This is a genomic window from Enterobacter cloacae complex sp. P47BA (genome assembly GCF_014930485.1).
Classification (GTDB): domain Bacteria; phylum Pseudomonadota; class Gammaproteobacteria; order Enterobacterales; family Enterobacteriaceae; genus Enterobacter; species Enterobacter bugandensis.
Genome location: NZ_JADBRF010000024.1, coordinates 1 through 57,671, shown reverse-complemented (window position 1 = coordinate 57,671; position 57,671 = coordinate 1). Strand labels below are relative to the sequence as shown.

Below are 57,671 nucleotides of genomic sequence, written 5' to 3'. Positions count from 1 at the left end.
GCGTTTTCACCTTCAGCTCCATCGTGGACGGTTCGTCGCAGACGATGACTGATTTTGGATGCAGCTGCAGGCAGCTGATGGTCCACATGTGGTTAACGTTGCCTTCAACGGCTGCCTGGAGCGCCTGCGCTTTCACGCCGCCCAGTACCAGAATCATCACTTCTTCGGCATCCAGCAGGGTGCCTACGCCAACGGTCAGGGCGTATTTTGGAACCTGGTTCACGTCACCGTCAAAGAAGCGGGAGTTTGCCACGCGAGTGTCATGGGTCAGCGTTTTAATACGGGTACGGGAAGCCAGAGAAGAGGCTGGTTCGTTAAACGCGATATGACCATCGTTGCCCACGCCACCCATGAACAGGTGGATTTTACCGTAAGAACGGATTTTTTCTTCGTACTGACGGCATTCTGCGTCAATATCAGGCGCATTTCCATTCAGCAGGTTAATATTTTCAGCTGGGATATCAACGTGATCAAAGAAATTGCGGTGCATGAAGCTATGGTAGCTTTCAGGATGCTCCTTTGGCAGGCCGACATATTCGTCCATGTTGAAGGTTACAACGTGTTTAAAGCTAACCTGGCCCGCTTTATGCATTTCAACCAGCGCTTTGTACGCGGTCAGTGGGGTACCACCGGTTGGAAGGCCAAGAACGAAGGGACGATCGGCAGTAGGCTTGAAGGCATTAATACGGTTAACGATATGGCGAGCGGCCCATTTACCGACTTGTTCAGCAGTTGCCAGGGGAATCAGTCTCATTGTTCACCTCAAAGTTTAAGTAGAAGAGTGGGCGGATGGGTATCGGAACCTGATGCTTAAGCGTAACCTGGAACCTTTCAGGCCGGATCAATCCGTCTTGATTTTTTGAATGATAAAATAAGTTTTGGCTGTTAGCCAGTGAAAGGGAGGAGGGAATACGATATTTGGTGACAATAATCACAAAAAATAGGTGTTTAATTTGCGATACGAATTAATTTTTCACACACTCAGACTGCCAGTGAATCATCAACTGTATCTATCGTTCGTGACACAATAAAAACATAGTTTATGCGCGAGTCTTAATAATGGGTCTCGTAGGGGGAATAGGATGAATATTTTAGGTTTTTTCCAGCGCCTCGGTAGGGCTTTGCAGCTCCCTATCGCCGTGCTACCGGTTGCAGCGTTGCTGCTGCGATTCGGGCAACCCGATCTTCTTAACGTGCCGTTTATTGCCCAGGCAGGCGGCGCCATTTTTGACAACCTTGCGCTGATCTTCGCCATCGGCGTGGCGTCAAGCTGGTCAAAAGACAGCGCCGGTGCTGCGGCACTGGCAGGGGCGGTAGGTTACTTCATCCTCACGAAAGCGATGGTAACCATCAACCCGGAAATCAACATGGGTGTACTGGCGGGTATCATTACCGGTCTGGTCGGTGGTGCCGTGTACAACCGCTGGGCGGGTATCAAACTGCCTGACTTCCTGAGCTTCTTCGGCGGTAAACGTTTTGTGCCAATTGCGACGGGCTTTTTCTGTCTGATCCTGGCCGCTATCTTTGGCTACGTCTGGCCGCCGGTGCAGCATGCTATTCATGCGGGCGGCGAGTGGATTGTTTCAGCAGGTGCTGTGGGCTCAGGTATCTTTGGCTTTATCAACCGTCTGCTGATCCCAACCGGTCTGCATCAGGTGCTGAACACCATCGCCTGGTTCCAGATTGGTGAGTTCACCAATGCTGCGGGCACCGTATTCCACGGCGACATCAACCGCTTCTACGCGGGCGACGGCACCGCGGGTATGTTCATGTCTGGCTTCTTCCCAATCATGATGTTTGGTCTGCCGGGCGCTGCACTGGCAATGTACCTGGCTGCGCCAAAAGCGCGTCGCCCAATGGTTGGCGGCATGCTGCTGTCCGTTGCGATTACCGCGTTCCTGACCGGTGTAACCGAGCCGCTGGAATTCCTGTTCATGTTCCTGGCGCCAGTGCTGTACCTCATGCATGCGGTGCTTACCGGTATCAGCCTGTTTGTAGCGACCCTGCTGGGCATCCATGCTGGCTTCTCCTTCTCTGCAGGCGCGATCGACTACGTGTTGATGTACAACCTGCCGGCGGCAAGCAAAAACGTCTGGATGCTGGTGGTAATGGGTCTGGTCTTCTTCGTCATCTACTTCGTGCTGTTCACTGCGGTTATTCGTATGTTTAACCTCAAAACACCAGGCCGCGAAGATACCAAAGACGAAGTGGTCACCAACGAAGCCAACAGCAATACCGAAGAGGGTCTGACTCAGCTGGCGACCAGCTATATCGCTGCCGTCGGTGGGACTGACAACCTGAAAGCGATTGATGCCTGTATCACCCGTCTGCGTCTGACGGTGGGTGACTCGGCGCGCGTAAGCGACGCAATGTGTAAACGCCTTGGTGCATCGGGCGTGGTTAAACTGAACAAACAAACTATCCAGGTTATCGTAGGCGCCAAAGCGGAATCCATTGGCGACGAAATGAAGAAAGTGGTTGCCCGTGGCCCGGTCGCGGCGGCATCAGCCGACAGCGCACCTGCGTCGACGGCTGCGCCGGTTGCGAAGCCGCAGGCCGTGCCGAACGCCGTGACGGTGGCCGCGCTGGTCTCTCCGGTAACGGGTGACGTGGTTGACCTTGAGCAGGTGCCTGATGAAGCCTTCGCCAGCAAAGCGGTTGGTGACGGTGTGGCGGTGAAACCAACGGATAAAACCGTTGTGTCTCCGGCGGCAGGCACCATCGTGAAAATCTTCAACACCAACCACGCGTTCTGCCTCGAAACCGAAAAAGGCGCGGAGATCGTTGTCCATATGGGGATCGATACCGTAGCGCTAAACGGTCAGGGCTTTACTCGCCTGGTGGAAGAGGGGGCTGAAGTGGTGGCAGGTCAGCCGATTCTGGAAATGGATCTGGACTTCCTGAACGCCAACGCGCGCTCGATGATTAGTCCGGTCGTGTGCAGCAACATCGACGACTTTAGCGGTCTGGTACTCCAGGCGAAAGGTCTGGTGGTTGCGGGTCAGACACCGCTGTATGAGATTAAAGGCAAGTAATCGCTCCTGAGTAGAGTCATGCCTTAAGCGGCGGGGGATATCCTCCGCCGCTTTTTTTTACAGCAAACGCCCCCATTATTTTCATCTGATACGTATTTTCCGTAACTAAGGGTTGTCACTACGTCCGGCTTATAAGATCATACGCCGTTATACGTTGTTTACGCTTTGAGGAATCCACGATGAGTGAGGCAGAAGCCCGCCCGAGTAACTTTATTCGTCAGATCATCGATGAAGATCTGGCCAGTGGTAAGCACACCACGGTACATACGCGTTTCCCGCCGGAGCCGAACGGCTACCTGCACATTGGTCATGCGAAATCGATCTGCCTGAACTTTGGCATTGCGCAAGACTACCAGGGGCAGTGCAACCTGCGTTTCGATGACACCAACCCAGTAAAAGAAGACATCGAATACGTTGAGTCCATCAAAAACGACGTGCAATGGCTGGGCTTCAACTGGTCTGGCGATATCTGCTACTCCTCTGACTATTTTGATCAGCTGTATGCCTACGCGGTGGAGCTGATCAACAAAGGTCTGGCATACGTTGACGAGCTGTCTGCGGACGAAATCCGCGAGTATCGCGGTACGCTGACTGCACCAGGCAAAAACAGCCCGTTCCGCGATCGCAGCGTGGAAGAGAACCTGGCGCTGTTTGAAAAAATGCGTGCCGGTGGCTTCGAAGAAGGCAAAGCGTGTCTGCGTGCCAAAATCGATATGGCGTCGCCGTTTATCGTGATGCGCGATCCGGTGCTGTACCGCATTAAGTTCGCAGAACACCACCAGACCGGAAATAAGTGGTGCATCTACCCGATGTACGACTTCACCCACTGCATCAGCGATGCGCTTGAAGGCATTACCCACTCGCTGTGTACGCTGGAGTTCCAGGATAACCGTCGTCTGTACGACTGGGTGCTGGATAACATCACTATTCCTGTGCATCCGCGTCAGTACGAGTTCTCTCGTCTGAATCTGGAATACACCGTGATGTCCAAGCGTAAGCTGAACCTGCTGGTGACCGACAAGCACGTTGAAGGCTGGGACGACCCGCGCATGCCGACCATCTCCGGCCTGCGTCGTCGTGGTTACACTGCCGCTTCTATTCGTGAGTTCTGCAAACGTATCGGCGTGACCAAGCAGGACAACACCATCGAAATGGCGTCTCTGGAATCCTGCATTCGTGAAGATCTTAACGAAAACGCCCCGCGCGCGATGGCTGTTATCGATCCGGTGAAACTGGTGATTGAAAATTACCCGCAGGGTGGAAGCGAGCTGGTCTCTATGCCTAACCATCCGAATAAACCGGAAATGGGAAGCCGCGACGTGCCGTTCAGCGGTGAGATCTGGATCGACCGTGCTGACTTCCGTGAAGAAGCCAATAAGCAGTACAAGCGTCTGGTGTTGGGTAAAGAAGTTCGTCTGCGTAACGCCTACGTCATCAAAGCCGAGCGCGTAGAGAAAGATGCTGAAGGTAACATTACCACCATCTTCTGTTCGTACGATGCTGAGACGCTGAGCAAAGATCCGGCAGACGGCCGCAAGGTAAAAGGCGTGATCCACTGGGTGAGCGCTTCCCACGCGCTGCCGGTAGAAATTCGTCTGTACGATCGTCTGTTTAGCGTGCCTAACCCGGGTGCGGCTGAAGACTTCCTGGCGACCATCAACCCGGAATCTCTGGTGATCAAGCAAGGTTATGCGGAGCCATCGCTGAAAGCCGCTGAAGCGGGCAAAGCGTTCCAGTTCGAGCGTGAAGGTTACTTCTGCCTGGACAGCCGTTACAGCACGGCAGAAAAACCGGTATTTAACCGTACCGTAGGTCTGCGTGATACCTGGACCAAGATCGGCGAATAATAACGCTGCACTGGTCAATGAGAAACAAACGCCGCTTATAGCGGCGTTTTTTTATTTAATGATCATATCGTTAAAGTAGGCCCGTAATTAGGCCAGCTAAAATTTTTGGTCAATGCGGTGCTACTTATTTTTCTAAAAAAAGTTTGTCTGTTTCATAAAAAAGAGAATTAAGACAAATACGGGTTTTATTACGATCTAATACGCCGAAATTACCTGCTCTACCCCCGCCACACCTCGCATTCGGCCAAATGTTACAAAGCACTACCAATTATGTGCACTTCGTCATAATCCTGACTTTTGCCCACTGAAAAGCATTGATAATTCGCGTCGCGAAAAATAACCTAAAGACGGTAGTTAATTCGAGGGTATTTATAACTACCCCTGGCCTTTTGGTCTTTTATATTTTCGCCGTTTAAGGCGTTTTAATTCGTCAAAGAGGAATAATCTATGCGTACGTTCAGTGGCAAACGTAGTGCGCTGGCGCTGGCTATTGCCGGTGTGACAGCAATGTCGGGCCTGGTGGTGACACCAGAGGCAAAAGCAGCAGGTTTCATCGAAGATTCTACCCTCACTGGCGGTATTTATTACTGGCAGCGTGAACGTGACCGTAAAGATGTCACAGAAGATAAATACAAAACCAACCTCTCTCACTCCACCTGGAACGCCAACCTGGACTTCCAGTCAGGCTACGCCGCCGATATGTTCGGTCTGGATATTGCCGCGTTTACGGCGATTGAAATGGCTGAAAATGGCGACAGCGGCCACCCGAACGAAATTGCCTTCTCCTCCAGCAATAAAGCCTATGACGAAGACTGGTCAGGGGATAAAAGCGGTATCAGCCTTTATAAGGCCGCAGCGAAATTCAAATACGGCCCGGTATGGGCGCGTGGGGGCTATATTCAGCCAACCGGCCAGACGCTGTTAGCGCCGCACTGGAGCTTTATGCCTGGTACCTATCAGGGGGCAGAAGCCGGGGCTAACTTTGACTACGGTGATGCAGGTGCGTTGAGCTTCTCCTATATGTGGACCAACGAGTACAAAGCGCCGTGGCACATTGAGATGGACAAGTTCTACCAGAACGATAAGAAAACCAAAGTCGATTACCTCCACTCGCTGGGCGCGAAGTACGATTTCAAAAACGATCTGGTTCTGGAAGCCGCATTTGGTCAGGCGGAAGGCTATATCGATCAGTATTTTGCTAAAGCCAGCTACAAATTTGATATCGCCGGTAGTCCGCTGAGCACCAGCTACCAGTTCTACGGTACGCGCGATAAGGTTAGCGATGGCAGCGTAAATGACATTTATAACGGCACCGCGTGGCTGCAGGCGTTAACCTTCGGCTATAAGGTCGGTCAGGTTGATTTGCGTCTGGAAGGCACATGGGTGAAGGCTGAAGGGCAGCAGGGCTACTTCCTGCAGCGTATGACGCCGACCTATGCCTCATCTAATGGTCGTCTGGATATCTGGTGGGATAACCGCTCAGACTTCAACGCCGACGGCGAGAAAGCGGTCTTCTTCGGCGCCATGTATGACCTGAAAAACTGGAACCTGCCGGGCTGGGCGGTGGGCGCTTCTTACGCTTACGCCTGGGATGCAAAACCAGCAGACATGGCGACGCCGGATGCGTACTACGATCCAAACTATCGCCTGAAAGAGTCCTCCTACAGCCTGGATGCTATCTACACCCTGCAGGATGGCCGCGCGAAAGGCACGATGTTCAAGCTGCACTTCACGCAGTATGACAACCACTCCGATATCCCAAGCTATGCGGGCGGTTACGGCAACATCTTCCAGGATGAACGTGACGTCAAATTCATGGTTATCGCCCCATTCACCATCTTCTGATGAGCACACCGGCGGGCTGAGTCCCGCCGGTCTGGAGACTGCATATGATGAAAAAAATCGTAATCGTCGCGCTGATTGCATCAGGGCTGGTGGCGTGTGTTCAGACTCAGGCACCGAAAGAGGACGCCCGTCTGAAGGAGGCGTATAGCGCCTGCATTAATACTGCGGAAGGATCGCCGGAGAAAATTGAAGCCTGTCAGAGCGTGCTGAACGTGCTGAAGAAAGAGAAAGCGCACGAGCAGTTTGCGACGCAGGAGAATGTCCGCGTGATGGATTACCAGGCCTGTATCCAGGCGCGTAAAACCGGTAACGATCAGGAAGTGGCGAAGCGTTGCGATAAAATCTGGAACGAGATACGCAATAACAACAAATGAGTTGATCTACGCCCGGTGGCACTTTGCTGACCGGGCTTTTTTCAGGCAAAAAAAAGCCAACCTTACGGCTGGCTCAGAGTATGAACGCTAACTTATTTTGTGTCGTGAGCGTGTTCATTCTCGCGGCAATCCCCTTCAGCGCAGTGACCGTAAAGGTACAGGCTGTGGTTGGTCAGGCGAATGCCATGACGAGCTGCGATTTCACGCTGACGCGCTTCGATGGAATCATCGCTAAATTCAATGACCTTGCCGCAATCGAGGCAGATCAGGTGATCGTGGTGATGCTGCTGGGTCAGTTCGAACACAGATTTACCGCCTTCGAAATTATGACGGGTAACAATGCCCGCGTCATCAAACTGGTTCAGCACGCGATATACGGTGGCCAGTCCAATCTCTTCACCCATGTCGATAAGACGTTTATAAAGGTCTTCCGCACTGACATGGTGATTGTCTGGACCCTGAAGCACTTCCAGGATTTTTAACCGAGGAAGCGTTACTTTCAGGCCAGCCTTCTTTAATGCGGTATTGTTGTCAGTCATGCGGAATCTGTCCTGTTGCTAAACGATTCACTTCTCTGGGAAGTGACAGAAAATGCACCTGGGATAATGCGTCTCATTATAGAACTGCCATGCCTAAATGAAAACTGCAAGTCTCAGGCAAAGTATGCTTATAAAAACGTGGTATCACCTACAAACTTGCTCAATGGAAACCACATTTTGCCAGGGAGACATTGTACAGGTCTGGGCGAAAAAGTTAAAAGTTTGTAGCAATTAATTTAATCGGTTTTACCTGGAAAAGGGGCGCAACCCGCGTTGCGCCGTAAAAAATCAGGCGTTGAGAATATCGTCCAGATGCAGTTCTTCGCGGATCTGCTTAACCCACTTCTCTACACGCTCTGCGGTCAGTTCTGGCTGACGGTCTTCGTCAATGGCAAGTCCGACAAAATGATCGTCATCGGCCAGGCCTTTAGAGGCTTCGAAGTGGTAACCGGCAGTCGGCCAGTGGCCCACAATAACCGCGCCATTAGGCTCAATGATGTCGCGAATCGTCCCCAGCGCATCACAGAAGTACTCGGCGTAATCTTCCTGATCGCCACAACCGAACAGGGCAACCAGCTTGCCGTTGAAGTCCACCTCTTCCAGCGTCGGGAAGAAATCGTCCCAGTCGCACTGGGCTTCACCATAGTACCAGGTTGGAATACCCAGCAGCAGAATGTCATAGCCCTCGAGATCTTCTTTGCTGCTCTTGGCGATGTCATGCACATCAGCAACGTCTTTACCGAGCTGTTTCTGAATGTTTTTTGCGATATTTTCGGTATTGCCGGTATCACTGCCGAAGAAAATGCCGATGATTGCCATGAGTAAAATAACCTCTTGAAACTTAATGGTATGGTGGCGCAATTCGGCCACGGATAAGGGCAATAATAGCAGAACTGGCAACCCTGCGGAAACCGCTATCGCGCAGGACTGCACTCTGTGCTACATGAAAAGGGCGATAAAGGGGTTTTTCAGACTTATGCCTGGCTGCGCAGCGTCTCAAGTTGGGCGATGAGCATCTCTTCAATAAGCTCGCTGCGGCTGATATTACGCGCCTCTGCCAGCTCGTTAAGCGCATCGACCGCGTCGGCGTTGAGCTTCAGTTCGACACGCTTAAGCCCACGATTTTTATCGCGTTTAAGCTGATTGCGTTTATTGATACGCAGCTGTTCATCGCGCGAAAGCGGATTCGTTTTCGGTCGTCCCGGTCGACGCTCATTCGCGAACAGATCTAGTGTCGTACGGTCCGTTTGTTCTTTGGCCATGATTATGAGACTTCGGGGGAAACACGCCGCCCTGCTAAAGCCCGGGCGATAAGCGCGCCATCATACATCACCAAAAACGGCACGCCAACGACTGGAAGCCCGTCATCTTCCAGTCGCTCTCTTTTTAATCAATTTGCAGTATCAGCGAGATAGCGGCGAATGGCGCGCAGTACAGCATCTGGTTTTTCCGCATGCACCCAGTGTCCGGCACCGGCAATGACGTGGGCGCGCGCCTGCGGGAATTGTGCCAGCAGCGTGTCGCGGTACGCGTCGGTAATATAAGGAGAGTTACCGCCGCGAATAAAGAGGGCAGGGTGCGGCCAGGCGGGAACGATTTCCCAGCCCACGATGTTGTTGTACTGGTCCCACAGCACCGGCACGTTAAAACGCCACTGCCCGTCAACAAACGACTTCAAAAGGAACTGCACCACGCCTTCTTCATCAAGATGCTCACGCATAACCGCTGCCGCCTGCTGACGAGTGGAAACGCCAGCTTCGGTTACGGCATTGATCGCCGCGAAAATCTCATCGTGACGGCGAACGTCGTAATCCACAGGCGCAACGTCAATCACGACAAGCCCGGAAATTCGCTCTGGCACCAGCGCGGTGAGCGCCATAATCGCTTTACCGCCCATTGAATGCCCGATGAGGGTCACCTTCTGCAGGTTGTGCGCGTCCAGCGTATCCAGCAGATCCTGCGCCATTGCCGCATAGGTCATCTCGTCTGAGCGGCCGGAAAGCCCGTGGTTGCGCATATCGACCTGCAAAATATCGTGATCGGTAACCAAATCGCGGGCCAGCACGCCCAGGTTATCCAGGCTGCCAAAAAGTCCATGAACCAGCACGATGGGGGAATTATTGTTCGGCGATTGTGCAGTTTGCGCTCGGGTATTCAATTTCATGGCAAAGTTCTTTTTTTACGTATGTCAGGTTAGGGTATCATGTTGACCATTCTGCCGCCCGGCTGCAAGGTTCCAGTTTAATCTGACTTTTGCCGCCAACCTGGTTTGACGCTATCCGCTGTTGGGATTTGACCTTATAATCCCAATGACTTGTATTCAGATAAGATATCGCACTGGATTAAGATGAAAACAATCGAAGTTGATGACGAACTCTATCAGTATATTGCCAGCCAGACGCGGCATATCGGGGAGAGCGCGTCCGACATTTTACGGCGCATGCTTAAAATTTCCGCCGCTTCACAGCCTGCCACCCCAGTTACCAAAGATGTCGTGTCTCAGCCGAGCGTTGCTGTACAAGCAAAACCTGCCGTGACGCCGGTAAAAGATAAAGTGCGCGCGATGCGCGAACTGCTGCTCTCCGACGAATATGCGGAGCAGAAAAAGGCGGTTAACCGTTTTATGCTGGTGCTGTCTACACTTTACTCCCTGGATAACAAAGCGTTTGCTGAAGCGACCGAGTCGCTGCACGGCCGTACCCGCGTCTATTTCGCGGGCGACGAGCAGACGCTGCTGCAAAATGGCAATCAAACCAAACCTAAACATGTCCCTGGCACTCCGTACTGGGTGATCACCAATACCAATACGGGCCGCAAGTGCAGCATGATTGAACACATCATGCAGTCCATGCAGTTCCCGGCGGAATTGATTGAAAAGGTTTGCGGTACAATTTAACCCTTGCATCATAAGGACCCGGTAATGGCAAATCACAGCCGTGCAGGCCAACCTGCACAACAAAGCGATTTGATTAACGTCGCTCAGCTGACCGCGCAGTATTACGTGCTGAAACCGGTCGTGGGCAACGCAGAACACGCAGTGAAGTTTGGTACATCTGGTCACCGCGGCAGCGCGGCGCGCCACAGCTTTAACGAACCGCACATTCTGGCCATTGCTCAGGCCATTGCGGAAGAGCGCGCTAAAAACGGCGTTACCGGTCCGTGCTACGTGGGCAAAGATACCCATGCGCTGTCTGAACCGGCGTTTATTTCCGTGCTGGAAGTGCTGGCGGCGAACGGTGTGGACGTGATTGTTCAGGAGAACAATGGGTTTACTCCAACACCGGCGGTATCAAACGCGATCCTTGTGCACAACCAAAAAGGTGGCGCGCAGGCTGACGGTATCGTCATCACGCCATCCCACAACCCGCCGGAAGACGGTGGTATCAAATACAACCCGCCTAACGGCGGCCCGGCTGACACTAACGTCACCAAAGTGGTGGAAGATCGTGCAAACGCGCTGCTGGCCGACGGTCTGAAAGGCGTTAAACGTATTTCTCTTGATGAGGCGATGGCCTCCGGCCACGTGAAAGAGCAGGATCTGGTTCAGCCGTTTGTGGAAGGGCTGGCGGATATCGTCGATATGGCGGCGATTCAGAAAGCTGGCCTGAAGCTGGGCGTGGATCCGCTGGGCGGCTCCGGTATTGAGTACTGGAAGCGCATCGCCGAGCACTACAAGCTGGATCTGACCATCGTGAACGATCACGTCGATCAGACCTTCCGCTTTATGCACCTGGACAAAGACGGCGCGATCCGTATGGACTGCTCCTCCGAATGCGCGATGGCGGGCCTTCTGGCGCTGCGCGATAAATTCGACCTGGCGTTTGCTAACGACCCGGACTATGACCGTCACGGCATCGTCACCCCTGCCGGGCTGATGAACCCGAACCACTATCTGGCTGTTGCGATCAACTACCTGTTCCAGCACCGTCCGCAGTGGGGCAAAGAGGTGGCTGTCGGTAAAACGCTGGTCTCTTCTGCGATGATCGACCGCGTGGTGGACGCGCTGGGCCGCAAGCTGGTGGAAGTGCCGGTAGGCTTCAAGTGGTTCGTTGACGGTCTGCACGACGGCAGCTTTGGCTTCGGCGGCGAAGAGAGCGCAGGCGCGTCCTTCCTGCGTTTCGACGGCACCCCGTGGTCAACCGATAAAGACGGCATCATCATGTGCCTGCTGGCGGCGGAGATTACCGCGGTTACCGGTAAAAACCCGCAGGAACATTACAACGAGCTGGCTGCACGCTTTGGTGCACCAAGCTATAACCGTATTCAGGCTGGCGCGACCTCTGCGCAAAAAGCGGCTTTGTCCAAACTCTCCCCTGAGATGGTCAGCGCAAGCACCCTGGCAGGCGATCCGATCACCGCGCGTCTGACGGCGGCACCCGGTAACGGTGCGTCTATCGGCGGCCTGAAAGTGATGACCGAAAATGGCTGGTTTGCCGCGCGTCCGTCCGGTACGGAAGATGCGTACAAGATCTATTGCGAAAGCTTCCTCGGCGCTGAGCATCGCCAGCAGATTGAGAAAGAAGCGGTAGAGATTGTCAGCGAAGTGCTGAAAAACGCATAAGTCGTGTTCTGGTGCGGGCTGATGCCCTCACCCCGGCCCTCTCCCGCGGGGAGAGGGAGAAAACACTAAAAACGGCAACCTCAGGGTTGCCGTTTTGCTTTTACCTAACTGTGTTTGTTCTTCAATTCAAATCTCGGCGACACCAGACCGTACAGCGTCCAGCCCATGAAGGTCACTATCGCCCCGTACAGCATCGCCTCCTGTCCGGACGAGTAGAGCGCATAGAAGCTGTATATCGCCCCAACCAGCGCCACGATATTCGCTACTCGCGCTTTGTGCGGATCCACCTTCGCCACCTTCTGAATGATCGCCAGCGCCGCCATCGACAGAATATACGGGATGATGTTCGTCACCACCGCCAGGTTGACCAGCACGTTGAACTGGCTGTTCAGCGACGGGCTGATGGTCATTAGCGATAATCCGCTCTGGAAGATGACAATTGCCAGCATACCCTGCACCGGCGCATCGGCTTTGGTCACGCGGGAGAAGATTTTCGGGAAATAGCCTTCATCTGCCGAAGATTTAAAAACCTGTGCAATGGTGAACTGCCAGCCAAGCAGCGATCCGCAGCAGGACATCACCATCAACCCCATGATCACTTTCCCGACTTCTGGGGTGAACATCTGCGCAAAGGCCAGTCCGAACGGTGCCGTGGAGTTAGCCAGATCCATGTTTGGCACGATCCCCGCTATCACGTTGGTTGAAACGATATAGATCACCGCCGCGCCCAGCGTCCCGCCGAGAACCGCAATCGGCACGTTCTTCTCCGGATTTTCCACCACTTCCGCATTTGCGCAGGCGGATTCCAGGCCCAGGAAAGCCCAGAGCGTCATGGCGATAGACGAGCCCACGGCGGTGAAGAACGGCACATGGTGCGGGTTCCAGGAGTTGGCGTACAGCGTCGGGCTAAACCAGAACCAGCCGATGATGCACAGACCGACCACCGGGATGATCACGCCCCAGACGGTGATGCTGCTGAGTTGTCCGGTGATGCGCGCGCCGCCAAAGTTAGCGACGGTACAGATCCACAGCACGCCGATGGTCGCCAGCCCAATTTGCACCGGGCTGAGCGTCGCGCCAAACAGCTCCGTACCGTAGCCCACGGCGGAGATGGCAATCGCCACGTTGGCGATCAGCAGCGACACCCCATAGGTATAGTTCGCCATAAAGTTGCCGGACTTGCCGAAGGCGTACTCGGCATAGCCGCCCATGCCGCCTGACTTGCGGCTGAACATCCCGCACTTGGCAAACGCCCACGCCAGCGCCATCGATCCGACAGCCGTCACCAGCCAGGAGATGATAGAGATGGTCCCCACCTCGGCAAGCTTGGTGGGCAGCATGATAATCCCGGAGCCCATCATGTTAACCATGGTGAGGATAGTCAGCTGCACCACGCCCATCTTATTGGACTTGCTCATAATTTTTCTCCTTTCAGCAGCGATGGCTGAGCAGCGGATTGTTTGATGACGTAGCAGCGAACCTGTTTGCGACCGTCACACTCCTCGACGTACACGCCCTGCAGCTCCGGCGCGAAGCCCGGCAGCAAGTTGATGCCTTCTTCCAGCGCGGCAAAGTAGCGCAGCACGGAACCGCCCCAGACTTCCCCTGGAACCACGCACAGTACCCCCGGTGGGTAAGGGAGCGCACCTTCGGCGGCGATGCGGCCTTCCGCGTCGCGCAGGGAGACCAGCTCGACCTCACCGCGCAGGTAGGCATAGTTCGCCTCTTGCGGGTTCATCATCACGCGCGGGAAGTGAGACTTGCGGAACATCTCTTTTTGCAGCTGCTTCACGTTGTGACGGGCGTACAGGTCGTGCATCTCCTGGCAGATCTGGCGCAGGGTGTAACCCGCGTAACGTTCCGGATGCTGTTTGTAGAGGGAGGGCAGGACGTCTTTCAGCGGCACATCGCTCTCAAGCAGTTTTTCGAAGCGCACCAGCTGGGCGACCAGCTGCTGCAGCTTGCCCATGTCCTCCGCAGGGGTGAGCAGGAACAGGATCGAGTTGAGATCGCATTTTTCCGGCACGATGCCGTTTTCACGCAGGAAGTTGGCGAGAATGGTGGCGGGCACGCCGAAGTCGTCATACTCCCCGGTGCGGGCGTTAATGCCCGGCGTAGTCAGGAGGAGCTTGCACGGGTCGATAAAATACTGATGCTCAGCGTAGCCATCAAAAGCGTGCCAGCGTTCACCCGGTACGAAATGGAAGAAGCGCAGATCGGTTGCAATCTCTGCCGTGTCCCAGCTTTCCCACGCGCGGCCATCCACCGTCTCGGGCACAAATGGACGAATAAATCGGCAGTTCTCCAGGATCAGCTTGCGCGCCTCAATGCCCGTCACCACGCAGTCCATCCACATGTTGCGGCCGCTTTGCCCCTCATGCATGCGGGCGTTAATGTCCAGCGCGGCAAACAGCGGATAAAACGGGCTGGTGGAGGCGTGCATCATAAAGGCATTGTTGAGCCGCTTATGTGGGACATAGCGCTGCTGGCCTTTGATGTGGCTGTCCTTCTTGTGAATTTGCGAGGTCTGCGAGAAGCCAGCCTGCTGTTTATGCACGGACTGGGTGACCAGAATCCCCGGATCGTTTTCGTTCAGCTCCAGCAGCAGCGGCGAGCAGTCGGCCATCATCGGAATAAACTGCTCGTAACCCACCCAGGCCGAGTCAAACAGGATGTAGTCGCACAGGTGCCCAATCTTATCCACCACCTGACGGGCGTTGTAGATGGTGCCATCGTAGGTGCCCAGCTGGATCACCGCCAGGCGGAACGGACGCGCATCGCGTGCACGGCCAGGCGCCACCTCTGCCACCCGTTCACGCAGGTAGCTCTCCTCAAAGCAGTGCGCGTCAATGCCGCCGATAAAGCCGTACGGGTTGCGCGCGGTTTCCAGATAGACCGGCGTTGCCCCAGCCTGAAGGAGGGCACCGTGGTGGTTAGACTTGTGGTTATTACGGTCAAACAGCACCAGGTCGCCTGGTGTGAGCAGGGCGTTAAGCACCACTTTGTTGGACGACGAGGTGCCATTCAGCACGAAGTAGGTCTTATCGGCGTTAAAGACTTTTGCCGCATGCTGCTGGGCAATGCACGGTGCGCCTTCGTGGATCAGCAGATCCCCCATCGCCACGTCGGCGTTGCACAGATCGGAGCGGAATAACGTCTCGCCAAAGAAATCGACAAACTGATTGCCGGCAGGATGACGGCGGAAAAACTGCCCGCCCTGATGCCCCGGGCAGTCAAACGCGCTGTTGCCCTGCTTCACGTAGTCGACAAGGGCGCGGAAAAACGGCGGGCGCAGCTGGGTTTCATACTTCTGCGCGGCCGCTTCCAGCTGGCGTCCATAAAAGTCTTTGCTGGTGTCTGAATGCTCAAATACGCCGTGAATGCGCGATAAATAATCTGCCGGGATGATCTCTTCTTTGTGCGTCGCCACAAATACGGGAATGCCAAAACCGGTAGCTTCTATTTCTTCCAGGATACCGCTGGCAATATCAGTGACCGCCAGAACAATGGCGGCAACATCAATATAATCAGAAGCGCGGACATCCACCACTTCACGCTGGGTAGTAAAGCAGTCCGGACATGCACGGCTGGCTGCGATTTTTAAATTTTTCATCTTTCTCTCTTTATTTTAGGTAATAAGCGTCCCTCGATTTCTTGCAAGAAAGAAATCGATAATTTTCCGGAAAAAAAGCAATGGGTAGCCGCTGATTAAAATCAGTGAATTGCTTTTTTGATGATTGAAATTCAGTCCGCCCGGTGCGGATGAGTCTGAATCAAGATGAATGAGCGCACGAGTTCACAGGCAATTGCCTGTAAGCTAAGGTTTTTCAGGATAACCTGTAAGCGAGTGCGCCAGAAGTCGAAGGACTACCGGGCATTAAAGAGATGAAAGTCAAAGCAGTTTCGGTGGGCAAACATCATAATATGCGTTGTCCGCCTTATATGGGGCATTAAGCGATTGTTGTTTTCCATGTTTCATTTTCCTTTCAGTAATTGAAAGCATGGTCATTTTATCCAGGCAAAGGCGATTAACCGTGAAGCAGATCACCATTAACCGATCATTTCAGAAATAATTAGTCGTTTTTGATGAATAATGCAGATCAAAATTCTGAATTGTTAGTGTCGCGTTAATAGATTGTGTTGTGAATGTTTGATGTGAGCGTAAATAATCAAAAAAAATAACGGTTGGGATATTTGTGAAATATTTTCTGAGAGGTTTCGTTTTTATTTAAATATAAATTGAATAGTTATTCAAAGCATAAACCGATAACCGATACCGGTTTCAGTTAATAAATGACGGGGGCGCGCGGGGTCAACTTCAAGTTTCTGGCGAAGATGTCCCATATATATGCGTAAATAGTGACTATGCTCCACCGCGTTGGGTCCCCACACCTGACTTAACAGCTGGCGCTGGGTGAGTACTTTACCGTGATTATTAAGCAGCACGGCGAGCAGGCGAAACTCGATTGGCGTGAGATGGATTTCTTCTTCACCGCGCACAATACGTCGCGCGGCCAGATCAACCCGGATATCCCCAAACGTGTAGGTTGGGTCAGCAGGCGTGGTTGCGCTGTGGCGGCGCAGGGCCACGCGCAGGCGAGCCTGTAGCTCGCCGATACCAAAAGGTTTTATCAGATAGTCGTCCGCCCCGGCATCCAGCGCGGCGATTTTATCCGTCTCTTCAGTACGGGCGGAGAGCACCAGAATTGGCATCTGGCTCCACTGACGTACCTCGCGGATAAAATCGATGCCGTCACCGTCCGGCAGGCCAAGATCGAGGATCACCAGGTCCGGCTTGCGGGTCGCGGCTTCAATTAACCCTCGCTGAAGCGTACCCGCATCATGAACGCGCAGACCATCGCCTTCCAGCGCTGCGCGCAGAAACCGGCTAATGGCGATCTCATCTTCAACAATCAGAACGTTGATCACAAATCCTCTGGTAATTCATTCAGTTCCGGCGGGGTTTCCAGAGGAAGTGTAACACAAAAACGCGCGCCGCCTTCCGGACGATTCTCCGCGAAAATGGTTCCGCCATGAACATCAATTATTGCCTGACAAATCGCCAGCCCCAGCCCCACGCCCGGGATGGCAGATTCTTTATTGCCGCGTGCGAATTTTTCGAAAATAGCCATCTCCTGTCCGGCAGGAATGCCCGGCCCGGTATCCCAGACGTCAAGACGAAGCGTGTCGTCGTCCACCGTCGCATCCACCCCAATTCGGGCGCTGGCACCTGCATATTTGCCGGCGTTTTCCAGCAGGTTAATCAACACTCGTTCAAAAAGCGGACCGTCGACGTGAATTAACGTCAGGGGCTCGGGCATGTTCAGCGCAATATGCCGCCCACCGAGGCCGGGTTCGAGCATTTTCAGCGCGCTGCCCACCACCTCTTCAAGCGTGAGCCACTCTTTTTTGAGGTTAAAACCGCCCGACTGGATCCGCGCCATATCGAGCAGGTTATTCACCAGGCGCGTGGTATTGAGCACGTGCTGACGGATTTCGCTGGCCTGCATGGCGTGTTTTGAACCTTCTGCTGCCAGGTCCAGCGTCAGGATTTCCGACTGGCCAAACAGGACGGTAAGAGGTGTGCGCAGGTCGTGAGACAGCGCCGCCAGGAGCGAGTTACGGATGCTTTCGCGCTCGCTTGCCAGCCGGGCCTGCTCTTCGCTGGCGGTGAGGGCCAGCCGTTCCAGCGCGCTGGCAACCAGCAGCGTAAAGGTCTCCAGCAGTCGCTGCTGTTCGGGGATCATCAGCTGGCGCAGATTGGAGGGCTCCACGATAACCAGCCCCAGGTTTTTATCGGCGCTGCGCAGGGGCAGAATTTGATAGGGCACGCCGGGCAGGGTGTCGGTCCCTGCACCCGCCGGTAGCCCTTTATCAAAGCTCCAGCGGGCGATGGCTTCGTCCCAGGGCGTCATGCCCGAGGCCGACGTCAGCGGGCGCAGCTTGCCGTGATCGTCCGGGAGTAAAATCAGGTTGCTGGCATGAAAGGTCGAGCGAATAAACTGCTCGCTGGTCTGCACAATATCCAGCGGCGTGCGGCCTACCGCCAGCGATTTCGACATCTCATAAAGATGCCGCGTGCGCTGTTCGCGATAGCGGGCGATACGCGCCTGGTAGCGCACGCCAGCCGTTAAGTTCCCGATCACCAGCCCGACGGTAAGCATCACGGCGAAGGTGAGGATGTACTGTACGTCCGAGACGGCGAGCGTCCCGCGGGGGGCAATAAAGAACAGATCGAAGCTGATGACGTTAATAACCGTCGCCAGTACCGACGGCCAGCGTCCGTAAAAGAGCGCCACCACTACCACGCCCAGCAGGTAGATCATCACCAGGTTGGCCGCGTCGAAGGCAATCAGCCATTTGCTGGCGATTATAGTGATCAGGGCGCAGAGCACGACGGCGACAAGGCAGCCGCGGAGCTGAATGCGCCATTTATCGCTGAAGGCCCGGCTGTCCGGCGCGCGGCTGGGGAGGGGAGCAGGTTTATCATCCAGCGCCACGATCACCAGGTCCAGATCCGGCGCGCGGCGGGCCAGTTTGTCGGCAAAGGATTCGCGGCTAAACCAGCGGCGATGCTGGCGGCGGCCAATGACAATTTTCCCCAGGTTATGCTCCCGCGCGTAGCGCAGAATGGCCTTATCTTCCTGCGGATCGGAAAGGGTAGCGGTTTCGGCACCCAGCTCCTGCGCCAGGCGCAGCGAGCTCAGGATCGCGCGGCGCTGGTTTTCGGGCAGAGCGTGCAGCTGCGGCGTTTCGACATACACCGCATGCCAGACGCTGCCAAATTTGGCCGCCAGGCGCGCGGCGGTGCGGACCAGCTTTTCATTGCCGCTGCCGTGGCCCACGCACAGCAGAATGGCATCCCGCGTGTGCCAGACGCGCTCCTGTCCCTGCAGGTCGCGCCAGGCGCGCATCTGATCGTCAACGCGATCGGCAGTACGCCGCAGGGCCAGCTCGCGCAGGGCAATCAGGTTACCTTTGCGGAAGAAATGTTCGATGGCGCGCTCGGCCTGGCCGGCAATATAAACCTTGCCTTCGTGCAGGCGCTGGCGCAAATCGTCAGGAGGCAGGTCAACCAGCACCACCTCATCGGCAGAATCAAAGAACGGGTCGGGCACCGTCTCGCGCACCTGAATGCCGGTCACGCCGCTGACCACGTCGTTCAGGCTTTCGAGATGCTGAACGTTAACCGTGGTGAACACATCGATACCGGCTTCAAGTAATTCTTCAACGTCCTGCCAGCGTTTGGGGTGGCGCGAGCCTGGCGCATTGCTGTGCGCCAGCTCGTCCATCAGGATTAGCGCGGGGCGGCGGGCGAGGGCGGCATCGAGATCGAATTCGGTGACTAACCGACCGCGGTGGCTGATGCGGCGGGGCGGCTGGGTAGCCAGCCCCTTCAGCAGCGATGCCGTCTCTTTACGTCCGTGGGTTTCAACCACGCCGATCAGAATATCGAGCCCCTGCGCCCGAAGCCGCTGGGCTTCCGTCAGCATGGCGAAGGTTTTCCCGACGCCCGCGCAGGCGCCGAAGAAAATTTTCAGTTTGCCGCGATGGGCTTCAGCTGTTTGTTCGAGCAGCCTGTCCGGATCCGGGCGCATGGGCTCGTCGGTCATTTAGTTTTTCCTTAGCGCGTCCAGCGCCAGATTCAGCTCAACAATATTAACCACGGGCATGCCGATGAAGCTGACCAGCGGCTTTTGCGTGTGCTCTGCCACCAGCTTGCTCACCTGTTCGACGGTCAACTGACGGGCGGCGGCGACGCGCGGGATCTGCCAGGCCACCGCTGCCGGCGTCAGGCTGTAGTCCAGCCCGCTGGCAGAGGCGGTCACCAGCTCTACGGGCACCTCGCGGCTGGCCTGAGGATTGGCGGCACGCAGGGTTGCCACGCGTTCAGCGACGGCTTTGTCCAGCTCCGGGTTGCTGCCCGCCAGGTTACTGCCGCCGGATGCCATCGGATTATACGGGCTTTCGGCAGTGGCGGAAGGGCGTCCCTGGAAGTAGCGGGCATCCGTAAAGTTCTGACCAATCAGGCGAGAACCGCGGTTTTCACCGTTTTGTATAATCAGCGAGCCGTTGGCCTGATCCTTAAACCACCACTGGCCCAGCGAGGTGGTTACCAGCGGGTACAGCCCGCCGGTAATGAGAGACAGCAGAATAAACAGAAGTATAGCGGGACGTAACATGGTCATTTGAATCACCTTTTAAACCAGGCCGAACAGCGTCAACAGCAGGTCGATAACCTTGATACCGACGAAGGGCACCACCAGCCCGCCCAGGCCGTAAATCCACAGGTTGCGGCGCAGCATGGCGGCGGCGGTCAGCGGTTTATAGCTCACGCCCTTCAGCGCCAGCGGAATAAGAAAGACAATGATCAGGGCGTTGAAAATCACCGCGCTCAGAATGGCCGATGCCGGAGAGTGCAGGTGCATCACGTTCAGCGCATTGAGCTGCGGATAGGTGGCCGCAAAGGCCGCCGGGATAATGGCGAAATACTTCGCCACGTCGTTGGCGATACTGAAGGTGGTCAGCGAACCGCGCGTCATCAACATCTGTTTGCCGATGTGCACCACCTCAATCAGCTTGGTCGGGTTAGAGTCGAGGTCGACCATGTTGCCCGCCTCTTTTGCTGCCTGGGTACCGGAGTTCATCGCCACCGCCACGTCGGCCTGCGCCAGGGCAGGGGCATCGTTGGTACCGTCACCCGTCATCGCCACCAGACGACCTTCCGCCTGATACTGACGAATCAACGCCAGCTTGGCTTCCGGCGTGGCTTCGGAAAGGAAATCATCCACGCCCGCTTCGGCGGCAATCGCCGCTGCGGTAAGACGGTTATCCCCGGTGATCATCACCGTTTTAATGCCCATTTTACGCAGCTGGGCAAAGCGCTCTTTAATGCCGCCTTTAACGATATCCTTCAGGGCAATTACGCCCAGCACGTTCGCGCCTTCTGCCACCACCAGCGGCGTGGCCCCCTGACGGGCTACGCTTTCGACCAGGTTGTCCACTTCAGGCGGGAAGTGGCCATTGTTGGCCTCAATGTGGCGACGGATGGCGTCAACAGAGCCTTTACGGATCATGCGATCCTGAATGTTAATCCCGCTCATTCGAGTTTGCGCCGTAAACGGCACGAAGGTGGCATGCAGGCTCTGAACGTCGCGCTGGCGCAGGTTAAAGCGCTGCTTGGCGAGGATCACGATACTGCGGCCTTCCGGGGTTTCATCGGCAAGCGAGGAGAGCTGTGCCGCATCCGCCAGCGTTTTTTCATCCACGCCCGGGGCGGGTAAGAATTCGGACGCCTGGCGGTTACCGAGGGTAATGGTCCCGGTTTTATCCAGCAGCAATACATCCACGTCACCGGCGGCTTCAACCGCACGCCCGCTGGTGGCGATGACGTTAGCACCGAGCATACGGCTCATGCCGGCCACGCCGATGGCCGACAGCAGGCCGCCGATGGTGGTAGGGATCAGGCAGACCAGCAGCGCCACCAGTACGGTGATGGTGACCGGAGTGCCGCCATAGGCGGAAAATGGCCACAGCGTCGCGGTTGCCAGCAGGAAGACGATGGTCAAGGCTATCAGCAGGATGGTCAGGGCAATTTCGTTCGGTGTTTTACGGCGCTGAGCGCCTTCAACCATGGCGATCATCCGGTCGAGGAAGGTTTCGCCCGGGTTGACGCTGCACTGGATCACCAGCCAGTCGGAAAGAATGCGCGTCCCACCCGTTACGGAGGCAAAATCGCCGCCGGATTCACGGATCACAGGTGCGGATTCCCCGGTAATGGCGCTTTCATCTACCGATGCGCCACCTTCAATGACTTCTCCGTCGTACGGGATGATGTCGCCAGCTTCCACCAGCACCACATCACCTTTACGTAGTTCATCCGCCGGAACGTGGTCCATCTGCGCGCCGTATTTCGGTTCACGTAATTTCCGCGCAAACGCCGTTTTTTTCACCCCTTTCAGGCTGTTGGCCTGCGCTTTACTCCGGCCTTCCGCCAGCGCTTCGGCAAAGTTGGCGAACAGCACGGTAAACCACAGCCACAGGCTGATGGCCCCGGTGAACATCGCGTTTCCCGGCATGTGACCCGTCCCCATGGCAATCGCCAGTGCGGTGGTCAGGACGCTGCCGGCCCAGACGATAAACATCACCGGGTTGTGCCATTGCACGCGCGGGCTCAGCTTTTTGACCGCATCCATAAGCGCCTGACGAACTAACGTCGGTTCGAGCAGGGCCAGTTGTTTACGACTCATGACAAATACTCCGCAAAATCAGCGTAAAGAGAGAGTTTCCGCGACCGGGCCTAACGCGAGGGCGGGGATAAAGGTCAGGGCGCCGACCAGCAACACGGTGCCCGTCAGCAGGCCGATAAACAGCGCGCCGTGGGTCGGTAACGTCCCGGTGGTGGTCGGTTGGATTTTTTTATTCACCAGCGATCCGGCAATCGCCATAACCGGCACAATGATCCCGAAGCGGCCCACGAACATGCAGAACGCCAGCAGACAGTTCCAGAACGGAGAGTTGGCGCTTAAGCCTGCAAAGGCGCTACCGTTGTTGTTGGCGGCCGAGGAGACGGCATACAGCACTTCGCTAAAGCCGTGAATGCCCGGGTTAAAGATGCCGCTACGTCCTGCTTCGGTCATCAGGGCCAGCGCGGTGCCGAGCAGCACAAGCGCCGGGGTGACCAGAATCGCCAGCGCGGTTAATTTCATCTCGCGAACGTCGATTTTTTTACCCAGATATTCCGGGGTGCGGCCAATCATCAGACCGGCAATAAACACCGCCAGCAGCACGAACAGCAGCATGCCGTAAAGACCGGAGCCCACGCCGCCAAATACCACCTCGCCAATCTGCATCAGCCACATCGGGATCATGCCGCCCAGCGCGGTGAAAGAGTCATGCATGGCGTTCACCGCCCCGCACGAGGCTGCTGTAGTGACGACTGCATAAAGGCTGCTGGCAAGAATGCCGAAGCGGCTTTCTTTGCCTTCCATATTAATAGTGCTGTTCGCCCCAAGCTGCATGAAATGGGGGTTGCCGCTCCATTCAGCCCACATCACCAGCGCCACGCAGACCACGAAGATCAGCGACATGGTCCAGAGCAGTGTGCGGCCCTGACGGCGATCGTTGACCACATCACCAAAGGCGAAACAGAGCGCGGCGGGGATCAGGAAGATCGCCAGCATCTGCACAAAATTGGTCAGGGCGGTAGGGTTTTCAAACGGATGCGACGAGTTGGCGTTGAAGAAGCCGCCGCCGTTGGTGCCGAGCATCTTGATGGCTTCCTGCGACGCCACTGGCCCCATCGGCAGGAGCTGTTTTGCCCCTTCCAGCGAGGTATAAGGCGCGTAAGGCATCAGGTTTTGCAGGGTGCCCTGCTGAATAAAGAACAGCGCGATGAGCAGCGCAATCGGCAGCAGGATCCACAGCGTAATGCGCGTCAGATCCACCCAGGCGTTACCCAGGGTACCGATTTTCTGACGTGCAAACGCGCGCGTCAGCGCGAAAATTACCGCGATACCGCTGGCTGCAGAGAGGAAGTTCTGCACGGTTAATCCAGCCATCTGGCTGAAATAGCTCAGCGTGGTTTCACCGGCATAGGACTGCCAGTTGGTGTTGGTAACAAAACTGACTGCCGTATTCAGCGCCAGGTGCCAGGACAGGTCCGGTAACCGTTGCGGATTCAGAGGCAGGCTACCCTGCAGCATCAGCATGGCAAAAAGTGCAATGAGCCCAACGATGTTCAGCAGCAGAATGGCGATCAGATATTCACGCCAGCTCATCTCCCGATCGTCGATTCCCAGCACGCGCCAGATCCCTTTTTCAACGCTTCCCGTGCCGGGCAGGGGGACGTTGTTGATCAATCGCGCCAGTCCCGAGCCCAGTGGTCTTGCCAGAACGAACAATACCACTAAGAAGCTGGCAATAAGCAAAAACGCCTGAGCAGCCATCAGAATGCCTCCGCGTTAATCAGGGCATAGACCAGATAACCCAATAACAGGAACACCAGCACGATGCCGGCAATAAGACCTGCACTCACAATCCACCTCCGGGTGACTTTTGTTGTTGTGCTAACGGTAGGATTTATGGCGCAAAGATTTCGCAAAAATGAGAAGGGCGGGTGTAAAAAAAGTATAAAAATGGCAAAGCCCACAATTTAACTATTGATAAGTAAATCGTTAACTTTTTTGTAACTTAATTACGGTGCGAGTGTAAATTTTTGCTAAACGGACGAAAATAAGTGGTCGGATGAGTAGTAAAATTACAAACAAAGCGATATTATTTTATCCAGGTCACAGATTTCACATTTTCCGGAGAAGGTTTCCGGCCAACTACAGGGGAGAAAAATATGGATCTTTATAAAGAGTATCCGGCTCATATCGTGTTCATGCGTCGCACTTTCGCCGTAGTGGCTGGCGTGCTGGCCCTGCCGGTGATGCTGTTCTGGAAAGATCGCGCGCGTTTTTACAGCTATCTGCACCGCGTCTGGGCGAAAACCAGCGAGAAGCCGGTGTGGATGGATCAGGCAGAGAAAGCGACCTGCGATTTCTATTGATACAACGCTGACGCGTAGCCATAAAAAAACCGCCAATAGCAATATGGCGGTTTTTTTGTCCCTCGGGATTCGCGGTCCGTTGGGTGGTCTTCAAGCCCTCGTCAGAGGCTTCCAAGAATATCTCGGGTCCTTAAGTAATCAAACTGCCACTCCCTAAATATATTCTTAAAAACCTTTTCGGTGGATTACGTTTTACACCAGGGCCAACTACTATGCAGCGTCCCTTTCCGCCATCTCGCACATGGGCACCGGTCCCGGGAAAGGCGTCACCACAACCGTAAGTCAGGCTCTCGTCAGGGCTTGTGTCCACCGATTTATCACCGGTGGTGAACGGTGGAGCGGTTAGCAGCAGGGACCGCATAGTGAAACGCTATATATGCATCGCGTTCATTGTCGCCAGCGTACTCGTTGTAAAGAGTGATGAACCTAATGCGTTTGTCGCTTTAACCACGATAGCGCAGGACAAGTAGCGTTAAGGCCGCCCCGGGCGGCCTTTTTTATTTCATCCCGTCTACACTTCATGGCAAAGTAGTTCAATGCATGCTTTTTCCTTGTATGGCATGCCCTTATGGACATAATGGACAATAGCCTGGAGTTTTATGCCCACCCATCTGGTTTGGTTTCGCGCGGATTTGCGCGTACATGACAACATCGCTCTCGCGGCAGCCTGCCGCTCTGATGACGCCAGCGTACTGGCGCTATTTATCGCCACGCCTGAGCAGTGGCAGCAGCATGATATGGCACCACGGCAGGCGGCTTACCTCAAATCACACCTGAACGAACTGCAGCACGCGCTTGCCGAGAAAGGCATACCTCTTATCTACAAAGAGGTCAGCGATTTTACCGCGCAGCTTCATATGCTGCAGGAGATATGCCAGCAGAACGGCGTCACGCATCTTTTTTATAACTACCAGTACGAACTGAACGAACAGCAGCGGGACCGCCAGCTGGAGAAAATGCTGGGAGAGGTGGTATGTGAGGGATTTGATGACAGCGTGATACTGGCTCCGGGCAGCGTTATGACCGGCGGTCACGAAATGTATAAAGTGTTTACGCCATTTAAAAATGCTTTTGTTAAGCGCCTGAAAGAGGCGCTGCCGGAGTGCGTACCCGCGCCCGCCGCCAGAGGAGAGGCTATAACCGATCTCCCCGAATTAACGTTCAACTATCCCCAACGGGCATTTGATGAACTTCTGTTCCCTGCCAGTGAGAAGGCCGCTATTGCGAAGCTGCGCCAGTTTTGCAAGCAGGGCGCGGGAGAATATGACGCGCGCAGGGATTTCCCGGCAATTGAAGGGACAAGCCGGTTATCGGCCTGCCTGGCGCTGGGCGTGCTCTCTCCTCGCCAGTGTTTGCATCGTCTTCTGGCCGAACAGCCGCAGGCGCTGGACGGTGGTGCGGGCTCGGTGTGGCTGAACGAACTTATCTGGCGTGAATTCTACCGCCATCTGATGACGTACCATCCCAATCTCTGTAAGCATCGTCCGTTCATTACGTGGACCGACAGCGTAAAATGGCAGCACGATGAGGCACTTTTACAGGCCTGGCAAAAAGGGGAGACGGGCTATCCGATTGTGGACGCCGCTATGCGCCAGCTAAATGAAACCGGGTGGATGCACAATCGTCTGCGAATGATTACCGCGAGCTTCCTGGTGAAAGATCTGCTTATCGACTGGCGAATCGGAGAGCGCTATTTTATTTCTCAGCTGATCGATGGCGATCTGGCGGCGAATAACGGTGGCTGGCAGTGGGCGGCCTCTACCGGCACCGATGCGGCTCCCTATTTCAGGATTTTTAATCCGACCACGCAGGGGCAAAAATTTGATGCCAACGGCGACTTTATTCGCCGCTGGTTGCCCGCGCTCAGGAACGTTCCTGAAAAAGCGATCCATGACCCGTGGGCATGGGCGGATAAACAGGGCGTAAAGCTCGATTATCCCCGCCCGATTGTCGACCATAAACAGGCGCGCGTCGCCACGCTGGCGGCGTACGAAGCCGCACGAAAAGTTTGAGAGAATGATGATGAAAAACAGTGAACTGGAACGCCTGATTAACGAAAAACTTAATACCGCCTCCTTTAGCGACTATGGCCCGAATGGCCTGCAGGTCGAAGGGCGCGAAACGGTGCAGAAAATCATCACCGGCGTGACGGCAAGCCAGGCGCTGCTGGATGAGGCGGTGCGTCAGGAAGCCGACGCGGTGATTGTCCATCACGGTTACTTCTGGAAAAACGAATCGCCGATTATCCGCGGCATGAAGCGCAAACGCCTCAAAACGCTGCTGTCGAATGATATCAACCTGTACGGTTACCATCTGCCGCTGGATGCGCATCCTGAACTGGGAAATAACGTCCAGCTGGCACAGCTGTTAGGGATTACCGTGATGGGTGAAATCGAGCCGCTGGTGCCGTGGGGCGAACTGTCGATGCCGGTACCGGGGCTGGAGCTGGCATCGTGGATCGAAGCGCGGCTGGGGCGTCGTCCGCTGTGGTGCGGAGATACCGGGCCGGATACCGTGAAGCGCGTGGCGTGGTGTACCGGCGGCGGCCAGGGCTTTATCGACAGCGCCGCGCGCTTTGGTGTTGATGCGTTTATTACCGGCGAAGTCTCCGAGCAGACGGTTCACTCAGCCCGCGAGCAGGGGCTGCATTTTTACGCGGCAGGCCACCACGCTACCGAGCGCGGCGGTATTCGCGCCCTCAGCGAGTGGCTGACGGAAAATACCGATCTGGATGTGACCTTTATTGATATCCCTAATCCGGCCTGATGAGAGGTAGTTAAGTGCAGCGAGCGCGTTGTTATCTTCTGGGTGAAACCGCGGTAGTTCTGGAGCTTGAGCCTCCCGTGACGCTTGCCACGCAAAAGCGTATCTGGCGCCTGGCACAGCGACTGCCCGAGCTACCCGGCGTGGTTGAAGCTATTCCGGGTATGAATAATATCACCGTGGTGCTACGCGATCCGCACACCGGGGCGCTGGATGCCATTGAGCGTCTTCAGCGCTGGTGGGAAGAGAGCGAGGCGCTGGAACCGGAATCGCGGGCGATTGAGATCCCGGTTGTCTATGGCGGCAAAGGTGGCCCTGACCTTGGCGTGGTGGCCGAACACTGTGGATTAACAGTAAAGCAGGTTGTGGAGCTGCACAGCTCGGTGGATTACGTCGTCTGGTTTCTGGGTTTTCAGCCGGGCTTTCCGTATCTGGGCGGATTATCTCCCCGGCTGCATACCCCGCGTCGGGCTGAGCCGCGCCTGAGCGTACCCGCAGGAACGGTGGCGATTGGCGGTGAACAAACCGGAATTTATCCGCTTACTTCACCGGGCGGCTGGCAGCTTATCGGGCACACCTCTATGCCACTATTTAAACCGGGGCAGGAGGCACCGATCCTCCTGCGTCCGGGTGATACCCTGCGCTTTATCCCGCAGAAGGAGGGGGTATGTTAACGCTTATTCGCGCGGGGCTTTATACCTCCGTTCAGGATGCCGGACGCTTTGGCATGCGCCAGTCCGGCGTGAGCTACTGCGGTGCGCTCGATCGTCCTTCGCTGGAGATTGCCAACCTGCTGGTAGGCAACGCGGGCAGCACGGCGGCGTTAGAAATTACGCTGGGTCAGTGCGTTATTGAATTTGGTGAGGAGACCTGGTTCGCCTTAACCGGCGCGGGCTGTGACGCAACGCTGGACGGCAAAGCGGTGTGGACCGGCTGGCGATTGCGGGCGAAAGCCGGGCAGCGTCTGACGCTTAAGCGTCCTCTGCACGGCGTGCGCAGCTATCTTGCCGTGGCGGGGGGCATCGACGTGCCGGAGGTGTTGGGCTCATCCAGCACCGACCAGAAAGCGGGAATGGGCGGCCACGAAGGACGGCTGCTGCGCGACGGCGATCGTCTTGCGATTAAGCCATCAGCGCGCCATTTCACCACCACGCAGGGCGTGAAGCAGCTGCTGTGGGGGAACGTGATCCGCGCCTTGCCGGGACCGGAATATCAGGAGTTTGATGAAGCCTCAAAAGAGTCTTTCTGGCGTTCGCCGTGGAAAATCAGCCCGCAGAGTAACCGTATGGGTTACCGGCTTCAGGGGCAGCCGCTGACCCGCACGACTGACCGGGAGCTGCTTTCCCACGGGCTGCTGCCGGGGGTGATTCAGGTGCCGGGCAACGGGCAGCCCATCGTACTGATGAACGACGCGCAAACTACCGGCGGCTATCCGCGTATTGCCTGCATTATCGAAGCGGATCGCTACCATCTGGCGCAAATCCCCCTCGGTCAGCCGATTCATTTCGTGCAGTGTACGCTGGAGGAGGCGCTAAAGGCCCGGCAGGATCGGCAGCGCTATCTCGAACAGCTGGCGTGGAGGCTTGATGGTAAAGATTGATTTAAACGCCGATCTGGGGGAGGGCAGCAGCGCCGATGCGGAACTGATGACCCTGGTCTCCTCGGTCAATATCGCCTGCGGTTTTCACGCGGGCGATGCGCAAACCATGCTGGAGAGCGTGCGTAATGCCATTAAAAACGGCGTGGCGATTGGCGCTCACCCGAGCTTCCCGGACCGGGAGAACTTTGGCCGTACGGCGATGGATCTGCCCCCTGAGACGGTCTACGCTCAGGTGCTCTACCAGATCGGCGCGCTGGAGGCGATAGCGCGCGCTGAGCATGGCGTGCTGCGTCACGTCAAACCGCACGGCATGCTCTATAACCAGGCAGTGAAAGACCCGGCGCTGGCGGAGGCGATTGCCCGCGCGGTGCGGGACTGCAATCCGCAGCTGATTCTGGTTGGCCTGGCGGGTAGCGAGCTTATTCGTGCCGGAGAACGGCTGGGGCTGACGACGCGGCAGGAAGTCTTTGCCGATCGGGGATACATGCCGGACGGCAGCCTGGTGCCGCGCACGCAGGCCGGTGCGCTGATTACTGACGAAAATAAAGCGCTGGCGCAGACGCTGGCGATGGTGCGCTTCGGGCGGGTGACCGCCGTGGATGGAACATCCGCAAATGTTCAGGCCGATACGGTGTGTTTACACGGCGACGGGGAGCATGCGCTCCAGTTTGCGCGACGCCTGCGGGCGGCGTTCTCTGAAGAGGGCATTCTCGTCAGCGCAGATTGATTATAAAAGGACAATGACATGCCTGAAGGTCCGGAGATCCGCCGCGCGGCGGATAGCCTGGAGGCGGCGATAAAGGGCAAACCCCTGACCGATGTCTGGTTTGCCTTTCCTCAACTTAAGCCGTTTGAAACAGAGCTGGTGGGACAGACGGTGACCCATATTGAAACGCGCGGCAAAGCGTTGCTCACGCATTTTTCCCATAACCTGACGTTATATAGCCATAACCAGCTCTACGGTGTGTGGCGCGTAGTCGATGCGGACGAGCAGCCGCAAACGACGCGCGTGCTGCGCGTCCGGTTACAAACGGCGGATAAGGCGATCCTGCTCTACAGCGCCTCTGATATCGAAATGTTAACGCCGGAGCAGTTGCTGACGCATCCGTTCTTACAGCGCGTCGGGCCGGACGTGCTGGACATGCGCCTGACGGCGAGCGATGTGAAGGCCCGATTGTTATCGCCCAAATTCCGCAACCGCCAGTTTTCCGGATTGTTGCTCGATCAGGCTTTTCTGGCGGGATTAGGCAACTATCTGCGGGTGGAAATCCTTTGGCAAGTGGGGCTGGCGCCCCAGCGCAAGGCCTCTCAGCTTAGCGAGGAACAGCTGGACGCGCTGTCTCACGAGCTGCTGGATATTCCGCGGCTGTCGTACAACACGCGCGGCCTGGTGGATGAGAACAAACATCATGGGGCACTGTTCCGCTTTAAGGTATTCCATCGGGCGGGGAAAAAGTGCGAGCGGTGCGGCGGGATTATCGACAGGATTATGCTCTCTTCCAGACCTTTTTACTGGTGCCCGCACTGCCAGAGATAAAAGCAAAACGGTAACCCAGGGGTTACCGTTTTTAAGGTTTGTTCCCTCTCCCTGTGGGAGAGGGCCAGGGTGAGGGCATCAGGCCGCACCCAACGTTTTTTAGCGCTTCAGGTCAGACTTAAAATCACGCTGCTCGTAGCCGGTATACAGCTGACGAGGACGGGCGATTTTCATGCCTTCGCTGTGCATTTCGTTCCAGTGCGCAATCCAGCCTACGGTACGCGCCATGGCGAAAATCACGGTGAACATGGAAGACGGAATGCCCATCGCTTTCAGAATAATGCCAGAGTAGAAATCGACGTTCGGGTAGAGTTTCTTCTCGATGAAGTACGGGTCGTTCAGCGCGATGTGTTCCAGCTCCATCGCCACTTCCAGCAGATCGTCTTTGGTGCCCAGCTCTTTCAGCACTTCATGGCAGGTCTCACGCATAACGGTAGCGCGCGGGTCGTAGTTTTTGTAAACACGGTGACCGAAGCCCATCAGGCGGAAGGAGTCATTCTTGTCTTTCGCGCGACGCACGAACTCTGGAATGTGCTCAACGGTGCTGATCTCTTCCAGCATCTTCAGCGCCGCTTCGTTCGCGCCGCCGTGCGCCGGTCCCCACAGGGAGGCGATGCCCGCAGCGATACAGGCGAACGGGTTCGCGCCTGAAGAGCCTGCGGTACGGACAGTAGAGGTAGAGGCGTTCTGCTCGTGGTCAGCGTGCAGGATCAAAATACGGTCCATCGCGCGTTCCAGCACCGGATTCACTTCATACTCTTCGCACGGCGTGGAGAACATCATGCGCAGGAAGTTGCCGGCGTAGGAGAGGTCGTTACGTGGGTACACAAACGGCTGGCCGATGGAGTATTTGTAGCACATCGCCGCCATGGTCGGCATTTTGGACAGCAGGCGGAACGCCGCGATATCACGGTGACGCGGGTTATTCACGTCAAGTGAGTCGTGGTAGAACGCCGCCAGCGCACCGGTAATCCCGCACATCACCGCCATTGGGTGAGAGTCACGACGGAACGCATGGAACAGACGGGTAATCTGCTCATGGATCATGGTGTGACGGGTTACGGTGGTTTTGAATTCATCGTACTGCGCCTGCGTCGGCTTTTCGCCGTTCAGCAGGATGTAGCACACTTCCAGGTAGTTGGATTCGGTGGCTAACTGATCGATGGGGAAGCCGCGATGGAGCAGGATACCTTCGTCACCGTCAATGTAGGTGATTTTGGATTCGCAAGATGCGGTAGAGGTAAATCCAGGGTCAAAGGTAAATACTCCTTTGGAACCCAGCGTACGGATATCAATAACATCCTGACCGAGCGTGCCTTTTAGCACATCCAGTTCAATAGCATCATCACCATTTAGGGTGAGTTTTGCCTTTGTATCAGCCATTTACGGTCTCCTTAGCGCCTTATGCTTAAGACTGCTTTTACCGGATTTGCCTTCAGCTGTTAATCACCGTTACCAGATTGTTATTTGGCTTACCGCTCAGCTCACGAGGAGTAACCAGGGTACAGAGCTATGGCGCCTTGCAGGTAAACGAATGAAATATCAGTGAAACAACAGCAAATCAGCGTTTTTGCAGTCCGAATTATTCAAACCTGTATATCACTAATAACTGTCCTGATAACTTCGGTCAATACCATCACACTGTTACATAACTATTTGTCAGGTGAAAGAGAGACCTCATAACTTTTGCGCATTATATGCCTTTTCTGATGACGTTTGTAACAATATTGTTTAACATTTGTCAAATCAGATGATTAAAAATTAAAAAGATGTTGTTATCGTGACCCTGATCACTGTTCCAGAGAAAACCCAACAAACTGTATGTAGGTTAATTGTAATGATTTTGTGAACGGCCTATACTGCCGCCAGGTCTCCGGAACACCCTGCAATCCCGAGCCACCCAGCGTTGTAACGTGTCGTTTTAGCATTTGGAAGCAATGTTTTGCATGACGCGCAGTTATAGAAAAGGAACGCTGCTTGACCCGCATCGCAGTCCGGAGGAAGGAAACAATAAGAACAGCATGTGGGCGTTATTCATGATAAGAAATGTGAAAAAACAAAGACCTGTCAATCTGGATCTCAAAACGATCCGGTTCCCCGTAACAGCAATAGCGTCCATTCTGCACCGTGTTTCTGGTGTGATTACGTTTGTGGCGGTCGGTATTTTGCTGTGGTTACTGGGCACCAGCCTCTCTTCCCCTGAAGGATTCCTCCAGGCCTCGGCCATCATGAATAGCTTCTTCGTGAAATTTATCATGTGGGGCATTCTCACCGCGCTGGCCTATCACGTTGTTGGCGGTGTACGCCACATGCTGATGGACTTTGGCTATCTGGAAGAGACGTTCGAGGCCGGGAAACGTACCGCGAACATTTCATTTGTGATCACTGTCGTGCTTTCACTTCTCGCAGGAGTTCTCGTATGGTAAGCAACGCCTCCGCATTAGGACGCAACGGCGTACATGACTTCATTCTGGTCCGCGCTACCGCCATCGTCCTCACGCTTTACATCATCTATATGATCGGTTTCTTCGCGACCAGCGGCACGCTGACGTGGGAAATCTGGAGTGGTTTCTTCGGATCGGCCTTCACCAAAGTGTTCACCCTGCTGGCCCTGTTCTCCATCCTTATCCATGCCTGGATCGGCATGTGGCAGGTGTTGACCGATTACGTTAAACCGCTGGCGATTCGCCTTCCGCTGCAACTGATTATTGTTGTTGCGCTGCTGGTTTACGTCATTTATGGATTTGTTGTGGTGTGGGGTGTGTAATGAAACTGCCAGTCAGAGAATTTGATGCTGTTGTGATTGGTGCGGGTGGCGCAGGTATGCGCGCCGCACTGCAAATTTCCCAGAGCGGCCAGACCTGTGCGCTGCTCTCTAAAGTGTTCCCGACCCGTTCCCACACTGTGTCCGCGCAGGGCGGTATTACCGTTGCGCTGGGTAACTCCCATGAAGATAACTGGGAATGGCACATGTACGACACGGTAAAAGGTTCCGATTATATCGGCGACCAGGATGCCATCGAATATATGTGTAAAACCGGCCCGGAAGCGATTCTGGAGCTGGACCATATGGGTCTGCCGTTCTCCCGTCTGGAAAATGGCACCATCTATCAGCGTCCGTTTGGCGGCCAGTCGAAAAACTTCGGCGGCGAGCAGGCGGCACGTACCGCGGCGGCGGCTGACCGTACCGGTCACGCACTGCTGCACACCCTGTATCAGCAGAACCTGAAAAACCACACCACCATCTTCTCCGAGTGGTATGCGCTGGATCTGGTGAAAAACGCCGATGGCGCAATTGTTGGCTGTACCGCGCTGTGCATCGAAACCGGTGAAGTGGTTTACTTCAAAGCCCGCGCGACCGTGCTGGCGACCGGCGGTGCAGGCCGTATTTACCAATCCACCACCAACGCCCATATCAACACCGGTGACGGTGTCGGTATGGCTATTCGCGCCGGCGTACCGGTGCAGGACATGGAGATGTGGCAGTTCCACCCAACCGGTATCGCCGGTGCGGGCGTGCTGGTCACCGAAGGCTGCCGCGGTGAAGGTGGCTACCTGCTGAACAAACACGGCGAGCGCTTCATGGAGCGTTATGCCCCGAATGCGAAAGACCTGGCGGGTCGTGACGTGGTGGCGCGTTCCATCATGATCGAAATCCGTGAAGGCCGCGGCTGCGATGGCCCATGGGGTCCACACGCGAAGCTGAAGCTCGACCATCTGGGTAAAGAAGTGCTGGAATCCCGTCTGCCGGGCATTCTGGAACTGTCCCGTACTTTCGCGCACGTCGATCCGGTGAAAGAGCCGATCCCGGTTATCCCAACCTGCCACTATATGATGGGCGGTATTCCGACCAAAGTGACCGGTCAGGCGCTGACCGTGAACGAGCAGGGCGAAGACGTGGTCATTCCTGGCCTGTTCGCGGTAGGCGAAATCGCCTGCGTATCCGTACACGGCGCCAACCGTCTGGGCGGCAACTCCCTGCTGGACCTGGTGGTATTTGGTCGTGCGGTGGGTCTGCATCTGCAGGAGTCCATTGCCGAGCAGGGCGCGCTGCGTGATGCAACCGACGACGAAATCGACGCCTCTCTTGAACGCCTCAACCGCTGGAACGGTAACCGTAACGGCGAAGATCCGGTGGAAATCCGTAAAGCGCTGCAGGAGTGCATGCAGCACAACTTCTCGGTATTCCGCGAAGGCGATGCGATGGCCAAAGGCCTTGAGCAGCTGAAGGCGATCCGCGAGCGTCTGAAAAATGCCCGTCTGGACGACACCTCCAGCGAGTTCAACACCCAGCGCGTTGAGTGCCTGGAGCTGGATAACCTGATGGAAACCGCATTCGCAACCGCGATGTCGGCAAACTTCCGTACCGAAAGCCGTGGCGCCCATAGCCGCTTCGACTTCCCGGATCGTGACGATGAAAACTGGCTGTGCCATTCCCTGTATCTGCCAGAGTCGGAAACCATGACGCGTCGTAACGTCAACATGGAACCGAAACTGCGTCCGGCGTTCCCGCCGAAGATTCGTACTTACTAATGCGGAGACAGGATAATGAAACTCGAATTCTCAGTTTATCGTTATAACCCGGATGTTGATGACGCTCCGCGCATGCAGGACTATACCCTCGAAGCGGAAGAAGGTCGTGACATGATGCTGCTGGATGCCTTAATCCAGCTGAAAGAGAAAGATCCTACGCTGTCGTTCCGCCGCTCCTGCCGTGAAGGGGTATGTGGCTCTGACGGTGTGAACATGAACGGCAAAAACGGCCTGGCCTGCATCACGCCAATTTCAGCGCTGCAGCGTCCTGGTCAGAAAATCGTTATCCGTCCTCTGCCAGGCCTGCCGGTCGTGCGTGATTTGGTGGTAGACATGGGGCAATTCTATGCACAATATGAGAAGATTAAGCCTTACTTATTGAATAATGGGCAAAATCCACCCGCTCGCGAGCACTTACAGTCTCCTGAGCAGCGTGAAAAACTCGATGGTCTGTACGAGTGTATTCTCTGCGCATGCTGTTCAACGTCCTGCCCGTCGTTCTGGTGGAACCCGGACAAGTTTATCGGCCCTGCGGGTCTGCTGGCTGCCTATCGCTTCCTGATCGACAGCCGCGACACCGAAACCGACAGCCGTCTGGAAGGATTAAGTGACGCTTTCAGCGTATTCCGCTGCCATAGCATCATGAACTGCGTCAGTGTGTGTCCGAAGGGGCTGAACCCGACGCGTGCCATCGGCCATATTAAGTCGATGCTGCTGCAGCGCAGTGCGTAAGTAGTGAGAGGGGAGCGCTGTTCCCCTCACCCTCACCCTAACCCTCTCCCAAAGGGAGAGGGAATAAATTGCAGAAACCTTTAAAAACTGCCCTGAAGTCTAGACAGTTTCTAAAGGTTCCTTCGCGGGCCAAAGTAAAAGAGCTCGCAGGTGAACCCCGGCACGTACACGCGGTGTGCGTGGTAGTTTCTACGGCGAAAGTAAGCATAAAAATGCTTAAGGGATCACGATGCAGAACGGCGCAATGAAAGCCTGGCTGGACTCTTCTTACCTCTCTGGTGCCAACCAGAGCTGGATAGAACAGCTCTATGAAGACTTCTTAACCGATCCTGACTCAGTGGACGCAAACTGGCGTTCCATGTTCCAGCAGTTGCCTGGTACAGGGGTCAAACCGGATCAATTCCATTCCAAAACACGTGATTATTTCCGTCGTCTGGCGAAGGATGCCTCACGTTACTCTTCTGCGATTTCCGACCCTGACACCAATGCGAAGCAGGTTAAAGTCCTGCAGCTTATCAACGCTTATCGCTTCCGTGGTCACCAGCATGCGAATCTCGATCCGCTGGGACTGTGGAAACAAGACCGTGTGGCCGATCTCGATCCGGCGTATCACGATCTGACCGAGGCCGATTTCCAGGAAAGCTTTAACGTAGGTTCCTTTGCCATCGGCAAAGACACGATGAAGCTGGGCGATCTGATTGACGCGCTCAAGCAAACCTACTGCGGCTCCATCGGCGCGGAATACATGCACATTACCTCTACCGAAGAGAAGCGCTGGATCCAGCAGCGCATCGAATCCGTAGCGGGCCACGCGACCTTCTCGGCTGACGAGAAAAAACGCTTCCTCAGCGAACTGACCGCAGCGGAAGGGCTTGAGCGCTATCTGGGCGCGAAGTTCCCGGGCGCAAAACGCTTCTCGCTGGAAGGCGGCGACGCGCTGGTGCCGATGCTGAAAGAGCTGATTCGCCACGCAGGCAAGAGCGGCACCCGTGAAGTGGTGCTCGGCATGGCGCACCGTGGTCGTCTGAACGTGCTGGTCAACGTGCTGGGTAAAAAACCGCAGGACCTGTTCGACGAATTCGCGGGCAAACACAAAGAACACCTCGGCACCGGCGACGTGAAGTACCACATGGGCTTCTCGTCAGATATCGAAACCGAAGGCGGTCTGGTTCACCTGGCGCTGGCGTTTAACCCGTCACACCTGGAAATCGTCAGCCCGGTGGTTATCGGTTCCGTGCGCGCGCGTCTGGATCGTCTGGACGAGCCGAGCAGCAATAAAGTGCTGCCAATCACCATCCACGGTGATGCGGCGGTCACAGGGCAGGGCGTGGTTCAGGAAACCCTGAACATGTCGAAAGCGCGTGGTTATGAAGTGGGCGGTACCGTTCGCATCGTGATCAACAACCAGGTGGGCTTCACCACCTCTAACCCGCTGGATGCGCGTTCTACCCCGTACTGCACCGACATCGGTAAGATGGTACAGGCGCCAATCTTCCACGTTAACGCGGACGATCCGGAAGCCGTTGCTTTCGTTACCCGTCTGGCGCTGGACTTCCGTAATACCTTTAAGCGCGATGTGTTCATTGACCTCTTCTGCTACCGCCGTCACGGCCACAACGAAGCGGATGAGCCAAGTGCAACCCAGCCGCTGATGTACCAGAAAATCAAAAAACACCCGACGCCGCGCAAAATCTATGCTGACAAGCTGGAAAGTGACAAGGTGGCGACGCTGGAAGATGCGACCGAAATGGTCAACCTCTACCGCGACGCGCTGGACGCGGGGGAGTGCGTGGTGAAAGAGCTGCGTCCGATGAACATGCACTCCTTTACCTGGTCGCCGTACCTCAACCACGAGTGGGATGAGAGCTACCCGAACAAGGTTGAGATGAAGCGCCTGCAGGAGCTGGCTAAACGCATCAGCACCGTGCCGGACGCTATCGAGATGCAGTCTCGCGTGGCGAAAATCTACGCCGACCGTCAGTCCATGGCAGCAGGCGAGAAGCTGTTCGACTGGGGCGGGGCGGAAACGCTGGCCTACGCAACGCTGGTTGACGAAGGGATCCCTGTTCGTCTGTCCGGTGAAGATGCGGGCCGTGGGACCTTCTTCCACCGTCACGCAGTGGTTCACAACCAGTCTAACGGTTCAACCTACACCCCGCTGCAGCACGTGCACAACGGTCAGGGCCAGTTCAAGGTCTGGGACTCCGTGCTGTCTGAAGAAGCGGTACTGGCTTTCGAATACGGTTACGCCACGGCGGAACCGCGCACCCTGACCATCTGGGAAGCGCAGTTCGGTGACTTCGCCAACGGTGCGCAGGTGGTTATCGACCAGTTCATCTCCTCCGGCGAACAGAAATGGGGCCGCATGTGTGGCCTGGTGATGCTCCTGCCGCACGGTTATGAAGGCCAGGGTCCGGAGCACTCCTCCGCGCGTCTGGAACGTTATCTGCAGCTCTGCGCCGAGCAGAACATGCAGGTCTGCGTGCCGTCCACCCCGGCGCAGGTGTACCACATGCTGCGTCGTCAGGCGCTGCGCGGTATGCGCCGTCCGCTGGTGGTGATGTCGCCGAAATCCCTGCTGCGTCATCCGCTGGCGGTCTCCAGCCTGGAAGAGCTGGCGAACGGCACCTTCCTGCCGGCCATCGGTGAAATTGACGAGCTGGAACCGCAGGCCGTGAAGCGTGTGGTGATGTGTTCTGGTAAGGTTTATTACGACCTGCTGGAACAGCGCCGTAAGAACGATCAGAAAGATGTCGCCATCGTGCGTATCGAACAGCTTTATCCGTTCCCGCATCAGGCGATGCAGGAAGTGCTGAAACAGTACGCTCACGTACATGATTTTGTCTGGTGCCAGGAAGAGCCGCTCAACCAGGGCGCATGGTACTGCAGCCAGCATCATTTCCGTGAAGTGATTCCATTTGGGTCAGCCCTGCGCTATGCAGGTCGCCCGGCCTCCGCCTCTCCGGCGGTAGGGTATATGTCCGTTCACCAGAAGCAGCAACAAGATCTGGTCAATGACGCGCTGAACGTCGATTAATTAAAGGATACATAATGAGTAGCGTAGATATTCTTGTTCCCGACCTGCCTGAATCCGTAGCAGATGCGACCGTCGCTACCTGGCACAAAAAACCAGGCGATGCCGTTAAGCGCGATGAAGTGCTGGTAGAAATCGAAACTGACAAAGTGGTACTGGAAGTACCGGCTTCGGCGGATGGCGTTCTGGACGCGGTGCTGGAAGATGAAGGCACCACCGTCACCTCTCGTCAGATCCTGGGGCGCCTGCGTGAAGGCAACAGCGCGGGCAAAGAGTCCAGCGCGAAGTCTGAAGAGAAAGCCTCTACGCCGGCTCAGCGCCAGCAGGCTTCTCTGGAAGAACAGTCTAACGACGCCCTCAGCCCGGCGATCCGTCGCCTGCTGGCTGAACACAGCCTTGACCCGGCAGCCATCAAAGGCACCGGTGTGGGCGGTCGTCTGACCCGCGAAGACATCGACAAGCATCTGGCAAAAGCGCCTGCTCAGGCAGAAGCGAAAGCCCCTGCGGCAGCTCCGGCAGCACAGCCTGCGCTGGGTGCCCGCAGCGAAAAACGCGTACCGATGACGCGCCTGCGCAAGCGCGTGGCCGAGCGTCTGCTGGAAGCGAAAAACTCCACCGCGATGCTGACCACCTTCAACGAAGTGAACATGAAGCCAATTATGGATCTGCGTAAGCAGTACGGTGACGCGTTTGAAAAACGTCACGGTATCCGTTTGGGCTTCATGTCCTTCTACGTCAAGGCGGTGGTTGAAGCGCTGAAACGCTACCCGGAAGTGAACGCCTCTATTGACGGCGATGACGTGGTTTACCACAACTACTTCGACGTCAGCATGGCGGTTTCTACCCCGCGTGGCCTGGTGACCCCGGTTCTGCGTGACGTGGATACCCTGGGTATGGCTGACATCGAGAAAAACATTAAAGAGCTGGCTGTGAAAGGCCGCGACGGCAAGCTGACCGTAGACGACCTGACCGGCGGTAACTTCACCATTACCAACGGCGGCGTATTTGGTTCGCTGATGTCTACCCCGATCATTAACCCGCCGCAGAGCGCGATCCTGGGTATGCATGCCATTAAAGATCGTCCTATGGCGGTAGACGGTAAAGTTGAGATCCTGCCGATGATGTACCTGGCGCTCTCTTACGACCACCGCCTGATCGACGGCCGCGAGTCCGTGGGCTTCCTGGTAGCGATTAAAGAGCTGCTGGAAGATCCAACGCGTCTGCTGCTGGACGTCTAGTAACGTTTTAGCGTCACCTGCCCTGTAGGCCGGATAAGCGTAGCGCCGGCCTACAGGTTTGAAGATAACGATTACCCTGAAGGATGGATAGAACACATGAACTTACATGAATATCAGGCCAAACAGCTGTTTGCCCGGTATGGCTTACCGGCGCCGGTGGGTTATGCCTGTACTACCCCGCGTGAAGCAGAAGAAGCCGCATCTAAAATCGGTTCCGGCCCGTGGGTAGTTAAATGTCAGGTTCACGCTGGCGGTCGCGGTAAAGCGGGCGGTGTGAAGGTTGTTAAGAGCAAAGAAGAAATTCGTGCGTTTGCTGAACATTGGCTCGGCAAACGTCTGGTAACGTACCAGACAGACGCGAACGGCCAGCCGGTTAACCAGATTCTGGTGGAAGCGGCGACCGACATCGCGAAAGAACTGTATCTGGGCGCGGTGGTTGACCGTAGCTCCCGTCGCGTGGTGTTCATGGCGTCTACCGAAGGCGGCGTGGAAATCGAAAAAGTGGCGGAAGAGACCCCGCATCTGATCCACAAAGTGGCTATCGATCCGCTGGCGGGCCCAATGCCTTACCAGGGTCGCGAGCTGGCGTTCAAACTGGGCCTGGAAGGCAAGCTGGTTCAGCAGTTCACCAAGATCTTCATGGGTCTGGCGAATATTTTCCTGGAGCGCGATCTGGCGCTGATCGAGATCAACCCGCTGGTGATCACCGCCCAGGGCGACCTGATCTGCCTCGACGGCAAGCTGGGCGCTGACGGCAACGCGCTGTTCCGCCAGTCCGATCTGCGCGAAATGCGCGATCAGTCTCAGGAAGATCCGCGTGAAGCGCAGGCTGCACAATGGGAGCTGAACTACGTGGCGCTGGATGGCAACATCGGCTGCATGGTTAACGGCGCAGGCCTGGCAATGGGCACCATGGACATTGTTAAGCTGCACGGCGGTGAGCCAGCTAACTTCCTCGACGTAGGCGGCGGCGCAACCAAAGAGCGCGTAACCGAAGCGTTCAAAATCATTCTCTCTGACGACAACGTGAAGGCCGTTCTGGTGAACATCTTCGGCGGCATCGTCCGTTGCGACCTGATCGCCGACGGTATCATCGGCGCGGTAGAAGAAGTGGGTGTTAACGTTCCGGTGGTTGTGCGTCTGGAAGGTAACAACGCTGAACTCGGCGCGAAAAAACTGGCTGACAGCGGCCTGAATATTATTGCAGCGAAAAGTCTGACGGATGCAGCTCAGCAGGTTGTTGCCGCAGTGGAGGGGAAATAATGTCAGTTTTAATTAATAAAGATACCAAGGTTATCTGCCAGGGCTTCACCGGTAGCCAGGGGACTTTCCACTCCGAACAGGCGATTGCCTACGGCACGCAGATGGTTGGCGGCGTAACGCCAGGTAAAGGCGGCACCACGCACCTGGGCCTGCCGGTGTTCAACACCGTGCGTGAAGCGGTAGAAGCGACGGGCGCAACCGCGACCGTGATCTACGTTCCGGCACCGTTCTGCAAAGACTCCATTCTGGAAGCGATCGACGCAGGCATCAAGCTGATCATCACTATCACCGAAGGCATCCCGACCCTGGATATGCTGACCGTGAAGGTGAAGCTGGACGAAGCAGGCGTGCGCATGATCGGCCCGAACTGCCCAGGCGTGATCACTCCGGGCGAATGCAAAATCGGCATTATGCCTGGCCATATTCACAAGCCGGGCAAAGTGGGCATCGTTTCCCGTTCCGGTACCCTGACCTATGAAGCGGTTAAGCAGACCACCGACTACGGCTTCGGCCAGTCCACCTGCGTGGGCATCGGCGGTGACCCAATCCCGGGATCTAACTTCATCGACATCCTGAAGCTGTTCCAGGAAGATCCGCAGACCGAAGCGATCGTGATGATCGGTGAGATCGGTGGTAGCGCGGAAGAAGAAGCGGCTGCTTATATCAAAGAACACGTAACCAAGCCTGTTGTCGGTTACATCGCGGGCGTGACCGCGCCGAAAGGCAAGCGTATGGGCCACGCGGGCGCGATCATCGCCGGCGGTAAAGGTACGGCTGATGAGAAGTTTGCTGCGCTGGAAGCCGCAGGCGTGAAGACCGTTCGCAGCCTGGCGGATATCGGCGAAGCACTGAAATCCATCATTAAGTAAGTCCTCTCTGCTCCCCGAACGGGGAGCGATGAAGTATAAAAATGTCCGTTTCGACATGGTTGGCCGCTGTAAAGCGGCCTTTTTTATTGCCTGCGTCTGGCGACGAGAGTGAACTTGTAGTCGTCGGTATTGAACACGTTGCGGCTGTATTCAAACACCCGTCCGTCCTTCAGGAACCCGCGGGAGACTTTTTCCAGGATCGGCTTTGCCGGATCGAGCGACAGCGCGGCGATCGCCTCCTCTGACGGCATGATCGGCATCAGCTCCTGCTCGCTGCGATCGATAACCAGCTTTTTGATCTGCTCAACGTAGTGATATTTCGAATTCTCCATCACTCCCCAGGTGAGGTCGGGAAACATGGCCAGCGGCATCCATGTCTCCTCCAGGTTCACCGGCTTCTGCTTGATGAAACGCACGCGCTTAACGTGCCAGACCTTATCTTCCACGCCAACCGCTAATGTTGCCGCCAGCCGCGCATCGGCTTTCACCACTTCAAAGATTTTGACATCACTGTGCGTATCGACATGACGATCCGCCAGCTTTTCGTAAAAGCCGGTGAGCTGATAAATATCGTAATTGACGCGCTCCTCTTTTTTTACATAAGAGCCGCTGCCCTGAATACTTTCGATGATCTGCTCATCGGCGAGCAGTTTCAGGGCCTGCCGCACGGTGACGCGGCTGACGCGAAACGCCTCCTGAAGACTGGACTCCGTCGGCAGCGCGTCTCCGGGTTTTAATTCCCCGGCGTTGATTTTCTCGCGGAACGCATCGGCTATCTGCCGGTACATCGGTTTGTTGCCCATTTTATCGCGCCTGCTTAATACCCTTTCAGGGAATTATGCATTCAACTGATGATTTGTAAATGATACAATTAAAATACAAATTTGGCTTTTAGTGAAAGTGATCACATAAATGTATTATCAGGTCTGCCAGAATCCTCTCCAGACAATAACTCTGTATAGGTGAGGATCTTTATGAACCTGACGACTCTGACCGATCCGCGTGCTGTTTGCGTTCAGGCGCAGTTTACCCGCCGGGATGAGGCAATCCGTCAGCTTACGGCGCGGCTGGTGGCGCTGGGCAAAATCGCTGATGCCGATGCGTTTCTGGAGGAGGTGTTTCATCGGGAATCGCTTGGGCCGACCGCGCTGGGTGAAGGACTGGCCGTTCCTCACGGTAAATCAGCCGTCGTGAAGGAGGCGGCTTTTGCCGTGGCAACTCTGCGAGAACCGCTTGCATGGGAAGGCGTGGACGGGCCGGAAGAGGTTGAGCTGGTTTTTCTGCTCGCCATTCCGCCAGCAGAAGCGGGTTCAACCCATATTCAGGTGCTGACGGAGTTGACGTCTCGCCTGGCGGATGACGATCTCAGGGCGCGCGTGATGGCTGCTACCACGGCGGAAGACGTGCTTGCTGCGCTTGAAGCTGCCCCTGACATGGAAGAGGCAGCCGTCGCGCTGAATGCCCCGACAATCGTCTGCGTGACCGCCTGTCCGGCCGGGATCGCGCATACCTATATGGCCGCAGAGTACCTGGAAAAAGCGGGACGCAAGCTTGGCGTCAACGTGGTGGTCGAAAAGCAGGGGGCGAACGGCATTGAGGGGCGCATCACCGCGCAGCAGTTGCAGGAGGCCAAAGCGTGCATCTTTGCGGCGGAAGTGGCGATCAAAGAGAACGAGCGTTTTCAGGGGATCCCCACCATTTCCGTGCCCGTCGCGGAGCCTCTGCGCCATGCTGAAGCGCTTATTGAGCGCGCGCTGGCGCTGCAGCCTGCATCCGATGCGCGTCCTGCGCATGTCGATACCGAAACGAAAAAGAGCGTTAAAACTGAACTCAAGCAGGCACTTCTCAGCGGTATCTCTTTTGCGGTGCCGCTGATCGTCGCTGGCGGTACGGTGCTGGCCGTGTCGGTACTGCTGGCGCAAATCCTGGGTCTGCAGCACCTGTTTGACCAGGAAAACTCGTGGCTGTGGATGTACCGCAAGCTTGGCGGCGGCATGCTCGGCATTCTGATGGTACCTGTTCTGGCGGCCTATACCGCGTATTCGCTGGCGGATAAACCTGCGCTGACGCCGGGTTTTGCGGCCGGTCTTGCTGCCAATATGATCGGCTCCGGTTTTCTGGGCGCTATCGTCGGTGGGCTGATCGCGGGCTATCTGATGCGCTGGGTGAAAAACCACATTCGGCTCAGTAGCCGCTATAACGGCTTTCTGACCTTTTATCTCTATCCGGTGATTGGCGTGCTGGGCGTGGGCAGCCTGATGCTGTTTGTGATTGGCGAACCGGTGGCCTGGCTCAATAACACGCTCACCGTCTGGCTTAACGGTCTCTCCGGCGCGAATGCGCTGCTTCTGGGGGCAATCCTCGGGTTTATGTGCTCATTCGATTTGGGTGGCCCGGTCAACAAAGCCTCTTACGCGTTTTGCCTGGGGGCGATGGCGAACGGCGTTTATGGTCCTTACGCAATCTTTGCCTCCGTCAAAATGGTCTCAGCCTTCACCGTCACGGCGTCGACGATGCTGGCGCCGAAGCTGTTTAAACCGTTTGAAATTGAAACCGGTAAATCAACGTGGCTGCTCGGCCTGGCGGGCATTACCGAAGGGGCGATCCCGATGGCGATTGAAGATCCGCTTCGCGTCATTGGCTCATTTGTACTTGGATCCATGGTGACAGGCGCGGCTGTCGGTGCGATGGGGATCGGGTTGTCTACCCCGGGGGCCGGGATTTTCTCTCTCTTTTTACTTCACGATGCCGGGTTGGGCGGTGTGGTTGCGGCGGCAGGCTGGTTTGGCGCGGCGCTGGCGGGGACCGCTGTCTCCACGTTTGTTCTGCTGCTCTGGCGACGTCAGGCGGTAAAAAAGGGCAAGTACCTCACAGAAGACGCCATACCGTAAAAACTCACAAAACAGGAAACGAAGATGAAAGCTGTATCTCGCGTTCATATCACGCCGCATATGCACTGGGACCGTGAGTGGTACTTCACCACTGAAGAGTCGCGCATTCTTCTGGTCAATAATATGGAAGAGATCCTGACCCGCCTGGAGCAGGACGACGAGTATAAATATTACGTCCTTGATGGCCAGACGGCGGTGCTGGAAGATTATTTTGCCGTCGTGCCCGAAAACCGCGCGCGGGTAAAGGCGCTTGTGGAGCGCGGAAAACTGATTATCGGCCCCTGGTATACCCAGACCGATACCACGATTGTCAGCGGCGAGTCGATTGTCCGCAACCTGATGTACGGCATCCGGGACTGTATGGTGTTCGGCGAGCCGATGAAGATCGGCTATCTGCCGGATTCGTTTGGTATGTCCGGCCAGCTTCCGCATATCTATAACGGATTTGGCATTACCCGGACGATGTTCTGGCGCGGCTGCTCGGAACGACACGGGACCGATAAAACCGAATTTCTCTGGCAGAGCCAGGACGGCAGTGAAGTCACGGCGCAGGTGCTGCCGCTGGGCTACGCGATTGGTAAGTACTTACCGGAGGACGAAGCCGGGCTGCGAAAACGGCTCGACAGCTATTTCGACGTTCTGGAAAAGGCCTCCGTCACCAAAGAGATTTTGCTGCCCAACGGTCACGATCAGATGCCGCTGCAGCAGAACATTTTCTCCGTGATGGATAAGCTGCGTGAAATCTATCCGCAGCGTCAATTTGTAATGAGCCGCTTTGAAGAGGTGTTTGACCACATTGAGGCACGCCGCGATGAACTGGCGACTCTGAAAGGGGAGTTTATCGACGGGAAATACATGCGCGTGCACCGGACAATCGGCTCCACGCGCATGGATATCAAAATTGCCCATGCGCGTATTGAGAACAAAATTGTCAACATCCTCGAACCGCTGGCAACGCTTGCATGGACGCTGGGCTTCGATTATCACCACGGCCTGCTGGAGAAGATGTGGAAAGAGATCCTTAAAAACCACGCTCACGACAGCATCGGCTGCTGCTGCAGCGACAAGGTGCATCGTGAGATTGTCTCTCGTTTTGAACTGGCTGAAGACATGGCAGATAACCTGGTGCGTTTCTATATGCGCAAGATTGTCGACAACATGCCACAAAGCGACGCCGACAAACTGGTGATGTTCAACCTGATGCCCTGGCCGCGTGAAGAGGTGATGAACACCACGATTCGACTGCGCGCCAGCCAGTTCCGTCTGTTGGATGATAAAGGCAACGAGATCCCGTATTTCATTCGCAGCGCGCGCGAGCTGGACCCTGGTCTCATTGACAGGCAGATTGTCCATTACGGTAATTATGAGCCGTTTATGGAGTTTGATATTCAGCTCAGCCAGATACTGCCGTCGATGGGCTACCGTACGCTGTTTATCGAGCCAAACGTGGCCGGGAAGGTGGTCTCTCCGGTGATAAACACCGAATCCTTGCTCGAAAACGCCTTCTGGCAGATTGATTTAAATAACGACGGTACGCTGCGCCTGCGCGACAAAGAAACCGGGCTGATTTATGACCGGGTGCTGGAAATCGAAGAGAGTTCGGATGATGGCGATGAATACGACTACTCGCCTTCGCGGGAAGAGTGGAGACTCACTTCAGCGCAGGGCGAGCATCAGGTCGAGGTTATACACGAAGGCTGGCAGAGCAGGGCGGTGATTCGCCATCAGATCGCGGTACCGGCTAATCTGGCCGAACGCGCGGCGGGTCAGCGAAGCGGGTCTCTCGGCGCTGAGGTTGAAATCACGCTTAGCCACCACAGCAGACGTATTGATGTGGCGGTGCGTCTGGATAATCAGGCTGACGACCACCGCGTCCGCGTGCTGATCCCTACGCCGTTTATGACAGAGGACGTGTTAGCGGATACCCAGTTTGGCACCCTCACTCGTCCGGTGCAGGACGCGGCGATGGAAAACTGGCAGGAGGAGGGGTGGAAAGAAGCGCCGGTTCCCGTCTGGAATTTACTCAACTATGCCATCCTGCAGGAAAAACGAAACGGGCTTGCGCTGTTCACCGAAGGACTACGCGAGTTTGAAGTAGTAGGCGAGGATAAAAAAGCCTTTGCCCTGACCCTGCTGCGCGGCGTGGGGTTACTCGGCAAAGAAGATTTGCTGTTGCGCCCCGGTAGGCCTTCAGGAATCAAAATGCCTGTTCCTGACTCCCAGGTGCGCGGTTCGTTAAGCTGTCGCTTTAGCCTCTTCAGCTTCAGTGGAACGCCGGAAAACGCGGGCGTCGCGCAGCAGGCTAAATCGTGGTTAACGCCGGTGCAGTGCTATAACAAAATTCCCTGGGACGCGATGAAGCTCAATCGCTCGTCGTGTACCACGCCGGAAAGTTACAGCCTGCTGGCGCTTTCGCCCACGGGATGCGTGCTCAGTACGCTCAAAAAGGCTGAAGATCGAGACGAGCTCATTCTTCGTCTGTTCAACCCTTCCGAGTCCAGCGCATGTGACGCGACGTTATCCGTGGATCCGATCGTGAAACGGTGCTGCGAAACGGACATGAATGAACGGATAAAAGACAATCGTGAAGAAGAGGGCATCGTCGGGGCGTTCAGACCGGGACAGTCACGAACCTTCAGCATTCTTCTTGCCTGAAAACCGCTGACACGATCAAAAGGCCGCAGAGTTTGCGGCCTTTTTTCATTAAATAGTCACGCTTCGGTGTTAACTTCCGGGATAATAAAAGTAAATCAAATGTAATTTCTAAGAGTTGCAAAAACAGAATGGAAAAATAAACTGGCCCAGCTACGCTTATTGTTTGTCCCGCTTCGACAGGGCATTTTTCTCTCACGTTAATTAAAATCACTTCTGTTTATATTTTTTTTGGTCTTCGATAACCAATCGCATCTTTGCATGCACATATCATTAACATGGTTTTTACCATTCTCACCGCAGCTAAACATGATTAACATCAAGACCGGTTTTTGATTTAAATCAAAGTTTAATGCTTGGAAAAAGATGCCGAAAAGCGCTAAATTGTCCCCGATCAAAATGGCCGAAAAGTGGTAATTTTGCTATAAATTGATCGCCGTCGAAAAACGTAAATGTGATTCAATAAAAACCTGTTTATTGTAAGGGTTTTGCAGCGTATTATATTTGCGGGATCAATTTGAGTTTTTTATTAACCTATTTGTAACCTGTCGTCATCGTTTTTATCCTTCTCCAGGGTAATAACGACGACCAGGATGCGAATAATTTGTATTGGGGCATGCGTGTGAATCTCTTTCTAACGGGGTTCACTCTCGGAGTCTTCATGCGATGAGCAAGGAGTCATAATGTTAGACGTAGTCGAACTGTCGCGCTTACAGTTTGCCTTGACCGCGATGTACCACTTCCTGTTTGTGCCGCTGACGCTCGGTATGGCGTTCCTGCTGGCAATTATGGAAACGGTTTACGTCCTCTCCGGCAAACAGATTTATAAAGATATGACCAAGTTCTGGGGCAAGTTGTTCGGTATCAACTTCGCGCTGGGCGTGGCAACCGGTTTGACCATGGAGTTTCAGTTCGGGACTAACTGGTCTTACTATTCCCACTATGTAGGGGATATCTTCGGTGCGCCGCTGGCCATTGAAGGCCTGATGGCCTTCTTCCTCGAATCCACCTTTGTAGGTCTGTTCTTCTTCGGTTGGGACCGTCTGGGTAAAGTCCAGCACATGGCCGTAACCTGGCTGGTGGCATTAGGTTCGAACCTGTCCGCGCTGTGGATCCTGGTGGCGAACGGCTGGATGCAGAACCCGATCGCGTCTGACTTCAACTTCGAAACCATGCGTATGGAGATGGTCAGCTTTGCCGAGCTGGTCCTGAACCCGGTTGCTCAGGTTAAATTTGTTCACACCGTGGCATCTGGCTACGTGTGCGGCGCGATGTTCGTGTTGGGTATCAGCTCCTACTATATGCTGCGCGGTCGTGACTTCGCGTTTGCCAAGCGCTCCTTTGCTATCGCTGCAAGCTTCGGTATGGCTGCAATCCTCTCCGTTATCGTTCTGGGTGATGAATCCGGTTACGAAATGGGTGACGTGCAGAAAACCAAACTGGCCGCTATCGAAGCCGAATGGGAAACCCAGCCGGCACCTGCTGCCTTTACGCTGTTCGGTATTCCCGATCAGGACGCGCAGGAAAACCGCTTCGCCATCCAAATTCCTTACGCGCTGGGTATCATCGCAACCCGTTCTGTCGATAAGCAGGTAACGGGTCTGAAGGAGCTGATGGTTCAGCACGAAGAGCGTATCCGTAACGGTATGAAGGCTTACTCGCTGCTGGAACAGCTGCGTGCCGGCTCTACCGATCAGGCCGTTCGCGATCAATTTAACGACGTGAAGAAAGACCTGGGCTACGGTTTGTTGCTGAAACGTTATACCCCGAACGTTTCTGATGCGACGGAAGCACAGATTCAGATGGCGACCAAAGACTCGATTCCACGCGTTGCGCCACTGTACTTCGCATTCCGTATCATGGTGGGCTGCGGCATCATCATGCTGCTGATCATTGCGGCGTCCTTCTGGTCCGTGATTCGTAACCGCATCGGCGAGAAAAAATGGCTGCTGCGCACCGCGCTGTACGGTATTCCACTGCCGTGGATCGCGATTGAATCCGGCTGGTTTGTAGCGGAGTATGGCCGTCAGCCATGGGCGATTGGTGAGGTACTGCCAACGGCGGTAGCGAACTCTTCCCTGACGGCAGGCGACCTGATCTTCTCCATGCTGCTGATCTGTGGTCTGTACACCCTGTTCCTGGTGGCTGAACTGTTCCTGATGTTCAAGTTCGCGCGCCTTGGCCCAAGCAGCCTGAAAACCGGTCGCTATCACTACGAGCAGTCCACTGTGACTACTCAGCCGGCACGCTAAGACAGGAGTCATCAAATGATCGATTATGAAGTATTGCGTTTTATCTGGTGGCTGCTGGTTGGCGTTCTGCTGATCGGTTTCGCCGTCACGGATGGTTTCGACATGGGGGTGGGGATGCTCACCCGTTTCCTCGGTCGTAATGACACCGAGCGTCGAATCATGATTAACTCCATCGCCCCTCACTGGGACGGTAACCAGGTGTGGCTGATCACCGCAGGCGGCGCGCTGTTCGCTGCCTGGCCGATGGTCTACGCGGCTGCGTTCTCCGGCTTCTATGTGGCGATGATTCTGGTGCTGGCCTCTTTATTCTTCCGTCCGGTCGGTTTCGACTACCGTTCCAAGATTGAAGATACCCGCTGGCGCAACATGTGGGACTGGGGCATCTTCATTGGTAGCTTCGTTCCACCGCTGGTGATTGGTGTGGCATTCGGTAACCTGCTGCAGGGCGTACCGTTCCACCTCGATGAATACATGCGTCTTTATTACACCGGCAACTTCTTCCAGCTGCTGAATCCGTTTGGCCTGCTGGCCGGTGTGGTGAGCGTGGCGATGATCATCACTCAGGGCGCAACTTACCTGCAGATGCGTACTGTGGGTGAACTGCACCTGCGTTCCCGTGCTACTGCTCAGGTGGCGGCACTGGTGACGCTGGTTTGCTTCGCTCTGGCAGGCGTGTGGGTGGTGTACGGTATTGATGGCTACGTGGTGACGTCTGCGATTAACCACTCGGCACCGTCTAACCCGCTGACCAAAGAAGTGGCGCGTCAGGCTGGTGCATGGCTGGTGAACTTCAACAATACCCCTGCGCTGTGGGCGATCCCGGCTCTGGGCGTGCTGCTGCCGCTGCTGACCGTGCTGACGTCTCGTCTGGAGAAAGGTGCTCTGGCGTTCGTGTTCTCTTCACTGACGCTGGCGTGCATCATCCTGACGGCGGGTATTGCCATGTTCCCATTCGTCATGCCATCCAGCACCATGCTGAATGCTAGCCTGACCATGTGGGATGCAACCTCCAGCCATATGACGCTGAACTTAATGACTTACGTTGCTTGCGTGTTCGTTCCGATTGTTCTGGCCTACACCATCTGGTGTTACTGGAAAATGTTCGGTCGTATCACCAAAGAACATATCGAAAGCAACACCCACTCTATGTACTAAGTAAGGAGCTGAATATGTGGTATTTCGCATGGATTTTAGGGACGCTTCTTGCCTGTGCTTTTGGTGTCATCACTGCCCTGGCGCTTGAGCACGTCGAAGCGACCAAAGCGGGTGAAGAAAAACACTGATGAATATTATCGCGAAGCTTTACGCGGTAATGGATAAGCGCCCGTTACGGGCGCTTTCTTTAGTGATGGCATTACTGCTGGCAGGCTGTATCTTCTGGGACCCGTCGCGCTTTGCGGCAAAGACCAGCGAGCTTGAGATCTGGCACGGCTTCCTCATCATGTGGGCGGTGTGCGCAGGTGTGATCCACGGCGTGGGCTTTCGTCCGAAAGCCGTTCACTGGCAGGGAATTTTTTGCCCGCTGATTGCCGATCTGGTGCTTCTCGCCGGTTTGATTTTCTTCTTCCTCTGAATAAGAAATGTCCGTTAACGTTATGGGCTTACCCGAGCCCATAAAAATTTACTCTCCGTTTACTTTCCCCCATTCCAAACCATCTTCCCCGCGCGTATAGTAGCGAAGTTTAAAAGCTCTAACTTTTGTTGCATTACTGGGATGTAAAGTGAATACAACGCTGTTTCGATGGCCGGTTCGTGTCTATTACGAAGATACCGATGCCGGTGGTGTGGTTTACCACGCCAGCTACGTTGCTTTTTATGAACGGGCACGCACAGAGATGCTGCGCCATCATCACTTTAGTCAACAGGTGCTGTTGGCTGAGCGAGTTGCCTTCGTGGTACGCAAGATGACGCTTGAGTATTTTGCGCCTGCCAGACTCGACGATATGCTCGAAGTCCAAACTGAAATTACATCAATGCGCGGGACCTCACTGGTTTTCACGCAGCGGATAGTCAACGCAGAGAACACCGTACTGAACTCAGCTGAAGTACTGATTGTTTGTGTTGATCCAACCATAATGAAGCCTCGTGCGCTTCCTAAGTCTATTGTCGCGGAGTTTAAGCAGTGACTGACATGAATATCCTTGATTTGTTCCTGAAGGCAAGCCTTCTGGTTAAACTTATCATGTTGATTTTGATTGGTTTTTCAATCGCATCCTGGGCCATCATCATCCAGAGAACGCGTATCCTCAATGCTGCTGGCCGTGAAGCGGAAGCATTTGAAGATAAGTTCTGGTCGGGTATTGAACTTTCTCGCCTGTATCAGGAGAGCCAGGGACGCCGTGAAAACCTGACCGGCTCCGAACAAATTTTCTATAGCGGATTCAAAGAGTTCGCTCGTCTGCATCGGGCAAACAATCATGCGCCGGAAGCCGTCGTGGAAGGGGCATCGCGTGCGATGCGTATCTCCATGAACCGCGAGCTGGAAAATCTTGAAACGCACATTCCTTTCCTCGGTACCGTGGGTTCTATCAGCCCGTATATCGGTCTGTTTGGTACCGTGTGGGGGATCATGCACGCCTTTATCGCGCTGGGCGCGGTGAAGCAGGCGACGTTGCAGATGGTTGCACCGGGTATCGCTGAAGCACTGATTGCGACCGCTATCGGTCTGTTTGCGGCAATTCCGGCGGTAATGGCTTACAACCGTCTGAACCAGCGCGTGAACAAACTGGAACTGAACTACGACAACTTTATGGAAGAGTTCACCGCGATTCTGCACCGTCAGGCGTTTACCAGCACCGAGAGCAACAAGGGGTAAACCATGGCCAGATCGCGTGGACGAGGTCGTCGCGAGCTCAAGTCCGAAATCAATATCGTGCCACTGCTGGACGTTCTGTTGGTACTGCTGCTGATCTTCATGGCAACAGCGCCCATCATTACCCAGAGTGTGGAAGTCGATCTGCCGGATGCGACAGAATCACAGGCGGTGAGCACCAATGACGATCCTCCGGTCATCATTGAAGTTTCCGGCGTAGGGCAGTACAGCGTGGTGGTAGAAAAAGATCGTATGGATCAGCTGCCACCTGAGCAGGTTATTGCCGAAGCGCAGCGTCGCCTGGAGTCAAATCCGAAAACGGTCTTCTTAATCGGTGGCGCGAAAGACGTACCCTACGATGAAATTATTAAAGCGCTGAACTTGCTACATAGTGCGGGTGTTAAGTCAGTTGGCTTAATGACTCAACCTATTTGATCATCCGCGTAGTTTTTGGGAACCGATAGTGTCAAAGGCAACCGAACAGAACGACAAGCTTAAGCGAGCGATAATCGTCTCCGCAGTGCTGCACGTTATTCTTTTTGCAGCGCTGATCTGGAGTTCGTTCGACGAGCATATTGATGCATCAGCAGGCGGCGGTGGAGGGTCTTCCATTGACGCCGTAATGGTGGATCCCGGTGCGGTAGTGCAAAACTATAATCGCGAACAACAGCAGAAGGCGAGTGCCAAACGGGCTGAAGAGCAGCGTGAAAAACAGGCGCAACAGCAGGCGGAAGAGCTGCGTGAGAAGCAGGCCGCCGAGCAGGAGCGTTTGAAGCAGCTTGAGAAAGAACGTTTGCAGGCGCAGGAAGCTGCGAAAGCGCAGGCGGAACAGCAGAAGCAAGCCGAAGAGGCCGCGAAGAAAGCGCAGGAACAGCAAAAGCAGGCGGAAGAGGCGGCAGCAAAAGCCGCAGCGGATGCCAAAGCGCAGGCTGATGCCCAGGCAAAATTAGCGGCAGAAGCGGCGAAGAAAGCGGCTGCCGATGCCCAGAAGAAAGCTGAGGCCGAAGCCGCGAAGAAAGCCGCTGCGGATGCCCAGAAGAAAGCCGAAGCGGAAGCCGCGAAGAAAGCCGCTGCTGACGCACAGAAGAAAGCTGAAGCCGAAGCCGCGAAGAAAGCCGCTCAGGACGCAGAGAAGAAAGCGGCTGCCGAGGCTGCGAAGAAAGCCGCTGCGGCTGAGAAGGCTGCTGCCGAAAAAGCTGCCGCCGCTGAAAAAGCCGCTGCTGATAAAAAAGCTGCAGCTGAGAAGGCCGCTGCCGATAAGAAAGCAGCTGCTGAAAAAGCGGCTGCTAAAAAGGCTGCTGCCGCTGAAAAAGCCGCGGCCGCCGCAGGGGTTGACGATCTGCTGGGGGATTTAAGCTCCGGTAAGAATGCACCGAAAACGGGCGGTGGCGCGAAAGGAAACAACGCAGCGCCGACCGGAAGTGGTAACACTAAGAGTAACGGTGCGACAGGGGCTGAAATCAACGGCTATGCCGCGCAGATTAAATCGGCGATTGAAAGCCGGTTCTACGATGCGTCTTCCTATGCCGGTAAAACGTGTACGCTGCGTATAAAACTGGCTCCGGATGGCATGCTGCTTGATATTAAGTCTGAAGGTGGCGACCCGGCTTTATGTACTGCGGCTCTGGCTGCAGCGCGTCAGGCGAAGATGCCTAAACCGCCTTCTCAGGCAGTCTACGAAGTCTTCAAAAATGCGCCGCTGGACTTCAAACCTTAAGTTACATTTTCCCCGTGCAAACGGGGAAAAATAGACCAGGTTTAGTCACAGGGTTCGGGTAGTTTTGTCTATTTGAGTTTGTTAACATTCTGCTAAATTATCGTGGGTAAGGTTACCCGGATAAGGGAGATATGATGAAGCAGGCATTACGTGTAGCATTTAGTTTTTTAATGCTGTGGGCAGCAGTCCTGCACGCAGAAGTACGTATCGAGATCACCCAGGGGGTGGACTCGGCACGCCCAATCGGTGTTGTTCCGTTCCAGTGGGCCGGTCCTGGCGCTGCACCTGAAGATGCCGGTGGCATCGTGGCGGCTGACCTGCGTAACAGCGGTAAATTCAACCCGTTAGATCGTTCTCGTCTGCCGCAGCAGCCGGGCAGTGCGCAGGAAGTCCAGCCTGCTGCATGGTCTGCGCTGGGTATCGATGCCGTGGTGGTGGGGCAGGTTACGCCTAACCCGGACGGTTCTTACAACGTGGCCTGGCAGCTGGTAGATACCGGCGGTGCACCGGGTACCGTTCTGGCACAGAACTCTTACAAGGTCACTAAACAGTACCTGCGCTACGCGGCACACGCGGCCAGCGACGCGGTATTCGAAAAGCTGACCGGTATTAAAGGTGCGTTCCGTACCCGTATCGCATATGTGGTACAGACCAACGGCGGTCAGTTCCCGTACGAGCTGCGCGTCTCTGACTACGACGGTTACAACCAGTTCCTGGTGAAACGCTCTTCACAGCCGCTAATGTCTCCAGCCTGGTCTCCGGACGGGTCTAAACTGGCCTACGTGACCTTCGAAAGTGGCCGTTCTGCGCTGGTTATCCAGACGCTGGCTAACGGTGCGGTGCGTCAGGTAGCGTCGTTCCCACGTCACAACGGTGCGCCTTCCTTCTCTCCAGATGGGTCTAAACTGGCGTTTGCGCTTTCTAAAACCGGTAGCCTGAACCTGTACGTGATGGACATTGGCTCCGGCCAGATCCGTCAGGTGACCGACGGTCGCAGCAACAATACTGAACCATCATGGTTCCCGGACAGCCAAAACCTGGCGTTTACCTCTGACCAGGCTGGCCGTCCACAAATCTATAAAGTGAACATCAACGGCGGTGCTCCGCAGCGTATCACCTGGGAAGGCTCTCAGAACCAGAACGCAGACGTGAGCAGTGACGGTAAATTCATGGTAATGGTCAGCTCCAACGGTGGGCAGCAGCACATTGCCAAACAAGATCTGGTAGCGGGTGGCGTTCAAGTTCTGTCGTCAACGTTCCTGGATGAAACGCCAAGTCTGGCACCTAACGGCACTATGGTAATCTACAGCTCTTCTCAGGGGATGGGATCTGTGCTGAATCTGGTTTCTACAGATGGGCGTTTCAAAGCGCGTATTCCGGCCACTGATGGACAGGTAAAATCACCTGCCTGGTCGCCGTATCTGTAAATAATAATTAATTGATTACTAAAGGAATCATAGAAATGCAACTGAACAAAGTGCTGAAGGGGCTGATGATCGCTCTGCCTGTAATGGCAATCGCAGCGTGTTCTTCTAACAAGAACGCCAGCAATGACCAGAGCGGCGAAGGCATGATGGGTGCCGGTACCGGTATGGACGCGAACGGCAATGGCAACATGTCTTCTGAAGAGCAAGCGCGTCTTCAGATGCAGCAGCTGCAGCAGAACAACATCGTTTACTTCGATCTGGATAAATACGACATCCGTTCTGACTTCGCTGCGATGCTGGATGCTCACGCTAACTTCCTGCGTAGCAACCCATCTTACAAAGTCACCGTAGAAGGTCACGCGGACGAACGTGGTACTCCAGAGTACAACATCTCCCTGGGTGAACGTCGTGCTAACGCCGTTAAGATGTACCTGCAGGGTAAAGGCGTTTCTGCTGACCAGATCTCCATCGTTTCTTACGGTAAAGAAAAACCGGCAGTACTGGGTCACGACGAAGCGGCTTACTCCAAAAACCGTCGTGCCGTACTGGTTTACTAAGAGAATTGCATGAGCAGTAACTTCAGACATCATCTGTTGAGTCTGTCGTTACTGGTTGGAATAGCGGCCCCCTGGGCCGCTTTTGCTCAGGCACCAATCAGTAGTGTCGGCTCAGGCTCGGTAGAAGACCGGGTCACTCAGCTCGAGCGTATTTCTAACGCTCACAGTCAGCTTTTAACCCAACTCCAGCAGCAACTTTCCGATAACCAAAACGATATTGACTCTCTCCGTGGTCAGATTCAGGAAAGTCAGTATCAGCTTAACCAGGTTGTGGAACGTCAGAAGCAAATTTTATTGCAGATAGATAGCCTCAGCAGCGGCGGTGCAGCAGCACAACCCGCAGCGGGCGATCAAAGCGGCGCGGCAACCTCAGCGCCTGCGCCGTCTGCTGATGCTTCAGCCTCAACAGGAGCGCCTGTACAGAGCGGTGACGCGAATACGGATTACAATGCGGCCATTGCCCTGGTGCAGGATAAATCTCGTCAGGATGACGCGCTCGCTGCGTTTCAGAACTTTATCAAGAAATACCCTGACTCAACCTATCAGCCAAATGCGAATTACTGGCTCGGTCAGTTGAATTACAACAAGGGTAAAAAGGACGATGCGGCGTTTTATTTTGCCTCCGTGGTAAAAAATTACCCGAAATCGCCGAAAGCGCCAGATGCGATGTTTAAGGTTGGCGTGATCATGCAGGACAAAGGCGACACGGCGAAAGCCAAAGCGGTTTATCAGCAGGTGGTCGCAAAATTCCCGGGCACCGAAGGTGCTAAGCAGGCGCAAAAACGCCTGAATTCGATGGGATGATTATCGCATGACCAGAAATCGCGTTATTTCTGGTCGTGCAGCATGATTACTAAGCAGTTAAGTGATCTTCATCGAAATTTTTGTTGCGCAGAATTCTTAAATCAGTAATATATGCCGCCGTTGCCACGGGATATCAAACAACGTGAAAGCAGCATAAAAGTGGGTCGTTAGCTCAGTTGGTAGAGCAGTTGACTTTTAATCAATTGGTCGCAGGTTCGAATCCTGCACGACCCACC

The 57,671-nt window shown here is 55.3% G+C and carries 50 protein-coding genes and 1 tRNA gene (1 of these 51 running past the window's edge); 35 read left to right on the top strand and 16 right to left on the bottom strand.

The window, feature by feature from the left end; all coding sequences use genetic code 11:
• On the bottom strand, window positions 1–754 hold the 5' portion of the coding sequence (gene nagB, locus IM299_RS20550; protein WP_028012356.1) for a glucosamine-6-phosphate deaminase. The gene continues 47 nt to the left of window position 1, outside the view; only the first 754 of its 801 coding nucleotides appear in the window; it begins with the start codon at window positions 752–754; its stop codon lies beyond the left edge, outside the window.
• A 328-nt stretch (window positions 755–1,082) separates the two neighbouring features.
• On the opposite strand from nagB, the gene nagE reads away from it, so the two are divergent.
• The 4 genes from nagE to chiQ all read left to right on the top strand — a co-directional run bounded on the left by nagE (window position 1,083) and on the right by chiQ (window position 7,101).
• Window positions 1,083–3,035, top strand: a complete 1,953-nt coding sequence (gene nagE, locus IM299_RS20545; RefSeq protein ID WP_193358024.1) for a PTS N-acetyl glucosamine transporter subunit IIABC — start codon at window positions 1,083–1,085, stop codon at window positions 3,033–3,035.
• A gap of 179 nt (window positions 3,036–3,214) precedes the next feature.
• On the top strand, window positions 3,215–4,882 hold the full coding sequence (glnS, locus tag IM299_RS20540) for a glutamine--tRNA ligase (protein WP_041910779.1): 1,668 nt from the start codon (window positions 3,215–3,217) through the stop codon (window positions 4,880–4,882).
• Between the two features lie 447 nt (window positions 4,883–5,329).
• On the top strand, window positions 5,330–6,727 hold the full coding sequence (gene chiP, locus IM299_RS20535) for a chitoporin (RefSeq protein ID WP_028012359.1): 1,398 nt from the start codon (window positions 5,330–5,332) through the stop codon (window positions 6,725–6,727).
• Window positions 6,728–6,774: 47 nt separating this feature from the next.
• Window positions 6,775–7,101: a ChiQ/YbfN family lipoprotein gene (gene chiQ, locus IM299_RS20530; protein ID WP_193358028.1), complete on the top strand. Its 327-nt coding sequence runs from the start codon at window positions 6,775–6,777 to the stop codon at window positions 7,099–7,101.
• Window positions 7,102–7,193: 92 nt separating this feature from the next.
• On the opposite strand, the gene fur is transcribed toward chiQ, so the two are convergent.
• The 4 genes from fur to ybfF all read right to left on the bottom strand — a co-directional run bounded on the left by fur (window position 7,194) and on the right by ybfF (window position 9,804).
• Entirely contained in the window at window positions 7,194–7,640 is a 447-nt protein-coding gene (gene fur / locus IM299_RS20525) for a ferric iron uptake transcriptional regulator (RefSeq protein ID WP_028012361.1), read from the bottom strand.
• 288 nt (window positions 7,641–7,928) lie between these two features.
• Window positions 7,929–8,459, bottom strand: a complete 531-nt coding sequence (gene fldA, locus IM299_RS20520) for a flavodoxin FldA (protein ID WP_008501067.1) — start codon at window positions 8,457–8,459, stop codon at window positions 7,929–7,931.
• A gap of 155 nt (window positions 8,460–8,614) precedes the next feature.
• The gene (gene ybfE, locus IM299_RS20515) at window positions 8,615–8,902 is read right to left on the bottom strand and encodes a LexA regulated protein (protein WP_014883017.1); all 288 of its coding nucleotides are present in this window, start codon (window positions 8,900–8,902) and stop codon (window positions 8,615–8,617) included.
• Window positions 8,903–9,030: 128 nt separating this feature from the next.
• Entirely contained in the window at window positions 9,031–9,804 is a 774-nt protein-coding gene (gene ybfF / locus IM299_RS20510) for an esterase (RefSeq protein WP_193358023.1), read from the bottom strand.
• 183 nt (window positions 9,805–9,987) lie between these two features.
• Between ybfF and seqA the strand changes: the two genes are divergently transcribed.
• The gene (gene seqA, locus IM299_RS20505; protein ID WP_041910775.1) at window positions 9,988–10,536 is read left to right on the top strand and encodes a replication initiation negative regulator SeqA; all 549 of its coding nucleotides are present in this window, start codon (window positions 9,988–9,990) and stop codon (window positions 10,534–10,536) included.
• A gap of 24 nt (window positions 10,537–10,560) precedes the next feature.
• Window positions 10,561–12,201 carry a phosphoglucomutase (alpha-D-glucose-1,6-bisphosphate-dependent) gene (gene pgm / locus IM299_RS20500; protein ID WP_062935923.1) on the top strand — a complete coding sequence of 547 codons (1,641 nt, stop codon included), beginning with the start codon at window positions 10,561–10,563 and terminating at the stop codon, window positions 12,199–12,201.
• Window positions 12,202–12,305: 104 nt separating this feature from the next.
• On the opposite strand, the gene potE is transcribed toward pgm, so the two are convergent.
• The 9 genes from potE to kdpF all read right to left on the bottom strand — a co-directional run bounded on the left by potE (window position 12,306) and on the right by kdpF (window position 24,238).
• Window positions 12,306–13,619, bottom strand: coding sequence for a putrescine-ornithine antiporter (potE, locus tag IM299_RS20495; protein WP_045630860.1), 1,314 nt, complete (start codon window positions 13,617–13,619; stop codon window positions 12,306–12,308).
• Window positions 13,616–15,814, bottom strand: coding sequence for an ornithine decarboxylase SpeF (speF, locus tag IM299_RS20490; RefSeq protein ID WP_193358022.1), 2,199 nt, complete (start codon window positions 15,812–15,814; stop codon window positions 13,616–13,618). Before speF ends, potE begins: the two co-directional genes overlap by 4 nt.
• A gap of 254 nt (window positions 15,815–16,068) precedes the next feature.
• Complete coding sequence (gene speFL, locus IM299_RS20485) at window positions 16,069–16,173, bottom strand: leader peptide SpeFL (RefSeq protein WP_003858645.1); 105 nt, start codon at window positions 16,171–16,173, stop codon at window positions 16,069–16,071.
• Window positions 16,174–16,452: 279 nt separating this feature from the next.
• On the bottom strand, window positions 16,453–17,130 hold the full coding sequence (gene kdpE, locus IM299_RS20480) for a two-component system response regulator KdpE (protein ID WP_008501074.1): 678 nt from the start codon (window positions 17,128–17,130) through the stop codon (window positions 16,453–16,455).
• Window positions 17,127–19,814, bottom strand: coding sequence for a two-component system sensor histidine kinase KdpD (kdpD, locus tag IM299_RS20475; protein ID WP_045630858.1), 2,688 nt, complete (start codon window positions 19,812–19,814; stop codon window positions 17,127–17,129). Before kdpD ends, kdpE begins: the two co-directional genes overlap by 4 nt.
• Window positions 19,815–20,390, bottom strand: coding sequence for a potassium-transporting ATPase subunit KdpC (gene kdpC / locus IM299_RS20470; RefSeq protein ID WP_045630857.1), 576 nt, complete (start codon window positions 20,388–20,390; stop codon window positions 19,815–19,817).
• Between the two features lie 12 nt (window positions 20,391–20,402).
• The gene (kdpB, locus tag IM299_RS20465) at window positions 20,403–22,451 is read right to left on the bottom strand and encodes a potassium-transporting ATPase subunit KdpB (protein ID WP_193358021.1); all 2,049 of its coding nucleotides are present in this window, start codon (window positions 22,449–22,451) and stop codon (window positions 20,403–20,405) included.
• Between the two features lie 18 nt (window positions 22,452–22,469).
• Window positions 22,470–24,149 (bottom strand): potassium-transporting ATPase subunit KdpA, encoded by a 1,680-nt coding sequence (gene kdpA, locus IM299_RS20460; protein ID WP_193358020.1) that lies wholly within the window; start codon window positions 24,147–24,149, stop codon window positions 22,470–22,472.
• Window positions 24,149–24,238: a K(+)-transporting ATPase subunit F gene (gene kdpF, locus IM299_RS20455; protein WP_014069365.1), complete on the bottom strand. Its 90-nt coding sequence runs from the start codon at window positions 24,236–24,238 to the stop codon at window positions 24,149–24,151. The genes kdpA and kdpF overlap by 1 nt, the downstream gene beginning before the upstream one ends.
• A gap of 309 nt (window positions 24,239–24,547) precedes the next feature.
• Between kdpF and IM299_RS20450 the strand changes: the two genes are divergently transcribed.
• The 7 genes from IM299_RS20450 to nei all read left to right on the top strand — a co-directional run bounded on the left by IM299_RS20450 (window position 24,548) and on the right by nei (window position 30,654).
• Window positions 24,548–24,754, top strand: coding sequence for a YbfA family protein (locus IM299_RS20450; RefSeq protein ID WP_014069366.1), 207 nt, complete (start codon window positions 24,548–24,550; stop codon window positions 24,752–24,754).
• A gap of 599 nt (window positions 24,755–25,353) precedes the next feature.
• A complete protein-coding gene (phrB, locus tag IM299_RS20445) occupies window positions 25,354–26,766 on the top strand; it encodes a deoxyribodipyrimidine photo-lyase (protein ID WP_193358019.1) in 1,413 nt (470 codons plus the stop codon).
• A gap of 10 nt (window positions 26,767–26,776) precedes the next feature.
• Window positions 26,777–27,520, top strand: a complete 744-nt coding sequence (locus IM299_RS20440; RefSeq protein WP_193358027.1) for a type 2 GTP cyclohydrolase I — start codon at window positions 26,777–26,779, stop codon at window positions 27,518–27,520.
• A 14-nt stretch (window positions 27,521–27,534) separates the two neighbouring features.
• A complete protein-coding gene (gene pxpB, locus IM299_RS20435; protein ID WP_028012374.1) occupies window positions 27,535–28,191 on the top strand; it encodes a 5-oxoprolinase subunit PxpB in 657 nt (218 codons plus the stop codon).
• Window positions 28,185–29,117: a 5-oxoprolinase subunit PxpC gene (gene pxpC, locus IM299_RS20430; protein WP_028012375.1), complete on the top strand. Its 933-nt coding sequence runs from the start codon at window positions 28,185–28,187 to the stop codon at window positions 29,115–29,117. The genes pxpB and pxpC overlap by 7 nt, the downstream gene beginning before the upstream one ends.
• Window positions 29,104–29,844, top strand: coding sequence for a 5-oxoprolinase subunit PxpA (gene pxpA / locus IM299_RS20425; RefSeq protein ID WP_048957825.1), 741 nt, complete (start codon window positions 29,104–29,106; stop codon window positions 29,842–29,844). Before pxpC ends, pxpA begins: the two co-directional genes overlap by 14 nt.
• A gap of 18 nt (window positions 29,845–29,862) precedes the next feature.
• Window positions 29,863–30,654 (top strand): endonuclease VIII, encoded by a 792-nt coding sequence (gene nei / locus IM299_RS20420; protein ID WP_193358018.1) that lies wholly within the window; start codon window positions 29,863–29,865, stop codon window positions 30,652–30,654.
• Window positions 30,655–30,753: 99 nt separating this feature from the next.
• Here the strand turns inward: nei and IM299_RS20415 are convergent, their stop codons facing one another.
• Window positions 30,754–32,037 (bottom strand): citrate synthase, encoded by a 1,284-nt coding sequence (locus IM299_RS20415; protein WP_028012378.1) that lies wholly within the window; start codon window positions 32,035–32,037, stop codon window positions 30,754–30,756.
• A 638-nt stretch (window positions 32,038–32,675) separates the two neighbouring features.
• Here IM299_RS20415 and sdhC point away from each other — a divergent pair.
• The 8 genes from sdhC (at window position 32,676) to sucD (ending at window position 42,323) form a co-directional block, all read left to right on the top strand.
• The gene (gene sdhC, locus IM299_RS20410) at window positions 32,676–33,080 is read left to right on the top strand and encodes a succinate dehydrogenase cytochrome b556 subunit (RefSeq protein WP_026080740.1); all 405 of its coding nucleotides are present in this window, start codon (window positions 32,676–32,678) and stop codon (window positions 33,078–33,080) included.
• Window positions 33,074–33,421, top strand: coding sequence for a succinate dehydrogenase membrane anchor subunit (gene sdhD, locus IM299_RS20405; RefSeq protein ID WP_003858621.1), 348 nt, complete (start codon window positions 33,074–33,076; stop codon window positions 33,419–33,421). Before sdhC ends, sdhD begins: the two co-directional genes overlap by 7 nt.
• Window positions 33,421–35,187 carry a succinate dehydrogenase flavoprotein subunit gene (gene sdhA / locus IM299_RS20400; RefSeq protein ID WP_041910764.1) on the top strand — a complete coding sequence of 589 codons (1,767 nt, stop codon included), beginning with the start codon at window positions 33,421–33,423 and terminating at the stop codon, window positions 35,185–35,187. Before sdhD ends, sdhA begins: the two co-directional genes overlap by 1 nt.
• Window positions 35,188–35,202: 15 nt before the next feature.
• Entirely contained in the window at window positions 35,203–35,919 is a 717-nt protein-coding gene (gene sdhB, locus IM299_RS20395) for a succinate dehydrogenase iron-sulfur subunit SdhB (protein WP_008501090.1), read from the top strand.
• Between the two features lie 229 nt (window positions 35,920–36,148).
• Window positions 36,149–38,956 (top strand): 2-oxoglutarate dehydrogenase E1 component, encoded by a 2,808-nt coding sequence (gene sucA, locus IM299_RS20390; RefSeq protein WP_193358017.1) that lies wholly within the window; start codon window positions 36,149–36,151, stop codon window positions 38,954–38,956.
• A gap of 14 nt (window positions 38,957–38,970) precedes the next feature.
• Window positions 38,971–40,191, top strand: coding sequence for a 2-oxoglutarate dehydrogenase complex dihydrolipoyllysine-residue succinyltransferase (odhB, locus tag IM299_RS20385; RefSeq protein ID WP_008501093.1), 1,221 nt, complete (start codon window positions 38,971–38,973; stop codon window positions 40,189–40,191).
• Between the two features lie 96 nt (window positions 40,192–40,287).
• Window positions 40,288–41,454, top strand: a complete 1,167-nt coding sequence (gene sucC / locus IM299_RS20380) for an ADP-forming succinate--CoA ligase subunit beta (protein WP_193358016.1) — start codon at window positions 40,288–40,290, stop codon at window positions 41,452–41,454.
• Window positions 41,454–42,323, top strand: a complete 870-nt coding sequence (gene sucD / locus IM299_RS20375; RefSeq protein ID WP_008501094.1) for a succinate--CoA ligase subunit alpha — start codon at window positions 41,454–41,456, stop codon at window positions 42,321–42,323. Before sucC ends, sucD begins: the two co-directional genes overlap by 1 nt.
• 83 nt (window positions 42,324–42,406) lie before the next feature.
• Here the strand turns inward: sucD and IM299_RS20370 are convergent, their stop codons facing one another.
• On the bottom strand, window positions 42,407–43,126 hold the full coding sequence (locus tag IM299_RS20370) for a GntR family transcriptional regulator (RefSeq protein WP_193358015.1): 720 nt from the start codon (window positions 43,124–43,126) through the stop codon (window positions 42,407–42,409).
• A gap of 171 nt (window positions 43,127–43,297) precedes the next feature.
• Here IM299_RS20370 and mngA point away from each other — a divergent pair, with 171 nt between their 5' ends.
• The 14 genes from mngA to IM299_RS20300 all read left to right on the top strand — a co-directional run bounded on the left by mngA (window position 43,298) and on the right by IM299_RS20300 (window position 57,669).
• Window positions 43,298–45,214: a PTS 2-O-a-mannosyl-D-glycerate transporter subunit IIABC gene (gene mngA, locus IM299_RS20365; protein ID WP_193358014.1), complete on the top strand. Its 1,917-nt coding sequence runs from the start codon at window positions 43,298–43,300 to the stop codon at window positions 45,212–45,214.
• Window positions 45,215–45,238: 24 nt separating this feature from the next.
• On the top strand, window positions 45,239–47,869 hold the full coding sequence (gene mngB / locus IM299_RS20360; RefSeq protein ID WP_193358013.1) for a mannosylglycerate hydrolase: 2,631 nt from the start codon (window positions 45,239–45,241) through the stop codon (window positions 47,867–47,869).
• Window positions 47,870–48,549: 680 nt separating this feature from the next.
• Window positions 48,550–50,118, top strand: a complete 1,569-nt coding sequence (cydA, locus tag IM299_RS20355; protein WP_028012385.1) for a cytochrome ubiquinol oxidase subunit I — start codon at window positions 48,550–48,552, stop codon at window positions 50,116–50,118.
• A gap of 15 nt (window positions 50,119–50,133) precedes the next feature.
• Window positions 50,134–51,273: a cytochrome d ubiquinol oxidase subunit II gene (gene cydB, locus IM299_RS20350; protein WP_028012386.1), complete on the top strand. Its 1,140-nt coding sequence runs from the start codon at window positions 50,134–50,136 to the stop codon at window positions 51,271–51,273.
• A gap of 14 nt (window positions 51,274–51,287) precedes the next feature.
• Window positions 51,288–51,401 carry a cytochrome bd-I oxidase subunit CydX gene (gene cydX, locus IM299_RS20345; protein WP_003858598.1) on the top strand — a complete coding sequence of 38 codons (114 nt, stop codon included), beginning with the start codon at window positions 51,288–51,290 and terminating at the stop codon, window positions 51,399–51,401.
• Window positions 51,401–51,691, top strand: a complete 291-nt coding sequence (ybgE, locus tag IM299_RS20340) for a cyd operon protein YbgE (RefSeq protein WP_100170590.1) — start codon at window positions 51,401–51,403, stop codon at window positions 51,689–51,691. The genes cydX and ybgE overlap by 1 nt, the downstream gene beginning before the upstream one ends.
• 148 nt (window positions 51,692–51,839) lie before the next feature.
• The gene (gene ybgC, locus IM299_RS20335) at window positions 51,840–52,244 is read left to right on the top strand and encodes a tol-pal system-associated acyl-CoA thioesterase (RefSeq protein ID WP_003858593.1); all 405 of its coding nucleotides are present in this window, start codon (window positions 51,840–51,842) and stop codon (window positions 52,242–52,244) included.
• Window positions 52,241–52,933 (top strand): Tol-Pal system protein TolQ, encoded by a 693-nt coding sequence (gene tolQ / locus IM299_RS20330; RefSeq protein ID WP_008501101.1) that lies wholly within the window; start codon window positions 52,241–52,243, stop codon window positions 52,931–52,933. The genes ybgC and tolQ overlap by 4 nt, the downstream gene beginning before the upstream one ends.
• A gap of 3 nt (window positions 52,934–52,936) precedes the next feature.
• Complete coding sequence (tolR, locus tag IM299_RS20325) at window positions 52,937–53,365, top strand: colicin uptake protein TolR (RefSeq protein WP_003858589.1); 429 nt, start codon at window positions 52,937–52,939, stop codon at window positions 53,363–53,365.
• 28 nt (window positions 53,366–53,393) lie between these two features.
• Window positions 53,394–54,647, top strand: coding sequence for a cell envelope integrity protein TolA (gene tolA / locus IM299_RS20320; RefSeq protein WP_028012388.1), 1,254 nt, complete (start codon window positions 53,394–53,396; stop codon window positions 54,645–54,647).
• A gap of 134 nt (window positions 54,648–54,781) precedes the next feature.
• Window positions 54,782–56,074 (top strand): Tol-Pal system beta propeller repeat protein TolB, encoded by a 1,293-nt coding sequence (gene tolB, locus IM299_RS20315; RefSeq protein ID WP_013097529.1) that lies wholly within the window; start codon window positions 54,782–54,784, stop codon window positions 56,072–56,074.
• A gap of 35 nt (window positions 56,075–56,109) precedes the next feature.
• The gene (pal, locus tag IM299_RS20310; protein WP_003858578.1) at window positions 56,110–56,631 is read left to right on the top strand and encodes a peptidoglycan-associated lipoprotein Pal; all 522 of its coding nucleotides are present in this window, start codon (window positions 56,110–56,112) and stop codon (window positions 56,629–56,631) included.
• Window positions 56,632–56,640: 9 nt separating this feature from the next.
• A complete protein-coding gene (cpoB, locus tag IM299_RS20305; protein ID WP_028012389.1) occupies window positions 56,641–57,435 on the top strand; it encodes a cell division protein CpoB in 795 nt (264 codons plus the stop codon).
• A 161-nt stretch (window positions 57,436–57,596) separates the two neighbouring features.
• Window positions 57,597–57,669 (top strand) — tRNA-Lys (locus IM299_RS20300).
• The last annotated feature ends 2 nt before the right edge of the window (window positions 57,670–57,671 follow it).

Excerpts from the sequence above, each read along its gene's own strand:
- IM299_RS20370 (WP_193358015.1), bottom strand. The coding sequence starts at position 43,126 with ATGGGCAACAAACCGATGTACCGGCAGATAGCCGATGCGTTCCGCGAG.
- tolB (WP_013097529.1), top strand. The coding sequence starts at position 54,782 with ATGAAGCAGGCATTACGTGTAGCATTTAGTTTTTTAATGCTGTGGGCA.
- IM299_RS20415 (WP_028012378.1), bottom strand. The coding sequence starts at position 32,037 with ATGGCTGATACAAAGGCAAAACTCACCCTAAATGGTGATGATGCTATT.
- sucA (WP_193358017.1), top strand. The coding sequence starts at position 36,149 with ATGCAGAACGGCGCAATGAAAGCCTGGCTGGACTCTTCTTACCTCTCT.
- cpoB (WP_028012389.1), top strand. The coding sequence starts at position 56,641 with ATGAGCAGTAACTTCAGACATCATCTGTTGAGTCTGTCGTTACTGGTT.
- sdhA (WP_041910764.1), top strand. The coding sequence starts at position 33,421 with ATGAAACTGCCAGTCAGAGAATTTGATGCTGTTGTGATTGGTGCGGGT.
- cydA (WP_028012385.1), top strand. The coding sequence starts at position 48,550 with ATGTTAGACGTAGTCGAACTGTCGCGCTTACAGTTTGCCTTGACCGCG.
- IM299_RS20440 (WP_193358027.1), top strand. The coding sequence starts at position 26,777 with ATGAAAAACAGTGAACTGGAACGCCTGATTAACGAAAAACTTAATACC.
- phrB (WP_193358019.1), top strand. The coding sequence starts at position 25,354 with ATGCCCACCCATCTGGTTTGGTTTCGCGCGGATTTGCGCGTACATGAC.
- pgm (WP_062935923.1), top strand. The coding sequence starts at position 10,561 with ATGGCAAATCACAGCCGTGCAGGCCAACCTGCACAACAAAGCGATTTG.
- kdpB (WP_193358021.1), bottom strand. The coding sequence starts at position 22,451 with ATGAGTCGTAAACAACTGGCCCTGCTCGAACCGACGTTAGTTCGTCAG.
- ybgE (WP_100170590.1), top strand. The coding sequence starts at position 51,401 with ATGAATATTATCGCGAAGCTTTACGCGGTAATGGATAAGCGCCCGTTA.
- speFL (WP_003858645.1), bottom strand. The coding sequence starts at position 16,173 with ATGGAAAACAACAATCGCTTAATGCCCCATATAAGGCGGACAACGCAT.
- tolR (WP_003858589.1), top strand. The coding sequence starts at position 52,937 with ATGGCCAGATCGCGTGGACGAGGTCGTCGCGAGCTCAAGTCCGAAATC.
- mngB (WP_193358013.1), top strand. The coding sequence starts at position 45,239 with ATGAAAGCTGTATCTCGCGTTCATATCACGCCGCATATGCACTGGGAC.
- seqA (WP_041910775.1), top strand. The coding sequence starts at position 9,988 with ATGAAAACAATCGAAGTTGATGACGAACTCTATCAGTATATTGCCAGC.
- nagE (WP_193358024.1), top strand. The coding sequence starts at position 1,083 with ATGAATATTTTAGGTTTTTTCCAGCGCCTCGGTAGGGCTTTGCAGCTC.
- odhB (WP_008501093.1), top strand. The coding sequence starts at position 38,971 with ATGAGTAGCGTAGATATTCTTGTTCCCGACCTGCCTGAATCCGTAGCA.
- fur (WP_028012361.1), bottom strand. The coding sequence starts at position 7,640 with ATGACTGACAACAATACCGCATTAAAGAAGGCTGGCCTGAAAGTAACG.
- chiP (WP_028012359.1), top strand. The coding sequence starts at position 5,330 with ATGCGTACGTTCAGTGGCAAACGTAGTGCGCTGGCGCTGGCTATTGCC.
- pal (WP_003858578.1), top strand. The coding sequence starts at position 56,110 with ATGCAACTGAACAAAGTGCTGAAGGGGCTGATGATCGCTCTGCCTGTA.
- mngA (WP_193358014.1), top strand. The coding sequence starts at position 43,298 with ATGAACCTGACGACTCTGACCGATCCGCGTGCTGTTTGCGTTCAGGCG.
- potE (WP_045630860.1), bottom strand. The coding sequence starts at position 13,619 with ATGAGCAAGTCCAATAAGATGGGCGTGGTGCAGCTGACTATCCTCACC.
- sdhB (WP_008501090.1), top strand. The coding sequence starts at position 35,203 with ATGAAACTCGAATTCTCAGTTTATCGTTATAACCCGGATGTTGATGAC.
- IM299_RS20450 (WP_014069366.1), top strand. The coding sequence starts at position 24,548 with ATGGATCTTTATAAAGAGTATCCGGCTCATATCGTGTTCATGCGTCGC.
- cydX (WP_003858598.1), top strand. The coding sequence starts at position 51,288 with ATGTGGTATTTCGCATGGATTTTAGGGACGCTTCTTGCCTGTGCTTTT.
- sucD (WP_008501094.1), top strand. The coding sequence starts at position 41,454 with ATGTCAGTTTTAATTAATAAAGATACCAAGGTTATCTGCCAGGGCTTC.
- sucC (WP_193358016.1), top strand. The coding sequence starts at position 40,288 with ATGAACTTACATGAATATCAGGCCAAACAGCTGTTTGCCCGGTATGGC.
- pxpC (WP_028012375.1), top strand. The coding sequence starts at position 28,185 with ATGTTAACGCTTATTCGCGCGGGGCTTTATACCTCCGTTCAGGATGCC.
- ybfF (WP_193358023.1), bottom strand. The coding sequence starts at position 9,804 with ATGAAATTGAATACCCGAGCGCAAACTGCACAATCGCCGAACAATAAT.
- nei (WP_193358018.1), top strand. The coding sequence starts at position 29,863 with ATGCCTGAAGGTCCGGAGATCCGCCGCGCGGCGGATAGCCTGGAGGCG.
- chiQ (WP_193358028.1), top strand. The coding sequence starts at position 6,775 with ATGAAAAAAATCGTAATCGTCGCGCTGATTGCATCAGGGCTGGTGGCG.
- sdhC (WP_026080740.1), top strand. The coding sequence starts at position 32,676 with ATGTGGGCGTTATTCATGATAAGAAATGTGAAAAAACAAAGACCTGTC.
- cydB (WP_028012386.1), top strand. The coding sequence starts at position 50,134 with ATGATCGATTATGAAGTATTGCGTTTTATCTGGTGGCTGCTGGTTGGC.
- kdpC (WP_045630857.1), bottom strand. The coding sequence starts at position 20,390 with ATGACCATGTTACGTCCCGCTATACTTCTGTTTATTCTGCTGTCTCTC.
- kdpA (WP_193358020.1), bottom strand. The coding sequence starts at position 24,149 with ATGGCTGCTCAGGCGTTTTTGCTTATTGCCAGCTTCTTAGTGGTATTG.
- speF (WP_193358022.1), bottom strand. The coding sequence starts at position 15,814 with ATGAAAAATTTAAAAATCGCAGCCAGCCGTGCATGTCCGGACTGCTTT.
- ybfE (WP_014883017.1), bottom strand. The coding sequence starts at position 8,902 with ATGGCCAAAGAACAAACGGACCGTACGACACTAGATCTGTTCGCGAAT.
- glnS (WP_041910779.1), top strand. The coding sequence starts at position 3,215 with ATGAGTGAGGCAGAAGCCCGCCCGAGTAACTTTATTCGTCAGATCATC.
- fldA (WP_008501067.1), bottom strand. The coding sequence starts at position 8,459 with ATGGCAATCATCGGCATTTTCTTCGGCAGTGATACCGGCAATACCGAA.
- kdpD (WP_045630858.1), bottom strand. The coding sequence starts at position 19,814 with ATGACCGACGAGCCCATGCGCCCGGATCCGGACAGGCTGCTCGAACAA.
- sdhD (WP_003858621.1), top strand. The coding sequence starts at position 33,074 with ATGGTAAGCAACGCCTCCGCATTAGGACGCAACGGCGTACATGACTTC.
- pxpA (WP_048957825.1), top strand. The coding sequence starts at position 29,104 with ATGGTAAAGATTGATTTAAACGCCGATCTGGGGGAGGGCAGCAGCGCC.